Below are 43,917 nucleotides of genomic sequence, written 5' to 3' on the forward strand. Positions count from 1 at the left end.
GTCCCGGCGGTGACGCCGGGACCGCGCCCGAGTCCCACGAGTCCACGGAGAGAGTCCAATGACTGAATTCCTGCAGTTCGCCATCCTCGGCCTCGGCGCGGGGTCGGCGTATGCACTGTTGGCGCACGGCGTGGTGTTGGTCTACCGGGGATCCGGGGTCGTCAACTTCGCCCAGGGCGCCATCGCGATGGTCGCCGCTTATGTGTGCCTGGAAACGCTTCGGGGAGAGTACGACTGGTCGCTTCCTGCGGCCTTCGCGGTCGCCGTGCTGGTGGCCGGACTCATCGGCCTGCTGTTCCAGGTGTTGGTCCTGCGGTGGCTGGCAGGCGCCGCACCGATCGTCCGGCTGGCCGCCACCCTCGGCCTGCTGGTCATCCTGCAGGCGGGTGTGCAGCAGTACTACGGAACGAAGTCGATCCGCGTGCGGGCGTTCCTGCCGAATGACGCCTACCACTGGGGCGACATCGTGGTGCAGCAGGATCGGCTCATCCTGCTGGGAATCGCGGTCGGTATGACCGCCGTGCTGTGGGGGCTGACGCGATACACCAGGGTCGGCCTGGCGATCACCGCGGCGGCCGAGAACGAGCGGGCCGCTGCCGCGCTCGGGTGGTCACCCCAGCGATTGGCCGCACTGACCTGGACCGTGGGCGGCGCGCTTGCGGGTACGGCAGGAATCCTGGTCGCACCGCTCACCGGGCTCACCCCCACCGCCTTCATCATCATCGTCACGGTGTCCGCGCTGGCCGCCGCCCTGCTCGGCGGCTTCAAGTCGTTCCCGCTGACCCTGCTGGGAGGACTGCTGCTCGGCGTGGGGGAAAGCCTCGTCGTGCTGTACCAGGACCGCATCCGCGACCTGCTGGGGCTGGAGACGCTGACCGGCATCAACCGCGCGGTGCCCTTCCTGGTCATTCTCGTTGTGCTCGTCGTACGCGGGAAGGGGCTGCCGCTGCGCAGTCACATCTCGGAACGGATGCCGCGGCTGGGTTCAGGTCAGATCCATTGGCGCACACTGGCCGTGGTGGCCGGAACTCTCGCGGTGGTGGTCATCGCCTTCAGTGGCGACTGGCTACGGTCGCTGACGCTGACCCTCGCGGCGGCGGTGATCCTGTTGTCGGTGGTCGTGTTGACCGGTTTCGCCGGTCAACTCTCACTCGCCCAGTACACCGTCGGCGGGCTCGGCGCCCTGTTCACCGCGAGGCTCGTCGGTCAGGCCGGCTGGCCGCTCATCCCGGCCGCCATCGTCGGCGTCGCGTCGGTGATCGCGATCGGCGTCCTCTTCGCGCTACCCGCACTGCGCACCCGTGGGGTGAACCTGGCGGTGGTCACCCTCGGGCTCGGGTTCACGATCCAGGAGATGGTCTTCAACAATCCGACCTTCACCGGCGACAAGATCGACGGGGCGGTGCGGATCCGGGAGCTGAGCCTGTTCGGATTCGAGGTGACGGCAACCGAGTACCCGGAGCGGTGGGCCTTGCTGTGCCTGGTCGTGCTCGTCCTGTGCGGGCTGATGGTGGCGAACCTGCGGCGGTCGCGGACCGGCAGGCGGCTGATCGCGGTCCGCACCAACGAACGCGCGGCCGCCTCCCTCGGCATCAGCGTGTTCGCGGTGAAGATCTACGCGTTCGCGCTCGCGGCGGGACTGGCGGGCGTCGGTGGCATCTTGCTGGGCCTGCGCAACACCGCGGTCACCTACCTGGAGTTCAACGTGTTCGCGTCGATCAACGCGGTGGTGCAGGCGGTGACCGGCGGACTCGGATTCGTCCTCGGCGGCGTCATCGGGGCGTTGATGGCCCCCGGCGCCCTGTTCAGCCGACTGGTGGAGAGCAGCTCCGCCACCGGCGCGATCTCGACGCTGATCGGTGGGATCGTGCTCATCGTGATCCTGCTGACCAATCAGAACGGCATCGCGGACATGGCTTCCCGTGTGGGTGCGGCGATCAGGAGGCTGCCCTGGATGCGGGCGCTGCCCAGGCGCAAGCCCGTTCGGGCGCCCGAGCTCTCGGCAGAGGCCACCTTGCGGTCCGCTGCGCCGACGCCGCTCTCCGTGCGTGGCCTGACCGTGCGCTTCGGCGGGGTCACCGCCGTCGACGGGGTCGACCTCGCGGTGGAACCGGGTCAGGTGGTCGGCCTGATCGGGCCGAACGGCGCAGGCAAGACGACCGTGATCGACGCGATCACCGGATTCGTCAGCCCCGCGGCGGGACAAGTGACGCTCGGTGAGCAGGACATCACCGCATGGTCGACCGCGAAGCGGTCGAAGGGTGGACTGCGCCGCTCCTTCCAGTCCCTCGAACTGTTCGAGGACATCACCGTCGCCGAGAACATCCACGCGGGCGCCGACGAATCGACGTGGCGCACCTGGCTGACGGATCTGATCCGCCCGGGGCACCACCCGCTCTCGCCGAGCGCGTCCACCGCGGTGCGCGACTTCGAGCTGGAGGGGGACCTGGGCTCGCTGCCCGGTGAACTGTCGTACGGCAGGCGGCGGCTGGTCGGTATCGCCAGGGCGGTCGCATCCGGGCCGTCGGCGGTGCTGCTCGACGAGCCGGCGGCGGGGTTGGACGATGCGGAGAGCCGTGAGCTCGCGTTGTGCATCAGGCAGTTGGCGGTCGAGCGCAACGCCGCGGTCCTGCTGGTCGAACACGACATGGGGCTGGTGATGTCCACCTGCGACCGGATCGTGGTGCTCGAGGCGGGCCGGGTGATCGCGGCAGGCACGCCGGACGAGATCGCCGCCAGCCCTGCGGTCCGCGACGCCTACCTGGGTACCGAGGACGAGACGACGGAGGCAGCACGATGACCATCACCCAGGAGAAGGCGACGCCGTCCACGGCGGTGCTCGAATGCCAGGGCCTGAGCGCCGGGTACGGGGGGACCGTCGTGTGCCGCGGCCTCGACATCACCGTGCGTTCAGGGGAGGTGGTGGCGCTCATCGGAGCCAACGGCGCAGGCAAGTCCACCACCATGCTGACGGTGGCAGGCGAGTTGGCGCCGATCTCGGGCCGTGTGTCCGTGCTCGGTTCCGACAAGCGGACGTCGCTCGCGACCCTGGCGAGGCGCGGCCTGAGCTACGTCACCGAGGAGCGGTCGGTGATCATGGGGCTGACGACCGCCGACAACCTGCGGCTGGCAGGCGTCAGTGCCGACGCCGCGTGCGCGATGTTCCCGGAGCTGCGCGCGCTGCTCGGTCGGCCGGCCGGACTGTTGTCCGGCGGCGAGCAGCAGATGCTCACCCTGGCCAGGGCGCTCGCCAGGAACCCCAAGCTGCTCCTGGCGGACGAGCTGTCCCTCGGACTGGCGCCGCAGATCGTGGCGCGGCTCCTCGGTGTGGTGCGGGCCGCCGCGGACACCCAGAACCTCGGCGTGCTGCTGGTTGAGCAGCACGTTCGCCAGGTATTGCGGGTCGCGGATCGTGTGTACGTGATGCGCCGCGGTCAGGTGATGCTGGAGGGGACGGCCGCCGAGATCGGCGCGGACCTCGACGCCGTTCAGCGTGCCTACCTCTCGTCGGGTGACCAGGGGGAGAGCGGTTAACAGGCAATACGGTCAACTCTTGTACCCTTGGTCGGTCATCCGTCCTGGTCAGCGCGGGGCGTGACCCCAACAGGAGCGAGGGCTGAGAGTGACGTCCGGAACGAAGTCGACGGTGGTCCGGGTGCCGAAGGCCGGTGAGTTGGTGGCCGCCAACCTGCGGCGACGGATCATCACCGGCGAACTCAACGTGGGCGACCCGTTGCCCAACGAGGCCGTGCTCATGGAGCAGTTCGGGGTGTCGCGGCCGACCCTGCGCGAGGCATTCCGGATCCTCGAATCCGAATCGATCATCACGGTGCTGCGCGGCGCGCACGGCGGCGCGAGGGTCCTGGCGCCCGACGCGTCGGTGGCCGCGCGGTACACCGGCCTGCTGCTGCAGTACCAGGGCACACCGCTCATCGACGTGTACCGCGCGCGGGCATCGCTGGAGGTGTCCGCGGTGGGAATGCTGGCCGAGGGCAATCGCGGCGAGGCGCTCGCCACCTTCGCGGAACTGATCGAGGCGGGTGCCGATCTCGTGGAGGACGCCGCGGGGTTCGCGCGCCACGACGTCGATGTCCATCAGGCGCTGATCGACCTCGCCGGGAACCAGACGCTCGCCGTCCTCGGCGGGATGTTGGTGCACATCATTGACGCGCACAACGCCCTCTTCATCGCCGCGCACGGCGGCGGCAACGAGCGACCCGCGGCGCGCGCGGCGCATCGCGCCTACCTCAAGCTGCTCGGGCTGCTGCGCGAGGGCGATGCGACGGCCGCTCAGGAGTTCTGGCGCAAGCACCTCGACGCGATCGAGAAGTACATGATCGGTGACACCGAGACGACCCTCGTCGAGGTGTTGTCCTAGCCCGTGGTCCCGTTCGGGATCCGTTCTTCGGGGCGGTGACCAGGCGGTTTCATGGCATGGGGATCACCAGCGGCGGCAGCCCCGGTATCTGGACCTGGATCTGGGGCGGCGGTGGTGGAGCCACGGGAACCGGCGCGGGCGGCGGTGGTTCCGGCGCGGGTGGGGGCGGTTCGGGCGCCGGTGGCGGTGGCGGCTCGGGTTGTGGCACCGGCGCCTGTCGCTGGACTGGCGGCGGCGCGACCGCGAGGGGCTCGAGTTGTGCAACGGGCGGCGGCGGGGGCGGCGGAGCAGGGGGTGGCATCGGAGGGGGCGCACCGGGCCGGTCCGCGGGCTGTTGTGGTCCCGCCCCGATCGGAACTGCCGCGAGGCCACCGGTCATCAGGTCCACGACCGTCACCTGCGACATCGGCTGCTGGGCGGGTTGCACGAGCAGTAGTCGCTCGGCGTCGTAACCGGGCCACGCGTCCTCAGCCGCGGCAGGCTCCGAACTCGGACGCGGATCGATCAGCGGGCTTCCCCGCGCGCATCGCACCCGCGGCGTTCCGTGGTCGTCGATCAGGACGATGGTCCCGGCCTCGAGCACCGACTGATACGACGTGGCGCGTTGCCCGCTGTAGCCGTGGTTGGTCACCCTCGTGTCCGCGCGCAGCAGGACGGGCGTGAGCGTGCGCACGTAGCTGCGCACGTCGTCGACATCGAGCACGCCGGACCAGGCCTCCACCTTGACCGGATCGCTCTCGAGGTCTGTGACCAGCCGTTCCCGGTCGCAGAGGACCCGGTCGAGGCTTCCGCCGTACAAACCGACGCGATCCCCTTGGACGCTGAGGCCCGCGCCCTCGTTCGGGAGGTCGGCGCCGGGCGGACCGGGCGGGACGTCAGTCGGGATCTGCGGGGGTAGCAGGCGGTCGGTCCAGGGCAGTCGGCCGTCGTCGATCACGCGGTCCAGCGCCAGGGGCCGCGGCTGCGCCTGCGGCCCGTTCGAACACGCCGCGACCACCACGGCACATGCGACCACGAGCCATCGACCCGGCGCGTGTCCCACACGCGGACCGGTCCTTGCGACAGTGCTTCGTCGGGCAAACCGTGCGGCCTGCCCGGCGATGACGGTGGCCACGCACACATCGTAAGCACTGTGGTGGGCGGCCGGGCTCTATTGCGGGACCCCGGGCGCGGTGTTCAGCGAGCGGGTTCGGGCTCCAAGTCCGCGACCGGCGTGGGGGCGACGACGGACACGGGGACCCGCCGCGGGATGAAGGCCGCGATGAGCAGCGCCAGCAGCGCGGCCGCGGCGCCGATCAGGAACGTCACCACGAACGCCCGGTGCGTCGGCACCTGGACCGGACCGAACGACATGGTCATGTTGGCCAGCACCACGGTCATCACGGCGCTCGCGAACGACGTTCCGACCATCCGCATCAGGGAGTTGAGGCCGTTCGCGGCCGCCGTCTCGTGCAGCGGGACCGAGCGCATGATCAGCGCGGGCATGGCCGCGTACGCGATGCCGATTCCCGCACCGATGATGGTCGAGACGAGCGCGATCTGCCAGACCTCGTTCATCAGCACGGCGCCGATCAGGTAGCCGACGGCGATGACGACGGTGCCGACCATCAGCGTGGTCCGCGGGCCGTACCTGTTGGTGATGCGGGCCGACACCGGCGAGAGCAGCATCATCACGATGCCGGCGGGTGCCATGCACAGCCCGGCCATGACCATCGACTGGCCGAGTCCGTAGCCGGTCTCCGGCGGAGACTGCAGCAGCTGCGGAACCGTCAACGACGTTGCGTACATTGCGAATCCGGTCATGACGGAGGCCAGGTTGGTCAGCAGGATCGGTCGGGAGGCGGACACTCGGAGGTTGACGAGGGGCTCAGCGGTGCGCAGCTCGGCGAACCCCCATGCCAGGAACACGACGAGGGCCGCGGCGAGCAGTCCGAGGGTGGTCGCGCTGGTCCAGCCCCACTCGGCGCCCTTGGTGATCGCCAACAGGAGCGAGACGAGTCCGGCCGCGAGCCCCACCGCGCCGAGGTAGTCGAACCGACCCGGATTGCGGACGGGTGACTCGGGGACCAGGAGTGCGACCGCGATCGCGACCAGGGCGCCCAGCGCGGCAGATGCCCAGAACAGCATGTGCCAGTTGAAGTTCTGCGCCGTCGCCGCGGCCAGCGGCAGGCCGATGGCGCCGCCGACGCCCATCGTGGAACTCATGACCGAGATCGCGCCGCCCACCTTCTCGGCGGGCAGTTCGTCGCGAAGGATGCTGATGCCGAGCGGGATCGCCCCGGTCGCCGCGCCCTGCAGGATCCGGCCGATGATCACCAGGGGGACGGTCTCGCTCAGCGCGCACACCACCGACCCCGCGACCAGGAAAGCCATGCTGACCAGGATCATTCGCCGCTTCCCGAACATGTCGCCGAGGCGGCCCGAGACCGGCGTGACGACCGCCGCGGCCAGCAGGGTGGAGGTGATGACCCAGGACGCGGTGGAGGCGGAGGTGTTCAGCAGCTCGGGCAGGACGTGGATCAGCGGCACGACGAGGGTCTGCATGAGCGAGACCACGATGCCGGAGAACGCCAGCGTGGCGAGGATCCAGGTGGAGGAGCGGGTGCGCCGCGTCGCGCTGTTGGCAGCAATGGTCACGACGGACCTCTTCTCTTGGGTTCTATGCGCTGATCGAGTTCGAAGAAAGCAATAGATGTGTACGGTACACACCGTATGTATCGTGCACAATCGGCGGGAGTATGGCGGCGTGATGCGAGGATGACCCCGATGGAATCCGAGGAGATTGACCCGGGTTGCGGGTTGGAGCGCGAGATCACGCTGATGGCCCGCCACACCACCCTGGTGACCAAGCGGTGGCTGGAACAGCAGGCGCTCGACCGGTCGGCGTATCTGCTGTTGAGTCGCCTCGAGATCGGCGAGCCGATGACGTTGAAGGAACTGGCGGACTCGTTCGGCCTCGACGTGTCCACGATCAACCGGCAGACCGCCGCGCTCGTCCGGCAGGGACTGGCCGAGAGAATTCCCGACCCGCAGGGCGGCACCGCGAGGAAGCTCCGGCCGACGGACGGGGGACTGCGCGCGCTGCGTTCAGACCGGCAGCACAACGTCGACGGCATCAACTCCCTCGTCGCCGATTGGGACGAGAAGGATCGACAGGATCTGGTTACCTTGTTGCGGCGGCTGAACGAACAGATCGAGGACCGACAGGGTCTGAGCTGGCCGCGGGACTGACCGACAAGCTGCGAGGGAGTTGCACGGATGGGCATCAACGAGGGACGCGTCGTGATCGTGACCGGCGCCGCGGGCGGCATCGGCCGTGAGCACGCGCTCGAGTTCGCCAGGCAGGGAGCGAAGGTCGTCGTCAACGACCTCGGGCCCGCCGAGGCTGTCGTCGAGGAGATCAAGGCGCTCGGCGGCGAGGCCATCGCGAACAAGGACGACATCTCGGACTTCGACGGCGCAGGCCGGCTGGTGCACAGCGCGATCGACACGTTCGGCACCGTCCACGTGCTCGTCAACAACGCGGGCATCCTCCGCGACAAGATGTTCGTCAACATGACGGTCGATCAGTGGGACGACGTCATGCGCGTACACCTGCGGGGGACGTTTGCGCCCTCGCAGCACGTGGCGTCGTACTGGCGGGAGCAGCACAAGGCGGGCACCCCGGTCGCACACCCGCGCATCATCAACACCTCCTCGCCCTCGGGCCTGTACGGCAACATCGGACAGGCGAACTACGGTGCCGCGAAGGCAGGCATAGCGGCGTTCACGGTGATCCTCGCCGACGAGCTCGCCCGGCTCGGCGTCACCGTCAATGCGATCGCCCCCACCGCGCTCACCCAGATGACCGCGGGCCTAGAGGGTTTCGTCGCCGCGATGGAGGCCGAGAAGGAGCGCACCGGATTCGATGCCGCCGCACCGGCGAACATCTCGCCGACAGTGGTCTGGCTCGGATCGCCGGAGTCCGACGGCATCACCGGCCGGATCTTCAATGTGCACGGCGGTTCGATCAGCGTCGCGGAGACCTGGGTGGCAGGCCCGGGAGTGTCGAAGAACGGGCGTTGGGATCCGGCGGAGCTGGGCGAGGTCATCCCCGCCCTGGTCGCCGAGGCGCGAGCGAACTCGGACATGGCCGGGCAGCCGCGCAACGAGAACTCCCGTCAGGGCCTGTAGTCCCGCACTCACCCCCGCCCGAGCAGATCGAGAGCGAAACCCGCGTACTCCGCGGCGATCTGCTCGGGCGAGGACGGTCCGTCGGCCCGGAACCACTGCGGCAGCGATGTGCACATCGTCGAGATGGCTCGGCCGGCATCCCGCGCATGCCTCGTCGTGAGGCTTCCCTCGGCGATCGCGGCATCGATCTCGTCGTCGAGTAGATACTGAATCCGATTGCGGGAGTCTGTGATCCGCTCCCGATTCGCCGGTTCGAGGCTACGCATCTCGCTGGCGCCGATGAACGCGAGTTCCCGGCGGTGTGTGTGATAGAGCGCGAGCGCCTCGACGATGAGGCCGACCCGCTCGATTCCGTCGGTGCCCTGGTCCCGGGCAGCGCGCACCCGCCAGTGCAGCTCGTCCATCGTGAGATCGAGCGCCCGCACCAGTAGCTCCTGCTTGTCCCGGTAGTGGTGGTACATGCCGGGAACGCTCATGCCCGCCCGCTCGGCGATCGACCGCATGGTCGCGCCGTGATATCCGGTCTCGACGAACGAGTCGATCGCGGCGCCGAGCACCGGGTCGATGCGCAGTGCCGGGAACACGCGCCAGTCGCCCGCCGACTGTGCGGTTGCCGTCGCCGCTCCAGGGGATTCGCGCCGGGAAGTGCGCACTCGGCGGTCCGCGGTGGAGGTTCCGCGGGCGGGGGTGGTCCCGCCGTCACCCATCAGCAGTGCGGCGGTGGTGCCGAGTGCCGCGGCGAGGGCGTGCAGTCGCTCGACCGAGACGCCGGTCTTGCCGTTCTCGATGGCGCTGAGAGTCGCCGGGCTGATCGCCAGCCGCCCCGCGAGCTCTCGCAACGTCAGGCCCGCCGAGCGGCGCGTTCGCCTGATCGCGTCGGGCAGGTGTTCCGGCTTGGTCAACTCTTCGTCCAATCTGTTCAGGAATACTGAACATGATACCGGGAGTTCTCGTCTGAACTCCTTTGACGGGCAGAGAAACCTGTGAGATCGTGGGAAATCATCTGCCGAGCGATCGCTCGGCTCCGTGACGCAGGAGGAGTGAGTGTGTCGATCGATCTGACCTATTCCCCCGAGGTGCAGGACCTCATCGACCGCACCAGGACCTTCACCCGCGACGTCGTCCTGCCCATCGAGGACGCGCACTCAGGGGACATCACGGCCGCCGGCGGCGACGCGCTGCGGATCGGCATGCAGCAGGCGGCCAGGGAGGCCGGGGTGTTCGCCCCGCACGCCCCGCTCGAGTTCGGTGGCCACGGGTTGAACATGTCGGACCGCGCCCCGGTCTTCGAGGAGGCCGGCTACTCGCTGTTCGGTCCGACCGCGTTGAACATCGCGGCGCCCGACGAGGGCAACGTCCACATGCTGGCGCACATCGCCAACCCGGAGCAGAAGCAGCAGTTCCTCGCGCCGCTGGCCCACGGGGACGTCCGATCGGCCTTCGCGATGACGGAGCCGGCGCCGGGGGCGGGGTCGGACCCATCGGCGCTCACCACCCGTGCGGTCCGGGCGGAGGGCGGCTGGCGGATCAACGGGCACAAGTGGTTCATCACCGGCGCCGATGGCGCAGGCTTCTTCATCATCATGGCGCGCACCTCGGGTGAGCCCGGTCAGCGCGGCGGGGCCACGATGTTCCTGGCGCCTGCCGACAGCCCCGGGATCAGGGTCGGGCGGCACATCGACACCCTGGACCGGGCAATGATCGGCGGGCACTGTGAGGTCTTCTTCGAGGACCTGCTGGTGCCCGACGCCGCGGTGCTCGGCGAGGTCGACCGCGGCTTCGAGTACGCCCAGGTGCGGCTCGGCCCGGCCAGGATGACCCACGTGATGCGCTGGCTGGGTGCCGCGCGCCGCGGCCATGATGTCGCGGTTGCCCGGGTGGCCGAGCGGGAAGGCTTCGGTTCCAGGCTGGGTGACCTGGGCATGGTTCAGAAGATGTTGGCGGACAACGAGATCGACATCGCCGCCACCCGGGCGCTGCTGGTCCGGGCCTGCTGGGAGCTCGACAGCGGCGATCCGGCGTCGAATGCGACGTCGATCGCGAAGACCTACGCCGCCGAGGCGGTCTTCCGGATCGTGGACCGCAGCATGCAGATGTGCGGCGGGATGGGGGTCTCCGGTGACCTGCCGCTGGCGCGGCTCTCGCGGGAGGTTCGTCCGTTCCGGGTCTACGACGGGCCGTCCGAGGTGCACCGTTGGGCCATCGCCAAGCGGGTCGTCGGCGCGGCCAAGCGAGAGCTGAGGGGTGCGAAATGAGCCTTCCCGGAATGAACATTGCTGCGCTGCAACGCTTCCTGCTCGACAGCGGGATCGAGCTGTGTGGGGAGCTGCACGTCGAGCTGATCAGCGGCGGCCGATCCAATCTGACCTACAAGGCATGGGACGACCGGTCGTCGTGGGTGGTGCGGCGGCCGCCGACCAGTGGGTTGACCCCGTCGGCGCACGACATGGCTCGGGAGTACACCGTGACCTCGGCGCTGCAGGGCACGGCCGTGCCGGTTGCGCGGACCGTCGCCTTCGATGCCGACGGCTCTGCCCTCGGCGCGCCGATGACGGTGGTCGAGTTCGTCGAGGGCACGGTGGTGCGGGACCAGGCGGACCTCGCCGGGCTCTCCGATGATCAGGTCGCGGCCGGTGCCGACACCCTGGTGCGAGTTCTGGCCGATCTGCACGCGGTGGACTACCGGGCGGTGGGGCTGGGCGATTTCGGGCGGCCCGATGGCTTCGTCGCGCGACAGGTGAAACTCTGGGCTGGACAATGGGATCGGGTCAAGACGAGGGAACTGCCCGACGTGGCGGTCCTGCATGCCGCGCTGACCGAGGCCATGCCCGAGACCTCGGCCGCGTCGATCGTGCACGGCGACTTCAGGATCGACAACACCATCCTGGATTCGCGCGACCCCGGTCAGGTCCGGGCCGTGGTGGATTGGGAGATGTCGACGCTGGGTGATCCGCTCACCGACGTCGCCCTGATGTGCGTGTACCGGGATCCGGTGTTCGACCTGGTGCTCGGATCCCAGGCGGCCTGGACCAGCGATCGGCTGCCGTCGGCGGGCGCGCTGGCGCAGCGCTACGCCGTCGCGTCGGGCCGCGACCTCGGCGACTGGAACTTCTACCTCGCGCTCGCCAACTTCAAGTTGGGCGTGATCGGTGAGGGCATCACCCATCGCGCGCTGCAGGGATCGGACTCCGGCGCAGGCGCGGTGCGGGCCGCCGAGGCGACGCCCGAGTTCATCGCTGCCGGGCTGCGGGCACTGAAGGGTGTGACGCTGTGAGCGGCGGCGAGAACAGGACGGCCCTGGTCACCGGGGCCTCGCGGGGGATCGGGCTCGGGATCGCGACTCGGCTCGCGCAGTCGGGATACTCGTTGACGATCACCGCAAGGGATGCCGCGCGGCTCGACTCCGTCGCGGGCGAGCTGCGTGCCGCAGGGGCGGCCGAGGTGGTGTCGATCGCGGGTGACATGGCCGACGAGACCGATATCGCCAGGGTGACAGCGGCACACGCGGACCGGCTCGGCCCGATGACCGCGCTGATCCTGAACGCGGGGGTCGGCACCGCAGGGGCGATCGAGGAGTTTCCGCTGCGCCGGTTCGACAAGACCATTGCGGTGAACCTCCGTGGGCCGTTCCAGCTGCTCCAGGAGTCGCTGCCGTTGCTGCGGGCGGGTGCCGCCGCGAACCCGGGCCGCGGTGCCAAGGTGATCGCGCTCGCGTCCATCACCGGCGTGTACGCGGAGCATGGCCTCGCGGTCTACGGCGCGACGAAGGCGGCGCTGATCAGCGTGGCGGCGACGTTGAACGCCGAGGAATCCGGCCGCGGGGTGTGCGCCACCACCATCGCGCCCGCGTTCGTGGACACCGACATGAGCGCGTGGACCCACGAGCAGGTGCCGCCGGGGGCAATGCTCGAGGTCAACGATGTCGTCGAGGTGGTCGACGCGCTGCTGAGGCTGTCGTCGCGGGCCGTGATCCCGAACATCGTCATGGCCAGGGCCGGCACCGACGGCTACCGCGCCTGAAAGTCACGCGCGCGACGGCCCGACCGCGTAGCCTCCCGCGGGTGAGCACTCTGGCCGATCCCGCGGTACGCGAGTTCCTGTCGGCGGGCACCCGCACCGGCAAGCTCGGATTCACCGCATCCGACGGCCGGCCGCTGGTCGCTCCGGTGTGGTTCGTCGTCGACGGTGACGATCTGGTCTTCAACACCGGCGCCGGCTCCGCCAAGGGCCGCGCCGTCGCGCGCGATGGCCGGGTGGTGCTCTGCGTGGACCTCGAACGCCCGCCCTATGCCTTCGTTCAGGTGCAAGGCGTGGCGACCGTGTCCGAGGACCCCGAGGAACTGATCCGGATCGCGACAGCGATCGGTGGCCGGTACATGGGGCAGGACCGGGCGGAGGAGTTCGGGCGTCGAAACGGCGTGCCAGGGGAGCTGGTGGTGCGGCTTCGCCCGACCAAGGTGATCGCCGATCTGGACGTCACGGGCTGACCAGATCATGTGCCAAGGTCACGGCCTGTGACCAAATCACAATACCGCTGTGACTAGCACACAAGGCCTGTTCGTGCTCGATGAAATGCCTCTGACCTGGAAAAATACCTGAATCTCCGCCGCGTCGGGGCGCCAGACGGGCCCGAGAATCGCGACAATCCGGGCGAGGTCTTGGACGCTTGTTAGAAGAAATACCAAAAGGGCGTGAGCGGACCTGGTTGAGATGTAGATTACATCCTGCGGTGCGGGCAGAACTCGCCGCGATTTCGGGACGTTGCCACGCGTGGCGGCGTGATTGTTCCTCGGGAGGGCGATCAATGAGCGCAGGGTGGATCCATGGACTCGGTGCGCAGGGGGCTGCTTCGGTGTCCTTCACGATGAGGTTGAGACCTCGTCGCAGTTCGGCGATCGTGCGAACCGCGGGAAGTTGTGTGACCACGTGACAGGTCGCATGACCAGACGATAGTTCTCAGTGCGCTCGGCGCACCCGTTCCCGCTCGCGCGTATCGGCGATGCGGTCTCTTCCTTGTCGAATCTGGCTTGAATCCCTGTCTGTCGTTGCTGCGCCCGTGGACTGGGGGCGAGGGATTCAAGTGGTTGTTTGGGACTCCGCGGTGTTCCGGAAAATGAGGTATCAGTTGAAGCCGACCATGCTCAACGGAGACAACGACGGCCGCAGCTCGATCGAGTGCCAGTCCGATGTCTTTCCGCTGTCGCCCGCGCAGCTCGGAATGTGGTACGCGCAGCATGTCGACCCTGAGGTCCCCATCAACATCGCGCAGTTCGTGGACCTGCGAGGCCCGCTCGATCTGCAGATTCTCGACGACGCCAGCCAGATCGGATCCGCCGAGTTCGGCACCGGGTTCCTCCGCCTGATCGAGGTGGACGGAACACCGCGACAGGTGATCGATCTGACGATCGACGACCATGTCGGCTACCAGGACTTCCGCGGTTACGAGGACCCGGAACGGGCCGCGCAAGACTGGATGCAGGCCGAGTTCAGCGCACCCATCGACCTGCTGGAGGACCGCCTCATCGCCGCGGTCGTGCTGCAGATCGAGGATGATCGGTACTTCTGGTACTCCCGCGTGCATCACATCGCGCTCGACGGCTTCGGTGCGATGGCCTACATGACCCGCGTCGCCGAGCTCTACTCGACGCTGATCGAGGGGCGCGAGCCCGCCCCGTCCAATGCGAGCACGCTGCGCAGCCTCTACGAATCGGAGGTCTCGTACCGCGAGAGCACCCGGTTCCAGTCCGACGCCGCCTACTGGGCCGAGCGTGTCAAGGGCATGGAGGAGGGCACCAGCCTGACCGAGCGGACCGCGCCGCCCGCCGCGCTCAACGGCATTGCGAGCGCGGCGCTGTCCGGCGGCACCGAGGCGCTGATGGCCGAATCGGTGGCCCGGCACGACTCCTCGCCGTCGGGGATGCTCATCGCGGCGTTCGCCGCGTACCTGGCCCAGATGACCGACGCCGGCGACGTGATCCTCAGCCTGCCGGTGACGGCTCGCACGACCGCCTCGATGCGCAAGTCCGGCGGCATGCTCTCCAACGTGGTGCCGCTGCGGATGCACGTGGGCACGGACACGACCGTCGAAGAGCTGCTCAAGTCCGTCCAGGTCGCGGTCACGGGGGCGTTGCGCCACCAGCGGTACCGCCACGAGGACATCCGGCGCGACTCGTCCAACAGCACGATGCAGCGCGAGTTGCTCGGCCCGCTGGTCAACATCATGCTGTTCCACAACGAGCTCGCCCTCGGTCCCGTCGTCGGTGAGCTCAGCATTCTGTCCACCGGCACGGTCGAGGACCTGGCCGTCAACTTCTACCAGAGCGTCGCGGGCACCCGGACGCACGTCGATTTCGAGACCAACCCGAACCTGTACACCGAGGAACAGGCGAAGGGTCACCACGACCGGTTTCTCGCCTTCTTCGATCAGTTCCTCGCCGCGGACCCGGCCCAGCGGGTGTGGGACCTGACCGTCACCACCGAGGCCGAGCGGACGCTCGCGCTTTCGGGTTGGAACGCCACCGATCGGGTGGTCGAGGACGGCACGTTGGTGTCGATGTTCGACGCTCAGGTGGTGCGGTCGCCCGGTGCGGTCGCGTTGTCGTTCGACGGTGAGTCGGTGACCTACTCGGAGTTCGATGCTCGGGTCAATCGTCTTGCGCGACATCTGATTTCTATTGGTGTTGGGCCGGAATCGTTGGTTGCGTTGGCGATGCGTCGATCGATCGATTTGTTGGTCGGTGTGTATGCGGTGGTCAAGGCGGGTGGCGCATATGTGCCGGTGGATCCGGATCAGCCGGCGGATCGTATCGGGAACATCCTCGACACCGCCGCGCCTGCGTGTGTTCTGTCGACGTCGCGTGATGAGTTCACGGCCGCGGGGGACAGCTCTGTCGTTCTGATCGACACGGTGGATCTGGGGGCGTTCTCGGATGCGCCGGTGTCGGATGTGGATCGGTTGGCGCCGTTGGTGTCGGAGAACACGGCGTATGTGATCTTCACGTCGGGTTCGACGGGTCGGCCGAAGGGTGTGGCTGTTTCGCATGCGGCGATCGTGAATCGTCTGTTGTGGATGCAGGGCGAGTATGGGCTGACTGCTGATGATGTGGTGTTGCAGAAGACTCCGGTGACGTTCGATGTGTCGGTGTGGGAGTTGTTCTGGCCGTTGCAGGTTGGTGCTCGGATGGTGATTGCGGTGCCGGATGGTCATCGGGATCCGGTGTATCTGGCTCGGGTGATTGTGGAGGAGTCGGTGTCGACGGCGCATTTTGTGCCGTCGATGTTGGCGGTGTTTGTGGCGGAGCCGTCGGTGGTGGAGGCGTTGTCGTTGCGGCGGGTGTTCGCTTCGGGTGAGGCGTTGCCTGCGCAGACGGCGGCGTTGTTGCGTGGTGTGTTGCCGGGTGCGCGGTTGCACAATTTGTATGGGCCGACGGAGGCCGCGGTGGATGTGACCTTCCATGAGGTGACTGCGGCGGATGAGGTGTCGGTGCCGATTGGTGCGCCGGTGTGGAACACGCAGGTGTTTGTGTTGGATTCGCGGTTGCGTCCGGTGCCGGTGGGTGTGCCGGGTGAGTTGTACCTGGCGGGTGTGCAGTTGGCTCGGGGGTATGTGGGTCGTAGTGATCTGACGTCGGATCGGTTTGTGGCGAATCCGTATGGCGGTTCGGGTGCGCGGATGTACCGGACCGGCGACCTGGTGACCTGGACCGCGGCGGGTGAGCTGGAGTACATCGGTCGCACGGACTTCCAGGTCAAGTTGCGTGGTCTGCGGATCGAGCTGGGTGAGATCGAGGCCGCCCTGCTCGCCGACGAGCGGGTGGCGCAGTCGGTGGCCATGGTGCGCGCCGACGCGGGTGCGGGCGAGCGACTCGTGGCCTATGTGGTGCCCGCCGCGGGCGCGGTCGTTGACGTCGAGGAGCTCGAGACCGGGGTCGCGGCGGTGCTCCCGTCGTACATGGTGCCGTCCGTCGTCGTCCTCGAGGCGTTCCCGCTGAACGCATCAGGAAAGCTGGACCGCAAGGCACTGCCGGTTCCCACCTTCGCGCCCCGCGACGCCGTGTTCCGCGCGCCCCGCAGCCTCTCCGAGGAGATCGTGGCCGGGATCTTTGCCGACGTGCTCGGCCTCGGCCGGGTCGGGATCGACGACAGCTTCTTCGAGCTCGGCGGCGACTCGCTCGTCGCCAACCAGGTCGTCTCCCGCGTCGGAGCGGCGTTCGGCGTCCGGCTCGGGGTGCGGACCTTGTTCGAGGCACCGACGGTGCTGGGGCTCGCCGCGCGGGTCGAGACATTGTCGGATTCGGCCGATGCCCGGCTCGAGTTGGTCGCCCGCCCGCGGCCCGAGTTCATGCCGCTTTCGCTTGCGCAGCAGCGCATGTGGTTCCTCAATCAGTACGACCCGTCCGCTCCCACGTACAACCTGCCCTTCGTGGTGCGTCTGACCGGCCGGGTGGACGCGGCTGCATTGACGTCGGCGCTGGCCGACGTCCTCGAACGCCACGAGTCTCTGCGCACGGTGTTTCCCGACTCCGAGCACGGGGCGCACCAGGTCCTCGTCCCCACCCACGAGATCGATCTGTCCACCGCTGCCGAACCGGTCACGGAGGACGACCTGCCGCAGCAGCTGGCCCAGTTCGCCGGGGTCGGATTCGACGTCACCACCGAGATCCCGATTCGCATCCGGGTGTTCGAGGTGACGGGAGGCGCCGCAACCGAGGAGCGTTCCGAGTTCGCTGTCGCGATGGTGGTACATCACATCGCCGCCGACGGCGTCTCTCTGGCAGTGTTCGCCAGGGATGTCGTGGCCGCCTACACGGCCCGCCACGAGGGCGAGGTGCCTGCGTGGGCGCCGCTGCCGGTCCAGTACGCCGACTACACCCTGTGGCAGCGTGAACTGCTGGGATCCGAGGACGATCAGGATTCGTTGTCGGCCAAGCAGATCGACTTCTGGCGGACCCGCCTCGCCGGGCTTCCCGACCAGCTCGACCTGCCGGCGGACCGCCCGCGCCCGGTCATTCAGTCCTTCGAGGGCGGTCGGCTCGGTTTCGAGATCCCGGCCGCCACCTATGAGGCGCTCGGTGGATTCGCCCGCGCGCGTGGGGTGACGCCGTTCATGGTGACCCACGCCGCGCTGAGCGTGCTGCTCTCGCGGCTGAGCGGCACCTCGGACATCGCGGTGGGCACCGTCGTCGCTGGACGCGGCGAGCAGGCGCTGGACGACCTCATCGGCATGTTCGTCAACACGCTGGTGCTGCGGACCGAGGTGGACCCGAACACCTCGTTCGCCGACCTGCTGACCCGGGTGCGAGACGAGGATCTCGCCGCGTTCGGCCATGCCGACGTGCCGTTCGAGCGCCTCGTGCAGGTGCTCAACCCGGCACGATCGACCGCCCGTCACCCGCTCTTCCAGGTGGTGCTGTCCTTCGAGAACATGGACAGGGCCGAGGTCGAGCTGCCCGGACTGACGGTGTCGGCCGACGAGGTCCGCGTGGACGTGTCGAAGTTCGACCTGCAGCTGACGATCGCGGAGCGGGCGCTCGATCCCGGGGCTGCCCGGACGGGTGTTGCCGCCGAGTTCATCTATGCGAAAGACCTTTTCGACGAGTCGACGGTCAACGGATTCGCCGAGCGGTTCGTCCGCATCCTGGATGCCGTCCTCGCCGACCCCGGTGCACCGGTCGGCGACGTCGAGATTCTCGACCCCAGCGAGCGTGCGGATCTCTCCGACCGGTGGGGTGGCGTGCTGCCCTCCGTGCCGTCGGACCTGCCTGCGCCGCAGACGATGGACCAGATCTTCGCGGCGGCCGCCGTCGTGGACCCCGACGCGATCGCGCTGGTGGGCGCCGGCGGACGGGAGCTGACCTACCGCGAACTCGACGAGCGGTCCTCACGCTTGGCGCGTGTCCTGATCGCCGAGGGTGCCGGCCCGGAATCCACGGTGGCCGTGGCGATCACCCGATCGATCGAATCGGTGCTCGCGGTCTGGGCAGTTGCGAAGGCCGGTGCCGCGTTCGTCCCGGTCGATCCGAACTACCCCGCCGAGCGCGTCGCACACATGGTGTCCGACTCCGGCGCGGTGATCGGTGTGACGCTCGGGGAGTTCGCGGACCGGCTGCCCGTTGCGCTGCGTTGGTTGGCGCTCGACGATGCCGAACTCGTTCGGCGTAGCGCGGACTTCTCGTCCGCTCCGGTGTCGAACGCCGACCGGACCGCTCCGCTTCGGCTCGAGCACCCGGCCTACGTCATCTACACCTCGGGGTCGACCGGTCGTCCCAAGGGCGTCGTCGTCACCCATCTGGGACTCATGAACGTCGTCGAGCACCAGAAGGTCCACTACCGCCTGGCGTCGGATTCGCGTTCGCTGCACGTGGCCTCGCCCAGCTTCGACGTCGCGGTCTACGAGGCGCTGATGGCCTTCGGGTCGGCGGCGACCATGGTGATCGTCCCGCCCGGCGTGTTCGGTGGCGTCGAGCTCGCCGAGCTGTTGCGCGATCAGCGGGTCACCCACGCCATGATCACTCCTGGCGCGCTCGCGACGGTGGATCCGAGCGGACTCGACGACCTCGCGACGCTGATGGTGGCGGGTGAGGCCTGCCCGCCCGAGCTGATGGCGCGGTGGTCGGTGGGTCGCCGCTTCATCAACGCCTACGGTCCTACCGAATCGACAGTGCTCGCCACCAGCACAGGTGTGCTGTCACAAGGCGACCTGGTCACGATCGGCGGCCCGGTCGCAGGCCTCGGCGCGCTCGTGCTCGACGGACGGCTGCACCCGGCGCCCGCCGGTGTGGTCGGAGAGTTGTACGTGTCCGGACCCGGCCTGGCACGGGCCTACCGTGGTCGCCCCGATCTGACGTCCGAGCGTTTCGTGGCCAACCCGTTCGGGGAGCCGGGACAGCGGATGTACCGCACCGGCGACCTGGCGCGCTGGACCGCCGACCGGGAGATCGAGTACCTGGGCAGGTCGGATTTCCAGGTGAAGGTCCGTGGGTTCCGGATCGAACTCGGTGAGATCGACGCCGTCCTCGCGGCGCAGCCCGGCGTCGACTTCGCGGTGACCATCGGTCACCAGGGCGCAGGGGGCTCCACCTCGCTGGTGTCCTACCTGTGCGGAGCCGACGGAGTCGACCTCGATGTGGCCGCGATCAGGGAGGCCGCCGCGCATGTCCTACCCGCGCACATGGTGCCCTCGTCGATCATGGTCCTCGGTGCGATTCCGCTGACACCGGTCGGCAAGCTCGATCGAAAGGCCTTGCCGGAACCTGTCTTCGAGCTCCGAGCCTTCCGTGCCCCGTCGACGCGGTTCGAGACGATCGTCGCCGAGGTGTTCGCCGAGGTGCTCGGCCTCGAGCGGGTCGGCGTCGACGACGACTTCTTCGAGCTCGGTGGCAACTCGCTGATCGGCACCCAGGTGACCGCACGGCTGGGCGCCGCGCTCGACGCGACCATCCCGGTCCGCGCGCTGTTCGAGTCGCCCACCGTCGCCGCACTCGCCGTGCGCGCCGAGTCCTACCTCGGCGAGCGCCGGACGGCGCTGACCGCGGGTGAGCGCCCCGATCGCATTCCGCTGTCGCCTGCGCAGCAGCGGATGTGGTTCCTCAACCGATTCGATCCGGAGTCGGTGGCATACAACCTGCCGCTCGCGATCGCGATGTCGGGCGAGCTGGACGTCGACGCGCTCGAACTGGCCGTCGCGGATGTGATCGGGCGCCACGAGGCGCTGCGGACGATCTACCCGGAAGCCGAGTCGGGCGCGCACCAGGTGGTGCTCACCGCCGAGGGGGCCGCGCCCACGCTCGCCCCCGTGGCGGTGGCGGAGACCGACCTGATCGGTTCGCTCGCCGCGTTCTTCTCGACCGGTTTCGATGTGACCGAGCAGGTTCCGCTGCGGGTGGTGCTGATGCAGACCTCCGCGACCGAGCACGTGCTGGCGATGGTCGTGCACCACATCAGCGCGGACGGCTGGTCGATGGCTCCGCTTGCCCGCGATGTGATGGCCGCGTACGTGGCGCGGGCCGCGGGTGTCGAGCCGGTCTGGACGCCGTTGCCGGTGCAGTACGCGGATTACGCGGTGTGGCAGCGTGAGGTGCTCGGTTCCGAGGAGGATCCGGCGTCGGTGGTGTCGGCGCAGTTGGCGTACTGGACCGGGGCGCTGGCCGGCTTGCCGGATCAGTTGGATCTGCCGAGTGACCGGCCGCGGCCGGCGGTGGCGTCGTACCGCGGTGCGATGCACCGGTTCTCGATCGATGGGGATCTGCACCGGTCCTTGAGTGGGCTGGCGAGTGAGCAGGGCGCGACGCTGTTCATGGTTGTGCATGCGGCGCTGTCGGTGTTGCTGGCTCGCCTGTCGGGCACCTCGGACATCGCGATCGGTGCGCCGGTGGCCGGGCGTGGCGAGGCAGCGCTCGATGACCTGGTCGGCATGTTCGTCAACACGCTGGTGTTGCGGACCGAGGTGGACACGGACCGCTCGTTCACCGAGATCCTCTCGCGGGCTCGGGAAACCGATGTGGGTGCGTTCGGGAATGCGGACGTGCCGTTCGAGCGGTTGGTGGAGGTGCTCAGCCCGACGCGTTCGCAGGCGCGGAACCCGCTGTTCCAGGTGGTGCTCTCCCTGCAGAACCAGGCACGCACGGAACTGGAGCTGCCGGGCCTCACTGTTCGGGCGCTCGAGTACGACGAGCAGATCTCCAAGTTCGACCTCCAGCTGAACCTGACCGAGACCACCGGCGACGATTCCGGGGCGTCCGGTCTGGCGGCTGAGCTCACCTATGCGACCGATCTGTTCGACGCGGAGACGATTCACGAGTTCGAGCGCCGCTTCGTCGGGGTCCTCACGGCGATCGTGGCCGACCCGGGTGCGCCCGTCGGCGACATCGACCTGCTCGGAGCGGACGAGCGTGAATGCGTTCTGACGCAGTGGAACTCCTCCGGTATCGACTCCGGCGTCGAGCGGACTCTGGTGGCAGGCTTCGAGGAGGTCGCGGCCCGCCGCGCCGACTCGGTCGCGGTGCGGTTCGAGGGCGTGTCGCTGACCTACCGGGAGCTCGACGAGCGGGCGAACCGCCTGGCCCGGGTGCTGATCGAAGCAGGGGTGGGCCCGGAGTCGCTGGTGGCGGTGGCGCTGCCTCGATCGGCGGACCTGGTGGTCGCGCTGGTGGCCGTGCTCAAGGCCGGTGGTGGGTACCTGCCGGTCGATCCGACCTACCCGGCGGACCGCATCGAGTACATGCTCTCCGACGCATCACCGGTGTGTGTGGTGACCTGGACCGGTCGCGAGATCGGGCTGCCCGCCGGGCTGCCGGTGATCGAGCTCGACGCCGTTGACCTGGACGCGGTCTCGGCCGCGGCGATCGCGGATGCGGACCGCCGTTCCCCGCTGCTGCCGGACAACGTCGCATACGTGATCTACACGTCGGGTTCGACGGGTCGTCCGAAGGGTGTGCAGGTTCCGCACCGGACCGTCGGTCGCCTCATGTCGAACACCGAGGACCGGTTCGGTTTCGACGAGTCCGACGTGTGGACGATGTTCCACTCGTACGCGTTCGACTTCTCGGTGTGGGAGCTGTGGGGCCCGCTGCTCTATGGCGGCACCCTCGTGGTCGTCGACTACTACACCTCGCGTTCGCCGGAGCAGTTCCTGGAGCTGCTTGCGCGCGAGCGGGTGACGGTGCTCAACCAGACGCCGTCGGCGTTCTACCAGCTGGTCGAGGCGGACCGGCAGGTTCCGGCCGATCTGGCGTTGCGGTACGTGGTCTTCGGTGGTGAGGCGCTCGAGCTGCGTCGCCTGAGCGACTGGTACGACCGGCACCCGGACACCGCCCCCACGCTGGTGAACATGTACGGCATCACCGAGACCACGGTGCACGTGTCGTACCGCCAGATCGACGCGGTGATGGCGGCGTCGGCGTCGGCCTCGGTGGTCGGCCAGGCGATCGCGGGATTGCGCGTGTACGTGCTCGACGAGCGACTCAGCCCCGTTCCCGTCGGCGTTCCGGGTGAGATGTACATCGCCGGTGCGCAGTTGGCGCGTGGCTACCTCGGACAGCCGGCGCTCTCGGCGTCCCGGTTCGTGGCCGACCCGTTCGGAGTGGACGGTTCGAGGCTGTACCGGTCGGGCGATGTGGCGCGCTGGAACCGTAACGGGGACCTCGAGTACCTCGGCCGCGCGGACGACCAGGTGAAGGTGCGTGGCTTCCGCATCGAGCTCGGCGAGATCGAGTCGGCGCTGCTGGCCCAGGAGTCCGTCGCACAGGTCGCGGTGATCGTGCGCGAGGACGTCCCGGGTAGCGCGCGGCTGGTGGCCTACGTGGTGCCCGCCGCCGGTGTGACGGTGGACGTTCCCGCTGTGCGCGAGGGTACGGCCGCGGTGTTGCCGGAGTACATGGTGCCGTCGGCGTTCGTGGTCGTCGACGAGATCCCGCTGACGGCAAACGGCAAGCTGGATCGGCGGGCGTTGCCCGCTCCCGCCGCCGAGGTCCGAGAGTTCCGTGCGGCGTCGACACCCGCCGAGGAGATCGTGGCAGGCGTGTTCGCCGAGGTGCTCGGGCTCGAGCGGGTCGGTCTGGACGACGATTTCTTCGAGCTCGGCGGCAACTCGCTGATCGCCGCTCAGGTCGCGGCCCGGATCGGCGCGGCGCTCGACACCCGCGTCCCGGTGCGGATCCTGTTCGAGGCCTCGACCGTCGTCGCGCTCGCGGCCGCGGTCGGCGTCCTCGCGGGCGAGGGCGGACGCGTGGCACTCGTCGCAGGGCCGCGCCCGGAGCGGATCCCGCTCTCCTCGGCTCAGGCGCGGATGTGGTTCCTCAACCAGTTCGACACCGAGTCCGCGATGAACAACATTCCGGTCGCGGTGCGGCTGACCGGTTCGGTCGATTTCGAGGCGCTGCGTGCCGCGGTCGCCGACCTGCTCGACCGCCACGAGGTCCTGCGCACGGTGTACCCGGACACGGCCGATGGTCCGGTCCAGGTGATCGTCCCTGTCGCGCAGGCGATGCCCGATCTGACGCCCGTCGCGGCGAACGAGAGCGAGATGTTCGAGGCGCTCGTTCGGGAAGCGGCGACCGGGTTCGACGTGACCGATCAGGTCCCGTTGAGGGTGACGCTTCTGCAGACCTCGGCTACCGAGTTCGTGCTGGTGTTCGTCGTGCACCACATCAGTGCCGACGGCTGGTCGATGGGCCCGCTGGTGCGGGACGTGATGGCCGCGTACGCAGCGCGCGCCGCCGGTGCTGCGCCGGCATGGTCGCCGTTGCCGGTGCAGTACGCCGATTACGCGCTGTGGCAGCGCGAGCTGCTCGGGTCCGAGGAGGACCCGCAGTCGTTGGTGTCGACGCAGTTGCGGTACTGGTCGGAGGTGCTGGCCGGGTTGCCGGACCAGCTGGACCTGCCCAGTGACCGGCAGCGGCCGGCGGTGGCGTCGTACACGGGTGCCGCACACCGGTTCACGGTTGACGCGGACCTGCACCGCGAGCTCGGCGGGCTGGCCCGTGCTCAGGGCGCCACCCTGTTCATGGTCGTGCACGCGGCGCTGTCGGTGCTGCTGGCGCGGCTGTCGGGTACCTCCGACATCGCGATCGGCGCGCCGGTCGCGGGACGCGGCGAGGCCGCGCTCGACGACCTCGTCGGTATGTTCGTCGGCACCCTCGTGCTGCGCACCCAGGTCGATTCCGGCGCGAGCTTCGAGGAGATCCTCGGGCAGACCCGTTCGGTCGACGTCGCCGCATTCGCCAACACCGACGTGCCATTCGAGCGCCTCGTGGAGGTGCTCAGCCCGACCCGTTCGCAGGCGCGGCACCCGCTCTTCCAGGTGGCGTTGACCTTCCAGAACATGGACGTGCCGACGCTCGAACTGCCCGGCCTGACCGTGAGCGGCGTCGAGATCGACGCGCGGGTCGCCAAGTTCGACCTCCAGGTCACGATGGCGGAGACGTTCACCGCCGACGGTGCGCCCGCGGGCATGACGGCGGAACTGACCTACGCCACCGATCTCTTCGACGATGTGACGATGCACGCTTTCGCACGGCGATTCGTGCGGCTGCTCGCCGCGGTGGCGGCCGACCCGGCAGGCACGGTCGGCGACGTCGACCTGCTCGCGGACGTCGAGCGTCGCCAGGTGCTCGAGGAATGGCCGGTCGCGGGACCGGACGCGGGTGTCGACGGCACCCTGGTCGAGTGGTTCGGAACCGCTGCTTCCCGATTCCCCGACCACGTCGCGGTGCGCTTCGGCGAGGGACAGCTGACCTACCGTGAGCTCGACGAGCGGACGAACCGCCTGGCGCGCACGTTGATCGAGGCCGGAGTCGGACCCGAGACCCTCGCCGCCGTGGCGTTGCCCCGCTCGCTCGACCTGGTGGTCGCGCTGGTGGCGGTGCTCAAGGCGGGTGGCGGCTACCTGCCCGTGGATCCGACCTACCCGGCGGATCGCATCGAGTACATGCTGTCCGACGCCGCGCCGGTCTGCGCGATCGCGGAGTCGAACAGCACGGTCGTCTTCCCCGAGTCCCTCGCGGTGATCGAGTTGGATGTGGTGGACCTGTCGGAGGTCTCGGCGGAACCGGTCACCGATGCCGAGCGGGTGTCCCCGCTGCGTCCGGGCAACGTCGCATACGTGATCTACACGTCGGGTTCGACGGGTCGTCCGAAGGGTGTGCAGGTTCCGCACCGCACCGTGACCCGCCTGATGCGGAACACGGAGCGACGGTTCGACTTCGACGAGAACGACGTGTGGACGATGTTCCACAGCTACGCGTTCGACTTCTCGGTGTGGGAGCTGTGGGGCCCGCTGCTCTACGGCGGCACCCTCGTGGTCGTCGACTACTACACCTCGCGTTCGCCGGAGCAGTTCCTGGAGCTGCTTGCGCGCGAGCGGGTGACGGTGCTCAACCAGACGCCGTCGGCGTTCTACCAGCTGGTCGAGGCGGACCGGCAGGTTCCGGCCGATCTGGCGTTGCGGTACGTGGTCTTCGGTGGTGAGGCGCTCGAGCTGCGTCGCCTGAGCGACTGGTACGACCGGCACCCGGACACCGCCCCCACGCTGGTGAACATGTACGGCATCACCGAGACCACGGTGCACGTGTCGTACCGCCAGATCGACGCGCAGACGGCCGCCGCGGCGTCGGCGTCGGCCTCGGTGGTCGGCCAGGCCATCGACGGCCTGCGCGTGTACGTGCTCGACGAGCGGCTGCAGCCCGCGCCGGTGGGCGTGCCGGGCGAGATGTACGTCGCCGGTGTGCAGTTGGCGCGTGGCTACCTGGGGCAGCCGGCACTGACCGCCGGTCGATTCGTGGCCAATCCGTTCGATGCGCAGGGGTCTGCGCTGTACCGCTCGGGCGACCTCGCACGCTGGAACAGCTCGGGTGAGCTCGAGTACCTCGGCCGCGCGGACGACCAGGTCAAGGTGCGTGGCTTCCGCATCGAGCTCGGTGAGATCGAAGCGGCTGTGCTGGCACAGGACTCGGTGGCACAGGTCGCGGTCATCGTGCGCGAGGACACCCCAGGAAACCCGGTGCTCGTCGCCTACGTGGTGCCTGGTGGGTCGGATCTCGATGTCGTCGCGGTGCGCGACGGCGCCGCGGAGCGACTGCCCGAATACATGGTGCCCTCCGCTTTCGTGGTGCTGGACGAGATCCCGCTCACGGCAAACGGCAAGCTGGACCGGAAGTCGTTGCCTGCCCCGGTGATCCAGGCTCGGGAGTACCGCGCCCCGTCGACACCCGCCGAGGAGATCGTGGCAGGCGTGTTCGCCGAGGTGCTCGGGCTCGAGCGGGTCGGTCTGGACGACGACTTCTTCGACCTCGGCGGCAACTCGCTGATCGCCGCTCAGGTCGCGGCCCGGATCGGCGCGGCGCTCGACACCCGCGTCCCGGTGCGGACGCTGTTCGAGGCCTCGACCGTCGCCGCGCTGGCGGCTGTCGTCAGTGGTCTCGCAGGCAGTGGAGCCCGTCCGGCACTCGTCGCTCAGGCCCGCCCGGAGCGGCTTCCGCTGTCGCTGGCGCAGCGTCGGATGTGGTTCCTGAACCGATTCGACACCGAGTCCGCGATCAACAACATCCCGATGGCGATCCGTCTCTCCGGTGCACTTGACCTCGCCGCGATGGGGGTCGCGCTGGCGGACGTCGTCGCCCGGCACGAGTCGTTGCGGACGCGTTACCCCGAGACGGAGGACGGCCCGATCCAGGTGATCGAGGCACCGGAGGCGCAGACCGGCGAGCTGATCCCGGTTCCGGTCAGCGCGGACGAACTGCCGCACCGTCTCTACGAACTCGGCACCACGCAGTTCGATGTGACTGCCGAGATCCCGTTGCGGATCAGCCTCTTCCAGCTCGACGAGTCCGAGTTCGTGCTCGCCGCGGTGGTGCACCACATCGCCGCAGACGGTGCGTCGATCGCGCCGTTCGTTCGCGACATCATGACCGCCTACACGGCAAGGAGGGTCGGCGAGGCCCCGGGTTGGGCGGAGCTGCCGGTGCAGTACGCCGACTACGCGCTCTGGCAGCACCGGGTACTGGGGTCGGAGGACGATCCGCAGTCCACGATCTCGAGCCAGCTCGACTACTGGCGCGGCGAGCTGGCGGGCCTGCCTGCGCAGCTGGACGTGCCGAGTGATCGTCCGCGGCCTGCGGTTGCCACCAACCAGGGCGCGACGCGGCGGTTCGAGATCGAACCCGTTCTGCTGGCACAGCTCGAAGCAGTCGCCAAGGAATACAACACGTCGTTGTTCATGGTCATGCACGCGGCCGCGGCCGTTCTGCTGGCCCGACTGTCGGGCACGTCGGACATCGCGATCGGTACGCCGGTGGCGGGCCGTGGCGAGGCGGCGATCGACGACGTCGTCGGCATGTTCGTCAACACCCTGGTCCTGCGGACCGAGGTCGACACGGCGGAGTCGTTCGCCGGCCTGTTGTCCCGGGTCCGCGCGAGCGATCTGGGCGCGTTCGGGAACGCCGACGTGCCGTTCGAGCGGCTCGTCGAGGTGCTCAATCCGGCCAGGTCACAGGCGCGGCACCCGCTGTTCCAGTTCGCCATGTTCTTCCAGAACCACGGACAGACCGCGGTGGAGCTCCCCGAACTGAGCGTGAGCGCGGTCGACTTCGATCCGCAGATCGCCAAGTTCGACCTGCAGTGGACCTTCATCGAGGCGGCGCCCGAGGCGGGCGAGGCAGCCGGGATGACGGTCGCGATCACCTACGCGACGGACCTCTTCGACGAGGCCACCGCGACGGCGGCGTTCGCGGACCGTTTCCTGCGCGTGCTCGAGGCCGTCGCGGCGGCACCCGAGCGTCCGGTCGGCGACTTCGCACTGCTCGAGACGGACGAGCTGGATCGGATCCTGGTCGGGTGGAACGATTCGGGCCACCCGGTCGACCCCGGCGAGCTGCTGCTCGACGCGTTCGCCGCACAGGCCGTGGTGTCCCCGGACGCGGTCGCAGTGACCTTCGAGGGCGAGTCGCTGACGTACGCGGACCTCACGGAGCGCGTCAATCGGCTGGCCCGGTTGCTGATCGCGCATGGCGTCGGTCCGGAGTCGTTGGTGGCATTGGCCGTTCGACGTTCGCTCGATCTGGTTGTCGGAATGTATGCGGTGATCGCCGCCGGTGGCGCCTACGTGCCGGTGGATCCGGATCACCCGGTCGACCGGATCGGCCACATTCTCGACACGGCAGCACCGGTGTGTGTCTTGACCACCGCGCGAGACGGTTTCGAGGTTCCAGGGGACAGGTCTGTCCTCTGCATCGACACGGTCGACGTGTCCGGCTACTCCGCGCGTCCGGTGACAGACTCGGATCGCGTGGCAATGCTGCGACCCGACCATCCGGCGTACGTGATCTTCACCTCGGGTTCGACCGGCAAGCCCAAGGGCGTGGCCGTGAGCCACGCCGCGATCGTGAACCAGCAGGCCTGGATGCAGGCCGAGTACGGGTTCGAGTCCTCCGATGTCTACCTGCAGAAGACCGCGACGACGTTCGACGTCTCGCTGTGGGGCTACTTCCTGCCCCTGCGGGTCGGTGCACACCTGGTGGTGGCGACACCGGACGGTCACCGCGATCCCGCGTACGTGGCGGAGACGATCCGGGACCTGGGTGTGACGATCACGGACTTCGTGCCGTCGATGCTGACTGTGTTCTCCGACGTCGTGTCGTCGGATCTCCGCGCGTCGGGCGAACAGGCGGCGGCGTTGACCTCGCTCCGGCACGTGTTCGCGATCGGTGAGGCGCTGCCGGCGGAGACCGTCCGCGGCTTCGCGGACATCACCGATGCCCGCCTGCACAACCTGTACGGCCCGACGGAGGCGGCGGTCTCCATCACCTATGCGGACGTGACCGGCACCGCCGCGAGCGGTTCGGTGTCGATCGGTCGACCGGAGTGGAATTCGCAGGTGTTCGTGCTGGATTCGCGGCTGCGGCCGGTTCCGGTTGGCGTTCCCGGCGAGCTGTACCTGGCCGGCGTCCAGTTGGCGCGCGGCTACTACGGCCGGGTGGATCTGACGTCGGACCGGTTCGTTGCGAACCCGTTCTCCTCGACCGGCGAGCGGATGTACCGCACCGGTGACCTGGTCACCTGGGACGCGACGGGCGAACTGGACTACATCGGGCGGACCGACTTCCAGGTGAAGTTCCGCGGGCAGCGGATCGAGCTCGGCGAGATCGAGACCGCGCTGTTGGCGCATCCGTCGATCAGCCAGTCGGTCGCGGTGGTGGCGGCGACGCCCACCGGTGATCAGCTCGTCGGATACGTGGTGCCGTCGGCGGGCGCCCACGTCGATGTCGAGGAGCTGCGCGGTTCGCTCGGGCAGGCCCTGCCCGCGTACATGGTGCCCGCAGCGCTGATGGTGCTCGAGGCGTTCCCGCTGAACTCGAGCGGCAAACTGGACCGGAAGGCGTTGCCCGCGCCCGTCTTCGAATCGAAGACCTTCCGTGCGCCCACGACACGGGTCGAGCAGGTCGTGGCCGACATCTTCAGCGAGGTGCTCGGCGCTCCGCAGGTCGGCCTTGACGACGATTTCTTCGAACTCGGTGGCAACTCGCTGGTCGCGACGCAGCTGATGGCGCGGATCGGAGCGGCACTCGATACCCGGGTGCCGGTCCGTGAGCTGTTCGAGGCGTCGACCGTGGCGGCGCTCGCGGCCCGTCTGCAGACGCAGGTCGGCTCGGGCGGCCGGATCGAGCTGGCGGCCAGGCCGCGTCCCGACGCGATCCCGCTGTCCATGGCGCAGCAGCGGATGTGGTTCATCAACCAGTTCGACACGACCTCCGCTGCCAGCAACATCCCGGTGGCGGTTCGCCTGACCGGTGACCTGGATGTCGACGCGCTGCGGGCCGCTGTCGGGGACCTGATCGCACGGCACGAGGTGCTGCGAACGGTGTACCCGGCACTCGACGGCACCGGCCATCAGGTGATCCTGCCCGCCGAGTCCGTCGCGCTGGAGCTGGCCGAGATCGAGATCGGCGCGGACGAGGTGTTCGAGCGGGTGGTCGCGGTCGCGACGCAGGGCTTCGACGTCACGGCCGCCGTGCCGGTGCGTGCGGTCCTGTTCGCCGTGGCGGGAACCGATGAGCACGTGCTGGTCCTGGTGGTCCACCACATCGCGGGCGACGGTTTCTCGATCCGTCCGCTGACCAGGGACGTGATGGTCGCCTACGCGGCAAGGGCCGCGGGTGAGATGCCCGGATGGGAACCGCTGGCGGTGCAGTACGCGGACTTCGCGCTGTGGCAGCGGGAGGCGCTCGGATCCGAGAGCGACCCGGATTCACTCGTCGCACAGCAGATCTCGTACTGGAAGCAGACCCTGGAGGATGTGCCGGTTCAGCTGGACCTGCCCGCCGACCGGGTGCGGCCGATGGTCGCCTCTCACGTCGGCGACACGGTCGAGTTCACCGTCGGCACGGACCTGCACCGCGGACTGGTCGAACTCGCGCGCGATCACAACTCGACGATGTTCATGGTGCTGCACTCGGCGCTGGCGGTGCTGATGGCCCGGCTCAGTGGCACCGAGGACATCGCGATCGGCACGCCGGTCGCCGGTCGCGGCGAGGCCGCGCTCGACGACCTGGTCGGCATGTTCGTCAATACCCTGGTGCTGCGGACCGAGGTGGCGCCTGCACAGTCGTTCGCCGAGTTCCTCGCGGCCACCCGCGAGGTGGACCTGTCCGCGTTCGCGAACGCCGACGTTCCCTTCGAGCGACTGGTCGAGGTGCTCAGCCCCGAGCGCTCGCAGTCCCGGACGCCGCTGTTCCAGGTGGCGTTGTCGATGCAGAACATGGGGCAGACCTCGCTGGAACTGCCCGGCCTGCGGGTCGAGGCGCTCGACGTCGACCCCAAGGTCGCTCGGCTGGACCTGCAGGTGAACCTCGCGGAGAACTTCGACGGGGACGGCGCGCCGACGGGTGTCCGCGGCAGCTTCACCTACGCCACGGACCTCTTCGACGCGGCGACGATCGAGGGATTCATCGCCCGGTTCGTGCGGGTGCTCGAGTCGATCGTCTCCGGTGCGGACGCACCGGTCGGCGACATCGAGATCCTGTCCCAGGCCGAGCGCGCCGAGCTCGCCGCCCGGATCGGGGCAGGCGAGACCGAGCCGCAGACGCTGCCCGAGCTTCTCGCCGCCGCAGCAGATCGGGACCCGGCGGCCGTCGCGCTCGTCGCAGACGGACGTTCGGTCACCTACCGTGAGCTCGACGGGGAGTCGTCGCGGCTGGCTCGCGAGCTCATCGCCCGCGGCGCAGGCCCGGAATCCGTTGTCGCGATGGCGCTGCCCCGCTCGCTCGAGTCTGTGCTGGCCATCTGGGCGATCGCGAAGACCGGCGCCGCGTACGTGCCGATCGACCCGAGCTACCCGGCAGACCGGATCGAGCACATGGTCTCCGATTCGGAGGTCGTCGTCGGACTCACCGCCTCGTCGTTCGTCGCGGCACTGCCGGATCACGTGCAGTGGCTCGCTCTCGACGACAGCGACTTCGTCGCACAGTTGTCCGAGCTGTCACCGGCTCCGGTCACGGACGCCGACCGGATCGCGCCGGTCCGGCTCGAGCAGCCGGCCTGGGTGATCTACACCTCCGGTTCCACCGGAAAGCCCAAGGGCGTCGTGGTGACCCACGTCGGACTGGCGGACTTCGTCGAGTTCCAGCGCCGGGCAACCCTCACGACGGCGGATTCGCGGGTGCTGCACTTCGCCTCGCCGAGCTTCGACATCTCGATCAACGAGATGCTGCTCGCCGCGATGGCGGGCGCGTGTCTGGTGATCGCGCCCACGACGATCTACGGCGGCACCGAGCTGGCGGACCTGCTGCGTGGCGAGCGGGTGACCCACGCGATGATGACCCCGACCACGTTGTCGTCGGTGGACCCGTCCGGACTGCCAGACCTGGGCATGATCGGTGTCGGCGGCGAGGCCTGCACGCCGGACCTGGTGACCAGGTGGGGTGGCGACCGGGAGTTCCTCAACGGATACGGTCCCACCGAGACGACCATCGTCGTCTCCTTCACCGAACCGATGATTCCCGGTCAGCCCATCACCATCGGCAAGCCGGTCTGCGGCGTGCGGGCGCTGGTGCTCGACACCCGCATGCAGCCGGTGCCCGACGGAGTCGTCGGCGAGCTGTACATCGGTGGGTCCAGCCTCGCCCGCGGATACCGCGGACGACCGGACCTCACGTCGGACCGCTTCGTCGCCGATCCCTTCGGCGAGCCGGGCGGGCGTATGTACCGCACCGGCGACCTGGTCCGGTGGACCGAACACGGCGAACTCGACTACGTCGGCCGCTCGGACTTCCAGGTCAAGGTGCGCGGCTTCCGCGTCGAACTGGGCGAGGTCGACTCCCTGCTCACCGCCCAGCCCGGCATCGAGTTCGCGGTCACCATGGGCCATTCCGGCGCCGGTGGAGTCAGCACCCTGGTGTCGTACGTGCTGGCGGAGGACGGCGTCGCGGTGGACGTCGACGCGCTCAAGTCCGTGCTCGAGCAGTCGCTGGCCCAGCACATGGTCCCGTCGGTGATCATGGTCCTCGACGAGGTTCCGCGTACCCCGGTCGGCAAGCTGGATCGAAAGGCGCTGCCGGCGCCCGTGTTCGCGGCGAAGGCGTACCGCGCCCCGACCAATTCGGTGGAGGAGGCGGTCGCCTCGACCTTCGCCGACGTGCTCGGTATCGAGCGGGTCGGACTCGACGACGACTTCTTCGAACTCGGCGGAAACTCACTGATCGCCACCCAGGTGACGGCTCGGTTGGGTGTGTCGCTGAACGCGACGGTGCCGGTGCGCACCTTGTTCGATGCGTCCACGGTCGAGGCACTCGCCCTGGAGATCGAGCAGTACGTCGGTACGGGCGCTCGGCCCGAGCTGGTCGCGCAGGAGCGGCCGGACACGATCCCGCTCTCGCTGGCGCAGCAGCGGATGTGGTTCCTCAACCGGATGGATCCGGAGTCGGCGGCGTACAACATCCCCGTCGCGATCCGGCTCACCGGAGATCTCGACATCGCGTCACTGCAGGCCGCCGTCGTGGACGTGCTCGAGCGGCACGAGTCGCTGCGCACCGTCTACCCGGAGGTCGACGGCGACCCGCAGCAGGTGATCGTGCCTGCGGCGCAGGCGGTTCCTGACCTGACCCCGGTGGCCGTCGCCGAGGCCGAGATCCTCGACCGGGTGGTCGCGCTGATGTCGGCGCCGTTCGACGTGGTCGCCGAGGTGCCGCTGCGCGCCGCGTTGTTCTCGACGGGGGAGCGGGAGTACGTCCTGGTCCTGTCGGTCCACCACATCAGCGCCGACGGCTGGTCCATCGCGCCGCTGACTCGCGACGTGATGGTGGCCTACGAGTCGCGCCGCGCGGGCATGCCGGGACCGGACTGGTCGCCGCTGCCCGTGCAGTACGCGGACTTCGCGCTGTGGCAGCGCGGACTGCTCGGCTCCGAGGACGACCCGGAGTCCCTGATCTCGAGGCAGCTGGACTACTGGCGCGGCGCGCTCGACGGCGTGCCCGGGCTGCTGGAGCTGCCCACCGACCGGTCCCGGCCCGCGATCGCGAGCAACCGGGGCGCAACCGTGTCGGTCCGGATCGGCCGCGACCTGCGCGCGGGAATCGAACGGGTCGCCCGCGAGCAGGGCGTCACCGAGTTCATGGTCGTGCACGCTGCCCTCGCGGTGCTGCTGGCACGGCTGTCCGGCACCGAGGACATCACGATCGGCGCCCCGATCGCCGGCCGCGGCGAGGCGGTGCTCGACGACCTGGTCGGCATGTTCGTCAACACCGTGGTGCTGCGCGCTCAGGTCGAGGCAGGCGAGTCGTTCGCGGCGCTCGTCGCCCGGGTTCGAGACACCGACGTGACGGCCTTCGGCCACGCGGACGTGCCGTTCGAACGCCTGGTGGAGGCCATCTCGCCGGTCCGTTCGCAGTCGCACTCGCCGCTGTTCCAGGTGTCGTTGACGTTCCAGAACCTGGCCCGCACCGAGCTGGAACTGCCCGGCCTCACGGTCGCAGGCCTGGACGCGAACATGGTGGTCGCCAAGTTCGACCTCGACTTCACGATGTCGGACCGCCTCGACGCGGACGGTCGTGTCGACGGCATGGACGCGTTCGTCACCTACGCCACGGACCTGTTCGACGAGGAGACCGTGCGGGCATACGCCGACGGACTGGTCACCGTGCTCGAGCAGGTGACCGGTGACGTCGATCGCGTCGTCGGTGACCTCGAACTGGTGTCGGAGTCGGATCTGCAGCGGACGCTGCACGACTGGAACGCCACCGATGCCGCGGTCCGGCAGGGCACGCTGGTCGACTGGATCGACGAGAGCGCACGTCGGTTCGCCACGCACCCGTCGGTGTCGTTCGACGGGATCACGCTCGGCGCAGGCGAGTTCGACGCCCGGGTGAACCGGCTCGCCAGGCTGCTGATCTCCCGTGGGGTCGGTCCGGAGTCGACCGTCGTCGTCGCGGCGCGCAGGTCGGTGGAGATGCTGACCGCGATGTTCGCGGTGGTCAAGGCCGGTGGCGCGTTTGTGCCCGCGGACCCGGACCAGCCGGCGGACCGCCTCGCCACCGTCTTCGAGATCGCGGATCCGGTGTGCGTGATGACGACGTCCTTCGACGGCGTCGAGGTGCCCGAGGGTCTCGCGGTCGTCGAGATCGACCGCGCGGACGTGTCCGCCTTCGCCGACGCGCCGGTGCGCGACGCGGAGCGGGTGGCGCCGCTGCGGCCCGAGAACCCGGCGTACGTGATCTTCACCTCGGGATCCACCGGTGTGCCGAAGGGCGTGTCCGTTCCGCACGCGGCGATCGTGAACCAGCTGTCGTGGTTCGTCGACGAGTACGCGGTCACCGCGGACGACGTCGTGCTGCAGAAGACGCCGGTGGTGTTCGACCCGTCGGTGTGGGAGCTGTTCGTGCCCTTCCTCGCCGGCGCCCACCTGGTGATCGCCCGGCCCGACGGGCACCGGGATCCGCGATACCTCGTGGCGATGTGCCGCGAGTGGGGTGTGACGCTGCTCGGGTTCGTTCCCTCGATGCTGGCGACGCTGATGTCCGAGCCGGAGACGGCGTTGCCGCCGACCCTCCGGGCGCTGCAGCTGGCAGGCGAGGCGCTGAGCCCCGAGCTGGCGGCGCGCACGCTGGAGGCGTCGGATGTTCGACTGAACAACGCCTACGGTCCTGCGGAGACGACGTTGACGTCGGTGCACTACTGGTGCGACGGGTCCGAGACGGAGTCGATGCCGATCGGTCGCGGCGTGTGGAACATGAAGGCGTACGTGCTCGACTCGCGTCTGCACCCGGTCCCGATGGGTGTGTCGGGTGAGGTCTATCTCGCCGGAGCCCAGGTCTCCCGCGGCTACCACGGTCGGCCCGACCGGACGGCGGAGCGATTCGTCGCGAATCCGTTCGACGGTGGCGGTTCGGTGATGTACCGCACCGGCGACCTGGCCCGATGGGATCGGCGGGGTTGGCTGGAGTACGTGGGGCGCACCGATTTCCAGGTCAAGCTGCGCGGTCAGCGGATCGAACTGGGTGAGATCGAGTCGGCGCTCGAGCGGCTGACCGGCGTCGCGCAGGCCGTGGTGGTGCTGCACACCGCAGCGGCCACGGGTGACCAGCTGGTCGCCTATGTGGTGGCGCCAGGGGCGGACGGGGCGGACCTGCGCGGACAGGTGGCCGGCGCGCTGCCGGGGTACATGGTCCCCGCGTTGGTGATGGTGCTCGACGCATTCCCGCTGAACACCGCCGGCAAGCTGGATCGGAAGCTGTTGCCTGCCCCGGTGTTCGCGGCGCGGGTGTTCCGCGCGCCGGTGACCCCCACCGAGCAGACGGTGGCGGCGGTGGTCGGTGACGTGCTCGGTATCGAGCAGGTCGGTCTCGACGACGACTTCTTCGAGCTCGGCGGCAACTCGCTGCTCGCCATGCGGCTGGTCTCCCGGATCGACGCCGCGCTGGGATGCGCGCTTGCGGTGCGGGAGGTGTTCGAGGACGCAACGGTGGCGGGCCTGGCCGCCCGTGCCGAAGCCACCGTCGGATCGGCACGGGGGACCGCGCTCGCCGCGCGGGTCCGGCCGGACCGGATCCCGTTGTCCCTCGCGCAGAACCGGATGTGGTTCCTCAACCAGTTCGATCCGTCGTCCTCCGCCTACACGGTCCCGTTTGCCATCAGCCTGCGCGGACGCCTCGACATCGAGGCGCTCGAGCTGGCGGTCCGGGACGTGCTCGAGCGGCACGAGTCCCTGCGCACCGTGTTCCCGAACGACGAGCAGGGACCGGCGCAGGTCATCCTCCCGGCCGACCAGGTCGTGCTGGACCTCGAGCCGGTGGACACCGATGCGCACGAGGTGACCGATCGGGTGATCGAGATCCTCGGGGCCGGATTCGACGTGAGCGCGCGGGTGCCCGTGCGCGGCGCGGTGCTGCGGACCGGCGCCGACGAGCACGTGCTCGTGATGGCGATCCACCACATCAGCACCGACGGAGTCTCGACCGGACCGCTGGCCCGTGACCTGACGCTCGCCTATGTGGCCCGCGCGGCGGGTCAGCAGCCGGCCTGGGCGCCGCTCCCGGTGCAGTACGCCGACTTCACCCTGTGGCAGCTCGAGCGGCTCGGTTCCGAAGACGATCCGGAGTCGTTGGCCGCCGGGCAGATCGGGTTCTGGAAGGACACCCTCGCGGGGCTCCCGGACGTGCTCGAACTGCCCACCGACCGGCCCCGGCCCGCGGTGGCGTCCGGTCGCGGATCACGACTGCCCTTCGAGATCGACCCCGAGGTCGTGGCAGGCATCGAGGCGCTGGCCCGTGAGTACGGCGTCACCACCTTCATGGTCGTGCACGCCGCCTACTCGGTGCTGCTCTCGCGCCTGTCCGGCGGCACCGACATCGCGGTCGGCACGCCGATCGCGGGTCGCAGCGAGGCGGAGCTCGACGACCTGGTCGGCATGTTCGTCAACACCCTGGTGTTGCGCACCGAGGTCGACCCGTCCGGCTCGTTCGGCGACCTGCTCCGGAGGGTTCGGGTGGCCGACCTGGCCGCGTTCGGGCACTCCGAGATCCCGTTCGAGCGACTCGTCGAGGTGCTCAACCCGGCTCGCTCGCAGTCTCATTCGCCGCTGTTCCAGGCGTCGATGACCTTCGAGCACAACGAGAACACCACCCTCGAGCTGCCCGAGCTGACGATCAGTGGTGTCGACTATGAGGTCGACAGCAGCCAGTTCGACCTGACCCTGATCGTCACCGAAGGAATCGAGGTCGGTGGTCGTCCCGACGGGATGGGTGCCGCATTGCGGTATGCCACCGACCTGTTCGACCGGACCACGATCGAGGCGTTCGCGCAGCGGTTGGTCCGGATCCTGCGGGCCGCGGTCACGGACCCCGGTGTCCGGGTGGGCGACATCGACCTGCTCGGCGACGCCGAGCGGGAGCGTGTGCTGTTCGACTGGAACGCGACGGACGAACTGATCGTCCCGCAGACCCTCGTCGATCTGTTCGACGAGCAGGTCGCCGCGACGCCGAACTCGGTGGCGCTCACCTTCGACGGTGAGTCGCTCACCTACGCCGAGTTCTCGGCGCGGGCGAACCGGCTGGCCCGGCACCTGATCTCGATGGGCGTCGGTCCGGAATCGCTCGTCGCGCTCGCCGTGCGCCGGTCCTTCGATCTCCTCGTCGGGATCTATGCGGTGCTCGAGGCGGGCGGCGCATACGTGCCGATCGACCCGGACCAGCCGGCCGACCGGATCGGACACATCCTCGACACCGCCGACCCGGTGTGCGTCCTGTCGACCACGCGGGACGGATTCGAGGCACCCGGGGACAGGTCTGTCCTGAACATCGATGCGCTGGAGCTTTCCGGCGTCGAAGCCGGACCGGTGACGAGCGCCGAGCGGATCGGTGTGCTGATCCCGTCGAGCACCGCCTACGTCATCTTCACCTCGGGATCGACGGGCAGGCCGAAGGGCGTCGCGGTCAGCCACGGCGCGATCGTCAACCGCCTGATGTGGATGCAGGCGGAGTACGGTCTCGACGCGCGGGACGCCGTGCTGCAGAAGACCCCGGTCACCTTCGACGTGTCGGTCTGGGAGCTGTTCTGGCCGCTGCAGGTCGGTGCACGCCTGGTGATCGCCGTGCCCGACGGCCATCGGGACCCGGCCTACCTGGCGCAGGTGATCGCCGACCAGTCGGTGACCACCGCCCACTTCGTGCCGTCGATGTTGGCCCTGTTCGTGGCGGAACCCTCCGTGGCGGAGGCGCACTCGCTCGTGTGCGTGTTCGCATCCGGCGAGGCACTGCCTGCCCAGACCGCGGACCGGTTGCGTGAGGTCGCGCCGCAGGCGCGGTTGCACAACCTGTACGGCCCGACGGAGGCCGCGGTGGACGTCACCTTCCACGAGGTCACCGCCTCGGACCGGGTGAGCGTGCCGATCGGCGCGCCGGTGTGGAACACGCAGGTGTTCGTGCTGGACGCGCGGCTTCGCCCCGTTCCGATGGGGGTCGCGGGCGAGCTCTACCTGGCAGGCGACCAGCTGGCCCGCGGATACGTGGGACGCACGGACCTGACCGCCGACCGGTTCGTGGCGAACCCGTTCGTGGCCGGGCAGCGGATGTACCGCACCGGTGACCTGGTGCGCTGGATCCACACGATGGACGCCGCGACCGGTGAGGTCATCGGCGGCGAGCTCGAGTACCTGGGCCGCACCGACTTCCAGGTGAAGCTGCGCGGTCTGCGCATCGAACTCGGCGAGATCGAGACGGCGTTGCTGGCCGTGCCCGCGATCGAGCAGTCCGTGGTGACCCTGCACCGCGACGAGCGGTCCGGCGAGGCTCTCGTCGGTTACGTCGTGCCCGCCGCGGGGGAGACCGTGGACCTCGACGAGGTCAGGACCGCGCTGCGCGCGGGCTTGCCCGCCTACATGGTGCCGTCGGTCTTCGTCGTGTTGGACGCGTTCCCGCTCAACGCCAGCGGCAAGCTGGACCGCAAGGCGCTCCCCGCTCCGGTGCTGCAGGCCAGGCAGTTCCGGGCGCCGTCCACGCCGACCGAGGAGATCGTCGCGAGCGTGTTCGCCGACGTTCTCGGCGCCACGCGAATCGGTGCCGACGACGACTTCTTCGAGCTCGGCGGCAACTCCCTGATCGCCACTCAGGTGACCGCGCGACTCGGCGCGGCGCTGGACACCACGGTGTCGGTGCGGACGCTCTTCGATGCGTCCACGGTCGCGATGCTGGCGGCCGCGGTTGCCTCGCACGCCGGTGAGGGTGCGCGCCCGGCCCTCGTCGCGGGTGAGCGCCCCGACGAGTTGCCGTTGTCGTTGGCACAGCAGCGGATGTGGTTCCTCAACCGCTTCGACCCCGAGTCCGCGGCGTACCACATTCCGATGGCCATCCGTCTGACCGGCGAGCTCGACACCGCGGCGCTCCAGGCGGCGGTTGCCGACGTGCTCGAGCGGCACGAGTCGCTGCGCACCGTCTTCCCCGAGGTGGACGGAGCGCCGCAGCAGGTGATCGTGTCTGCGGCACAAGCGGTCCCGGATCTGACTCCGGTGTCGATCGCCGAGTCCGAGGTGTTCGACCGTGTGGCCGCGTTGGTCACGACGCCGTTCGACGTCGCAGCGGGTGTGCCGCTTCGGGGGTCGCTGTTCCTGGTGGGGCCGAACGAGTTCGTGCTGGTGCTGGTCGTGCACCACATCAGCGCCGACGGTTGGTCGATCGCCCCGCTGACCCGAGACGTGATGCTCGCCTACGCGGCGCGCAGCCTCGGCCAGGCGCCCACCTGGGCGCCGCTCGCGGTGCAGTACGCGGACTTCGCGCTCTGGCAGCGCGCGGTGCTCGGATTCGAGGAGGATCCCGCGTCACTCGTCGCCCGTCAGGTCGGGTACTGGACGGAGACGCTCACCGGTCTCCCGGATCTGATCGAGCTGCCGACCGACCGGCCGCGCCCGGCCGTCGCGAGCAATCGCGGAGCAAAGCTCGTCTTCGAGATCGACGCCGAGGTGCATCGCGGTGTCGAGCGGATCGCGCGCGAGCACGCGGTGACCCAGTTCATGGTCGTGCACGGCGCACTCGCGGTGTTGCTGGCCAGGCTGTCCGGAAGCACCGACATCGCGATCGGTGCGCCGGTGGCCGGCCGTGGCGAGGCCCAGCTCGACGACCTGGTCGGCATGTTCGTCAACACCCTGGTGCTCCGTACCCAGGTCGATCCCGCTGCTGGATTCGGCGCATTCCTGGCTCATGTCCGGGACCAGGACCTGGCCGCCTTCGGGCACGCGGACGTGCCGTTCGAGCGGATCGTCGACGCGATCTCGCCGGTGCGCTCTCAGTCGCACTCGCCGCTGTTCCAGGTCGCGCTCACGTTCCAGAACCTGGCCAAGTCCGAGTTGGACCTGCCGGGGCTGCACGTGGCTGGGCTCGACATCGATGCGGTCGTCACCTGGTTCGACCTCGACTTCACGATGGTCGACCGCTACGACGAGGACGGCGCTCCGATCGGGTTGACGGCGCAGCTCACCTACGCCGTCGACCTGTTCGACGCCACCACGGCGGAGGCCATCGCGGCGACGTTCGGCCGCATCCTGGCAGCGGTGGTGCGCGGCGACGACACCCCGGTGGGCGACATCGAACTGCTGGCCGACGCGGAGCGTGCCGTGGTGCTCGGCGACTGGAACGACACCGTGGTCGAGGTCGCGCCGTCCACTCTCGTCGATCTGATCGACACCCAGGTCGCTCGTCGCCCCGACGAGGTGGCGGTGATCTTCGAAGGGGTCGAGCTGACGTACGCGCAGTTCGATTCCCGGGTGAACCGGCTGGCCAGATGGCTGGTCGCGGAGGGCGTCGGCCCGGAGACCCGTGTCGGGCTGGCGATCCCGCGTTCGATCGAGATGCTCGTGGGCATGCACGCGATCGTCAAGGCGGGTGCCGCCTATGTTCCGATCGATCCGGATCAGCCGGTCGAACGTAACGCCTACGTGGTGGAGTCCGCAGCACCGCTGCTGGTCCTGACCGCGGGTACTCCGGTCTCCCTCGAGGTTCGGACGGTGGACATCGCGGCCCTCGATCTGTCCGCTCACGGTGACGCGCCGGTGCGGGACGACGAGCGGACTTCGCCCCTGCGGCCCGCGCACCCGGCGTATGTGCTCTACACCTCCGGTTCGACCGGGCGGCCCAAGGGCGTCACGGTCTCGCACGCCGCGATCGTCAACCAGATGCGGTGGCTGGAGGGCGAATACGGGGTCACCGACGCCGACTGCGTCATGCAGCGGGCGCCGTTCACCTTCGACGTCTCGGTGTGGGAGTGCTTCCTGCCCCTGTGCGTCGGCGCTCGACTGGTCATCGCGCGTCCCGGTGGGCACCTCGACATGGGGTACCTGGCGGGTCTGATGCGTGACCACCGCGTCTCCATCGCGGAGTTCGTGCCGTCGGTGATCGCGGCGATGGTCGCCGAGGGGCACGCGGAGGCACTGTCGTCGCTGCGCCATCTGCACAGCGGCGGCGAGGCCCTGTCCGCCGAACTGGTCGACACCGTGCGCGCGCACTTCCACGGCGGGCTGCACAACACCTATGGTCCGACCGAGGCCGCCATCACCACCACCGGACACGAGATCACCGGTCCCGTCGACGGGATCGTGCCGATCGGTGGTCCGGCGTGGAACACCCGCGCCTACGTGCTCGACGAGCGTTTGCACCCGGTGCAGGCGGGTGTGCCCGGTGAGCTGTACCTGGCCGGCGCCCAGCTCGCCCGCGGGTACCACGGCCGGGTCGACCTGACGTCCGACCGGTTCGTAGCCGATCCGTTCGCCGCGACGGGCACGTCGTCGGAGCCGGGTGCCCGGATGTACCGCACCGGCGACCTGGTGCGGTGGAACGAGCTCGGCGAACTGGTGTACCTGGGCCGCACCGACTTCCAGGTGAAGCTGCGCGGTCTGCGGATCGAGCTCGGTGAGATCGAGTCGGCGCTGATGCGCTCCGACGCCGTCACCCAGTCGATCGTGACGATGGTGCGCGACCCGCGTGCGGGCGAGCACCTCGTCGGCTACGTGACGGCGGCTCCCGGCGCCGCGCCGACGGCCGCCGAACTGCGGGCCGTCGTCGCGGCCGAGTTGCCGGCGTACATGGTTCCCTCCCAGGTCCTGGTGCTCGCCGAGTTCCCGCTGAACTCGAGCGGCAAGCTGGATCGGAAGGCATTGCCGGAGCCGGTGTTCGAGGCGGCCGAGTTCCGGGCGCCGACCACTCCGGTGGAGCAGGTGGTGGCCGGCACGTTCGCGGACCTCCTCGGGGTGGCGCGGGTCGGTCTCGACGACGACTTCTTCGCCCTCGGTGGTAACTCGCTGATCGCGATGCAGGTCGCGGCCCGGTTGAGCAGCGCGCTCGATGCCCGGGTCGCGGTGCGGGAGTTGTTCGAGGCGTCGACGGTGGAGGCGTTGGCGGCGCGGCTGGCGTCGTCGGTGGGTGCCGGTGGCCACGTCGCGTTGACGGTGCGGGAGCGTCCGGAGCGGATTCCGCTCTCGCCCGCGCAGTCGCGGATGTGGTTCCTGAACCGGTTCGACTCGTCGTCCTCGGCGTACAACATCCCGATCGTGGTGCGGCTCTCGGGCATCCTCGACGTCGAGGCGCTGCAGGCCGCGGTGGCCGACGTGGTGGCGCGGCACGAGGTGCTGCGCACGGTGTACGTCGACTTCGACGGCATCGGTCACCAGGTCGTGCTGCCGGCCGATCAGGCGCCCGTCGACCTGGCCCCGGTGTTCGCGGACGCGCAGTCGGTTGCCGCCGCGGCGATCGAGTTCATCGCGGCGCCGTTCGATGTCACCGAGCAGGTTCCGCTGCGGGCCCGGCTCTACGAGGTCGAGGCCGGCGCCGAGTACGTGCTGGCGATGACCGTGCACCACATCTCGGCCGACGGTTGGTCGGTCTCTCCGTTGACCCGTGACGTGGTGGTGGCCTACGCCGCCCGCAGCACGGGGCAGCAGCCGACGTGGGCGCCGTTGCCGGTGCAGTACGTGGACTACACGTTGTGGCAGCGTGAGGTGCTCGGTTCCGAGCAGGACCCGCAGTCGCTGGTCTCGGCTCAGCTGGCCTATTGGACCGAGGCGTTGCGTGGTGCGCCGGATGTGCTGGAGCTCCCGACGGATCGCCCGCGTCCGGCGGTGATGTCGAACATCGGTGCCGTGCAGCCGTTCACGATCGACGCAGAGTTGCACGCCGCGATCGACGAGGTGGCGCGCCGCAGTGGCGCGACGTTGTTCATGGTCATGCACTCCGTGCTCGCGGTGCTGCTTGCGCGGTTGTCGGGGACCAGCGACATCGTCATCGGAACCCCGGTGGCCGGTCGCGGTGACGCCTTGCTCGACGACCTGGTTGGCATGTTCGTCAACACGCTGGTGTTGCGTCTCGAGGTCGACGGCGGTGCGTCGTTCGGTGAGATCGTCGCCCGGGCCCGGGAGACCGACCTCGGTGCCTTCGGTCGTGCCGATGTTCCGTTCGAGCAGGTCGTCGAGGTGCTCAACCCCGTTCGCTCGCAGGCGTACTCGCCGCTGTTCCAGGTCTCGCTCTCGTTCGAGAACCTCGACTCCCCTGACGTCGAGCTCGGTGGACTGACGGTCTCCGGTGTCGAATCGGACGAGGTGCTGTCCAAGTTCGATCTCGAGTTCGGGTTCGTCGACAGCTACGACGCCGACGGCGCGCCCGCAGGCCTGCACGGTGCGGTGACCTATGCCACGGCGCTGTTCGACACCGCCGGTGTCGAGCGCATGGTCGACGGTCTGCTTCGAGTCCTGCGTGCGGTGACGGTGGACACCGAGTCGCCGGTCGGCGACACGGTGGACACGGACGTGGTGGTCGGTGATATCGATCTGCTCGGTGCGGGTGAGCGGGAGTTGGTGCTGCGGGAGTGGAATGCGACTGATGCGTCTGCGCCTGTGGGGACGTTGG

Annotated in this window: 13 protein-coding genes; 10 read left to right on the top strand and 3 right to left on the bottom strand. The window is 69.1% G+C overall.

What is annotated here, in order from left to right:
* Positions 1-58: 58 nt before the first annotated feature.
* From ACWFRB_RS19665 to ACWFRB_RS19675, 3 genes are all read left to right on the top strand, one after another.
* Positions 59-2,800 carry an ABC transporter permease subunit gene (locus ACWFRB_RS19665; RefSeq protein ID WP_452642956.1) on the top strand — a complete coding sequence of 914 codons (2,742 nt, stop codon included), beginning with the start codon at positions 59-61 and terminating at the stop codon, positions 2,798-2,800.
* Positions 2,797-3,534 (top strand): ABC transporter ATP-binding protein, encoded by a 738-nt coding sequence (locus tag ACWFRB_RS19670; protein WP_452642957.1) that lies wholly within the window; start codon positions 2,797-2,799, stop codon positions 3,532-3,534. The genes ACWFRB_RS19665 and ACWFRB_RS19670 overlap by 4 nt, the downstream gene beginning before the upstream one ends.
* 88 nt (positions 3,535-3,622) lie before the next feature.
* Positions 3,623-4,378 carry a FadR/GntR family transcriptional regulator gene (locus ACWFRB_RS19675; protein WP_452642958.1) on the top strand — a complete coding sequence of 252 codons (756 nt, stop codon included), beginning with the start codon at positions 3,623-3,625 and terminating at the stop codon, positions 4,376-4,378.
* Positions 4,379-4,427: 49 nt separating this feature from the next.
* Here the strand turns inward: ACWFRB_RS19675 and ACWFRB_RS19680 are convergent, their stop codons facing one another.
* Together ACWFRB_RS19680 and ACWFRB_RS19685 are read right to left on the bottom strand one after the other, a co-directional pair.
* The gene (locus ACWFRB_RS19680) at positions 4,428-5,492 is read right to left on the bottom strand and encodes a DUF6777 domain-containing protein (RefSeq protein WP_452642959.1); all 1,065 of its coding nucleotides are present in this window, start codon (positions 5,490-5,492) and stop codon (positions 4,428-4,430) included.
* A gap of 62 nt (positions 5,493-5,554) precedes the next feature.
* Positions 5,555-7,015, bottom strand: coding sequence for an MFS transporter (locus ACWFRB_RS19685; protein ID WP_452642960.1), 1,461 nt, complete (start codon positions 7,013-7,015; stop codon positions 5,555-5,557).
* A 129-nt stretch (positions 7,016-7,144) separates the two neighbouring features.
* Between ACWFRB_RS19685 and ACWFRB_RS19690 the strand changes: the two genes are divergently transcribed.
* Entirely contained in the window at positions 7,145-7,609 is a 465-nt protein-coding gene (locus ACWFRB_RS19690; protein WP_452642961.1) for a MarR family winged helix-turn-helix transcriptional regulator, read from the top strand.
* Between the two features lie 27 nt (positions 7,610-7,636).
* Positions 7,637-8,551: an SDR family oxidoreductase gene (locus ACWFRB_RS19695; RefSeq protein WP_452642962.1), complete on the top strand. Its 915-nt coding sequence runs from the start codon at positions 7,637-7,639 to the stop codon at positions 8,549-8,551.
* Between the two features lie 8 nt (positions 8,552-8,559).
* Here the strand turns inward: ACWFRB_RS19695 and ACWFRB_RS19700 are convergent, their stop codons facing one another.
* A complete protein-coding gene (locus tag ACWFRB_RS19700; protein WP_452642963.1) occupies positions 8,560-9,453 on the bottom strand; it encodes a TetR family transcriptional regulator in 894 nt (297 codons plus the stop codon).
* Between the two features lie 144 nt (positions 9,454-9,597).
* Between ACWFRB_RS19700 and ACWFRB_RS19705 the strand changes: the two genes are divergently transcribed.
* The 5 genes from ACWFRB_RS19705 to ACWFRB_RS19725 form a co-directional block, all read left to right on the top strand.
* A complete protein-coding gene (locus ACWFRB_RS19705) occupies positions 9,598-10,806 on the top strand; it encodes an acyl-CoA dehydrogenase family protein (RefSeq protein WP_452642964.1) in 1,209 nt (402 codons plus the stop codon).
* The gene (locus tag ACWFRB_RS19710) at positions 10,803-11,825 is read left to right on the top strand and encodes a phosphotransferase family protein (protein WP_452642965.1); all 1,023 of its coding nucleotides are present in this window, start codon (positions 10,803-10,805) and stop codon (positions 11,823-11,825) included. Before ACWFRB_RS19705 ends, ACWFRB_RS19710 begins: the two co-directional genes overlap by 4 nt.
* Entirely contained in the window at positions 11,822-12,571 is a 750-nt protein-coding gene (locus ACWFRB_RS19715) for an SDR family NAD(P)-dependent oxidoreductase (protein WP_452642966.1), read from the top strand. The genes ACWFRB_RS19710 and ACWFRB_RS19715 overlap by 4 nt, the downstream gene beginning before the upstream one ends.
* Before the next feature lie 41 nt (positions 12,572-12,612).
* Positions 12,613-13,038 carry a PPOX class F420-dependent oxidoreductase gene (locus tag ACWFRB_RS19720; RefSeq protein ID WP_452642967.1) on the top strand — a complete coding sequence of 142 codons (426 nt, stop codon included), beginning with the start codon at positions 12,613-12,615 and terminating at the stop codon, positions 13,036-13,038.
* Between the two features lie 626 nt (positions 13,039-13,664).
* Positions 13,665-43,917: non-ribosomal peptide synthase/polyketide synthase (locus ACWFRB_RS19725; protein ID WP_452642968.1), on the top strand; the 30,253-nt coding region annotated here is incomplete at its 3' end.

The organism is Rhodococcus sp. NPDC055112 (assembly GCF_053607505.1).

Excerpts from the sequence above, each read along its gene's own strand:
- ACWFRB_RS19665 (WP_452642956.1), top strand. The coding sequence starts at position 59 with ATGACTGAATTCCTGCAGTTCGCCATCCTCGGCCTCGGCGCGGGGTCG.
- ACWFRB_RS19670 (WP_452642957.1), top strand. The coding sequence starts at position 2,797 with ATGACCATCACCCAGGAGAAGGCGACGCCGTCCACGGCGGTGCTCGAA.
- ACWFRB_RS19690 (WP_452642961.1), top strand. The coding sequence starts at position 7,145 with ATGGAATCCGAGGAGATTGACCCGGGTTGCGGGTTGGAGCGCGAGATC.
- ACWFRB_RS19695 (WP_452642962.1), top strand. The coding sequence starts at position 7,637 with ATGGGCATCAACGAGGGACGCGTCGTGATCGTGACCGGCGCCGCGGGC.
- ACWFRB_RS19710 (WP_452642965.1), top strand. The coding sequence starts at position 10,803 with ATGAGCCTTCCCGGAATGAACATTGCTGCGCTGCAACGCTTCCTGCTC.